The 57,671-nt window shown below is 70.1% G+C and carries 48 protein-coding genes and 4 pseudogenes (2 of these 52 only partly in view); 24 read left to right on the top strand and 28 right to left on the bottom strand.

Annotated features, from left to right (window positions below; all coding sequences use genetic code 11):
- Window positions 1-71, bottom strand: the start of a protein-coding gene (gene aztA, locus HD593_RS30650; protein ID WP_185105464.1) for a zinc ABC transporter ATP-binding protein AztA. Its footprint begins 643 nt before the window's first position; the window shows 71 of its 714 coding nt (coding positions 1-71); it begins with the start codon at window positions 69-71; its stop codon lies beyond the left edge, outside the window.
- Window positions 72-130: 59 nt separating this feature from the next.
- Entirely contained in the window at window positions 131-895 is a 765-nt protein-coding gene (locus HD593_RS30645; protein WP_185105463.1) for an SDR family oxidoreductase, read from the bottom strand.
- A gap of 68 nt (window positions 896-963) precedes the next feature.
- Here HD593_RS30645 and HD593_RS30640 point away from each other — a divergent pair, with 68 nt between their 5' ends.
- Together HD593_RS30640 and HD593_RS30635 are read left to right on the top strand one after the other, a co-directional pair.
- A complete protein-coding gene (locus HD593_RS30640; RefSeq protein ID WP_185105462.1) occupies window positions 964-1,572 on the top strand; it encodes a TetR/AcrR family transcriptional regulator in 609 nt (202 codons plus the stop codon).
- Between the two features lie 466 nt (window positions 1,573-2,038).
- On the top strand, window positions 2,039-3,196 hold the full coding sequence (locus HD593_RS30635) for a magnesium and cobalt transport protein CorA (protein WP_185112224.1): 1,158 nt from the start codon (window positions 2,039-2,041) through the stop codon (window positions 3,194-3,196).
- A 545-nt stretch (window positions 3,197-3,741) separates the two neighbouring features.
- On the opposite strand, the gene HD593_RS30630 is transcribed toward HD593_RS30635, so the two are convergent.
- Complete coding sequence (locus HD593_RS30630; RefSeq protein WP_185105461.1) at window positions 3,742-3,909, bottom strand: hypothetical protein; 168 nt, start codon at window positions 3,907-3,909, stop codon at window positions 3,742-3,744.
- A 143-nt stretch (window positions 3,910-4,052) separates the two neighbouring features.
- Between HD593_RS30630 and HD593_RS30625 the strand changes: the two genes are divergently transcribed.
- Window positions 4,053-4,661: a sensor histidine kinase gene (locus HD593_RS30625; protein WP_312904457.1), complete on the top strand. Its 609-nt coding sequence runs from the start codon at window positions 4,053-4,055 to the stop codon at window positions 4,659-4,661.
- Between the two features lie 236 nt (window positions 4,662-4,897).
- Entirely contained in the window at window positions 4,898-5,920 is a 1,023-nt protein-coding gene (locus tag HD593_RS60500; RefSeq protein ID WP_221525069.1) for an ABC transporter ATP-binding protein, read from the top strand.
- Here the strand turns inward: HD593_RS60500 and HD593_RS30615 are convergent.
- Window positions 5,838-6,662, bottom strand: coding sequence for a helix-turn-helix domain-containing protein (locus HD593_RS30615; protein ID WP_185105459.1), 825 nt, complete (start codon window positions 6,660-6,662; stop codon window positions 5,838-5,840). The two genes, HD593_RS60500 and HD593_RS30615, sit on opposite strands and share 83 nt — an antisense overlap.
- Window positions 6,663-6,793: 131 nt before the next feature.
- On the opposite strand from HD593_RS30615, the gene HD593_RS30610 reads away from it, so the two are divergent.
- Together HD593_RS30610 and HD593_RS30605 are read left to right on the top strand one after the other, a co-directional pair.
- A complete protein-coding gene (locus HD593_RS30610; RefSeq protein ID WP_185105458.1) occupies window positions 6,794-7,519 on the top strand; it encodes an alpha/beta fold hydrolase in 726 nt (241 codons plus the stop codon).
- Window positions 7,520-7,925: 406 nt separating this feature from the next.
- Window positions 7,926-8,426: a hypothetical protein gene (locus HD593_RS30605; RefSeq protein WP_185105457.1), complete on the top strand. Its 501-nt coding sequence runs from the start codon at window positions 7,926-7,928 to the stop codon at window positions 8,424-8,426.
- Here the strand turns inward: HD593_RS30605 and HD593_RS65260 are convergent.
- From HD593_RS65260 to HD593_RS30570, 7 genes are all read right to left on the bottom strand, one after another.
- Window positions 8,390-9,379 carry a hypothetical protein gene (locus HD593_RS65260; RefSeq protein ID WP_185105456.1) on the bottom strand — a complete coding sequence of 330 codons (990 nt, stop codon included), beginning with the start codon at window positions 9,377-9,379 and terminating at the stop codon, window positions 8,390-8,392. The genes HD593_RS30605 and HD593_RS65260 overlap by 37 nt on opposite strands.
- Window positions 9,376-11,121, bottom strand: a complete 1,746-nt coding sequence (locus tag HD593_RS30595) for an ABC transporter ATP-binding protein (RefSeq protein ID WP_185105455.1) — start codon at window positions 11,119-11,121, stop codon at window positions 9,376-9,378. Before HD593_RS30595 ends, HD593_RS65260 begins: the two co-directional genes overlap by 4 nt.
- Complete coding sequence (locus tag HD593_RS30590) at window positions 11,118-13,697, bottom strand: ABC transporter ATP-binding protein/permease (protein WP_221525068.1); 2,580 nt, start codon at window positions 13,695-13,697, stop codon at window positions 11,118-11,120. The genes HD593_RS30595 and HD593_RS30590 overlap by 4 nt, the downstream gene beginning before the upstream one ends.
- Window positions 13,697-14,380: a TetR/AcrR family transcriptional regulator gene (locus tag HD593_RS30585; RefSeq protein WP_185105454.1), complete on the bottom strand. Its 684-nt coding sequence runs from the start codon at window positions 14,378-14,380 to the stop codon at window positions 13,697-13,699. Before HD593_RS30585 ends, HD593_RS30590 begins: the two co-directional genes overlap by 1 nt.
- Before the next feature lie 49 nt (window positions 14,381-14,429).
- The gene (locus HD593_RS30580; protein ID WP_185105453.1) at window positions 14,430-14,636 is read right to left on the bottom strand and encodes a hypothetical protein; all 207 of its coding nucleotides are present in this window, start codon (window positions 14,634-14,636) and stop codon (window positions 14,430-14,432) included.
- A gap of 64 nt (window positions 14,637-14,700) precedes the next feature.
- Window positions 14,701-15,783 carry a hypothetical protein gene (locus HD593_RS30575; RefSeq protein WP_185105452.1) on the bottom strand — a complete coding sequence of 361 codons (1,083 nt, stop codon included), beginning with the start codon at window positions 15,781-15,783 and terminating at the stop codon, window positions 14,701-14,703.
- 289 nt (window positions 15,784-16,072) lie between these two features.
- Window positions 16,073-16,834, bottom strand: coding sequence for a FadR/GntR family transcriptional regulator (locus HD593_RS30570; RefSeq protein ID WP_312903808.1), 762 nt, complete (start codon window positions 16,832-16,834; stop codon window positions 16,073-16,075).
- Between the two features lie 185 nt (window positions 16,835-17,019).
- On the opposite strand from HD593_RS30570, the gene HD593_RS30565 reads away from it, so the two are divergent.
- The 6 genes from HD593_RS30565 to HD593_RS30540 all read left to right on the top strand — a co-directional run bounded on the left by HD593_RS30565 (window position 17,020) and on the right by HD593_RS30540 (window position 24,350).
- Window positions 17,020-18,255 (top strand): ABC transporter substrate-binding protein, encoded by a 1,236-nt coding sequence (locus tag HD593_RS30565; RefSeq protein ID WP_185105451.1) that lies wholly within the window; start codon window positions 17,020-17,022, stop codon window positions 18,253-18,255.
- A 77-nt stretch (window positions 18,256-18,332) separates the two neighbouring features.
- Window positions 18,333-19,277, top strand: a complete 945-nt coding sequence (locus HD593_RS30560) for a carbohydrate ABC transporter permease (RefSeq protein WP_221525067.1) — start codon at window positions 18,333-18,335, stop codon at window positions 19,275-19,277.
- On the top strand, window positions 19,274-20,089 hold the full coding sequence (locus tag HD593_RS30555) for a carbohydrate ABC transporter permease (RefSeq protein ID WP_185105450.1): 816 nt from the start codon (window positions 19,274-19,276) through the stop codon (window positions 20,087-20,089). Before HD593_RS30560 ends, HD593_RS30555 begins: the two co-directional genes overlap by 4 nt.
- 5 nt (window positions 20,090-20,094) lie before the next feature.
- Window positions 20,095-21,243: a galactonate dehydratase gene (gene dgoD, locus HD593_RS30550; protein WP_185105449.1), complete on the top strand. Its 1,149-nt coding sequence runs from the start codon at window positions 20,095-20,097 to the stop codon at window positions 21,241-21,243.
- 38 nt (window positions 21,244-21,281) lie between these two features.
- Window positions 21,282-22,511 (top strand): D-mannonate dehydratase ManD, encoded by a 1,230-nt coding sequence (manD, locus tag HD593_RS30545; RefSeq protein WP_185105448.1) that lies wholly within the window; start codon window positions 21,282-21,284, stop codon window positions 22,509-22,511.
- Between the two features lie 1,533 nt (window positions 22,512-24,044).
- Window positions 24,045-24,350: a hypothetical protein gene (locus HD593_RS30540; RefSeq protein WP_185105447.1), complete on the top strand. Its 306-nt coding sequence runs from the start codon at window positions 24,045-24,047 to the stop codon at window positions 24,348-24,350.
- A 583-nt stretch (window positions 24,351-24,933) separates the two neighbouring features.
- Here the strand turns inward: HD593_RS30540 and HD593_RS30535 are convergent.
- Window positions 24,934-25,536, bottom strand: coding sequence for a TetR/AcrR family transcriptional regulator (locus HD593_RS30535; RefSeq protein WP_185105446.1), 603 nt, complete (start codon window positions 25,534-25,536; stop codon window positions 24,934-24,936).
- A gap of 64 nt (window positions 25,537-25,600) precedes the next feature.
- Between HD593_RS30535 and HD593_RS30530 the strand changes: the two genes are divergently transcribed.
- From HD593_RS30530 to msrA, 3 genes are all read left to right on the top strand, one after another.
- Window positions 25,601-26,551 (top strand): NAD-dependent epimerase/dehydratase family protein, encoded by a 951-nt coding sequence (locus tag HD593_RS30530; RefSeq protein WP_185105445.1) that lies wholly within the window; start codon window positions 25,601-25,603, stop codon window positions 26,549-26,551.
- Between the two features lie 514 nt (window positions 26,552-27,065).
- The gene (gene msrB / locus HD593_RS30525; RefSeq protein ID WP_185105444.1) at window positions 27,066-27,533 is read left to right on the top strand and encodes a peptide-methionine (R)-S-oxide reductase MsrB; all 468 of its coding nucleotides are present in this window, start codon (window positions 27,066-27,068) and stop codon (window positions 27,531-27,533) included.
- A gap of 9 nt (window positions 27,534-27,542) precedes the next feature.
- Entirely contained in the window at window positions 27,543-28,049 is a 507-nt protein-coding gene (gene msrA / locus HD593_RS30520; RefSeq protein ID WP_185105443.1) for a peptide-methionine (S)-S-oxide reductase MsrA, read from the top strand.
- Window positions 28,050-28,274: 225 nt separating this feature from the next.
- Here the strand turns inward: msrA and HD593_RS30515 are convergent.
- A pseudogene (locus HD593_RS30515) lies at window positions 28,275-29,278 on the bottom strand (IS5 family transposase).
- 185 nt (window positions 29,279-29,463) lie between these two features.
- Between HD593_RS30515 and HD593_RS30510 the strand changes: the two are divergent.
- Together HD593_RS30510 and HD593_RS30505 are read left to right on the top strand one after the other, a co-directional pair.
- Complete coding sequence (locus HD593_RS30510; protein ID WP_185105442.1) at window positions 29,464-29,976, top strand: hypothetical protein; 513 nt, start codon at window positions 29,464-29,466, stop codon at window positions 29,974-29,976.
- 442 nt (window positions 29,977-30,418) lie between these two features.
- Window positions 30,419-30,769 carry a hypothetical protein gene (locus tag HD593_RS30505; protein ID WP_185105441.1) on the top strand — a complete coding sequence of 117 codons (351 nt, stop codon included), beginning with the start codon at window positions 30,419-30,421 and terminating at the stop codon, window positions 30,767-30,769.
- Here the strand turns inward: HD593_RS30505 and HD593_RS30500 are convergent.
- Window positions 30,759-31,388 (bottom strand): TetR/AcrR family transcriptional regulator, encoded by a 630-nt coding sequence (locus tag HD593_RS30500; protein ID WP_221525064.1) that lies wholly within the window; start codon window positions 31,386-31,388, stop codon window positions 30,759-30,761. The genes HD593_RS30505 and HD593_RS30500 overlap by 11 nt on opposite strands.
- Window positions 31,389-31,594: 206 nt before the next feature.
- Here HD593_RS30500 and HD593_RS30495 point away from each other — a divergent pair, with 206 nt between their 5' ends.
- Both HD593_RS30495 and HD593_RS30490 read left to right on the top strand, forming a co-directional pair.
- Complete coding sequence (locus HD593_RS30495) at window positions 31,595-32,512, top strand: NADP-dependent oxidoreductase (RefSeq protein ID WP_185105439.1); 918 nt, start codon at window positions 31,595-31,597, stop codon at window positions 32,510-32,512.
- 146 nt (window positions 32,513-32,658) lie between these two features.
- Window positions 32,659-33,558: an NADP-dependent oxidoreductase gene (locus HD593_RS30490; RefSeq protein ID WP_246546798.1), complete on the top strand. Its 900-nt coding sequence runs from the start codon at window positions 32,659-32,661 to the stop codon at window positions 33,556-33,558.
- Window positions 33,559-33,614: 56 nt separating this feature from the next.
- Here HD593_RS30490 and HD593_RS65255 read toward each other — a convergent pair.
- The 8 genes and pseudogenes from HD593_RS65255 to HD593_RS30450 all read right to left on the bottom strand — a co-directional run.
- A pseudogene (locus tag HD593_RS65255) lies at window positions 33,615-33,737 on the bottom strand (hypothetical protein); the annotation flags it as partial.
- A gap of 352 nt (window positions 33,738-34,089) precedes the next feature.
- Window positions 34,090-35,397, bottom strand: a complete 1,308-nt coding sequence (locus HD593_RS30480; protein WP_246548838.1) for an iron-containing alcohol dehydrogenase — start codon at window positions 35,395-35,397, stop codon at window positions 34,090-34,092.
- A 250-nt stretch (window positions 35,398-35,647) separates the two neighbouring features.
- Window positions 35,648-37,108: an NAD-dependent succinate-semialdehyde dehydrogenase gene (locus tag HD593_RS30475; protein WP_185105437.1), complete on the bottom strand. Its 1,461-nt coding sequence runs from the start codon at window positions 37,106-37,108 to the stop codon at window positions 35,648-35,650.
- A 48-nt stretch (window positions 37,109-37,156) separates the two neighbouring features.
- Entirely contained in the window at window positions 37,157-38,233 is a 1,077-nt protein-coding gene (locus HD593_RS30470; RefSeq protein ID WP_185105436.1) for an ABC transporter ATP-binding protein, read from the bottom strand.
- Window positions 38,233-39,300, bottom strand: coding sequence for an ABC transporter ATP-binding protein (locus tag HD593_RS30465; RefSeq protein WP_185105435.1), 1,068 nt, complete (start codon window positions 39,298-39,300; stop codon window positions 38,233-38,235). Before HD593_RS30465 ends, HD593_RS30470 begins: the two co-directional genes overlap by 1 nt.
- Window positions 39,300-40,211, bottom strand: a complete 912-nt coding sequence (locus HD593_RS30460) for a carbohydrate ABC transporter permease (RefSeq protein ID WP_185105434.1) — start codon at window positions 40,209-40,211, stop codon at window positions 39,300-39,302. Before HD593_RS30460 ends, HD593_RS30465 begins: the two co-directional genes overlap by 1 nt.
- Entirely contained in the window at window positions 40,211-41,161 is a 951-nt protein-coding gene (locus HD593_RS30455; protein ID WP_185105433.1) for a carbohydrate ABC transporter permease, read from the bottom strand. The genes HD593_RS30460 and HD593_RS30455 overlap by 1 nt, the downstream gene beginning before the upstream one ends.
- On the bottom strand, window positions 41,158-42,504 hold the full coding sequence (locus HD593_RS30450; protein ID WP_246548833.1) for an extracellular solute-binding protein: 1,347 nt from the start codon (window positions 42,502-42,504) through the stop codon (window positions 41,158-41,160). The genes HD593_RS30455 and HD593_RS30450 overlap by 4 nt, the downstream gene beginning before the upstream one ends.
- A 461-nt stretch (window positions 42,505-42,965) precedes the next feature.
- On the opposite strand from HD593_RS30450, the gene HD593_RS30445 reads away from it, so the two are divergent.
- From HD593_RS30445 to HD593_RS30435, 3 genes are all read left to right on the top strand, one after another.
- The gene (locus HD593_RS30445) at window positions 42,966-43,703 is read left to right on the top strand and encodes a GntR family transcriptional regulator (RefSeq protein WP_185105431.1); all 738 of its coding nucleotides are present in this window, start codon (window positions 42,966-42,968) and stop codon (window positions 43,701-43,703) included.
- A gap of 92 nt (window positions 43,704-43,795) precedes the next feature.
- Window positions 43,796-44,365, top strand: coding sequence for a DJ-1/PfpI family protein (locus tag HD593_RS30440; protein WP_185105430.1), 570 nt, complete (start codon window positions 43,796-43,798; stop codon window positions 44,363-44,365).
- Between the two features lie 19 nt (window positions 44,366-44,384).
- Window positions 44,385-45,206, top strand: a complete 822-nt coding sequence (locus HD593_RS30435) for an alpha/beta fold hydrolase (protein WP_185105429.1) — start codon at window positions 44,385-44,387, stop codon at window positions 45,204-45,206.
- Window positions 45,207-45,213: 7 nt separating this feature from the next.
- Here HD593_RS30435 and HD593_RS30430 read toward each other — a convergent pair whose 3' ends face one another.
- The 6 genes and pseudogenes from HD593_RS30430 to HD593_RS30405 all read right to left on the bottom strand — a co-directional run bounded on the left by HD593_RS30430 (window position 45,214) and on the right by HD593_RS30405 (window position 50,783).
- Complete coding sequence (locus HD593_RS30430; RefSeq protein ID WP_185105428.1) at window positions 45,214-46,365, bottom strand: inositol-3-phosphate synthase; 1,152 nt, start codon at window positions 46,363-46,365, stop codon at window positions 45,214-45,216.
- Between the two features lie 101 nt (window positions 46,366-46,466).
- A complete protein-coding gene (locus tag HD593_RS30425; protein ID WP_185105427.1) occupies window positions 46,467-47,474 on the bottom strand; it encodes a sugar phosphate isomerase/epimerase family protein in 1,008 nt (335 codons plus the stop codon).
- Window positions 47,471-48,022, bottom strand: a complete 552-nt coding sequence (locus HD593_RS64555; protein ID WP_312904481.1) for a hypothetical protein — start codon at window positions 48,020-48,022, stop codon at window positions 47,471-47,473. Before HD593_RS64555 ends, HD593_RS30425 begins: the two co-directional genes overlap by 4 nt.
- 211 nt (window positions 48,023-48,233) lie before the next feature.
- A pseudogene (locus HD593_RS64550) lies at window positions 48,234-48,437 on the bottom strand (Gfo/Idh/MocA family oxidoreductase); the annotation flags it as partial.
- Window positions 48,438-48,715: 278 nt separating this feature from the next.
- A pseudogene (locus HD593_RS64975) lies at window positions 48,716-49,138 on the bottom strand (ATP-binding cassette domain-containing protein); the annotation flags it as partial.
- 322 nt (window positions 49,139-49,460) lie between these two features.
- Window positions 49,461-50,783, bottom strand: a complete 1,323-nt coding sequence (locus tag HD593_RS30405) for an ROK family protein (protein ID WP_345151483.1) — start codon at window positions 50,781-50,783, stop codon at window positions 49,461-49,463.
- A gap of 241 nt (window positions 50,784-51,024) precedes the next feature.
- On the opposite strand from HD593_RS30405, the gene HD593_RS30400 reads away from it, so the two are divergent.
- Both HD593_RS30400 and HD593_RS30395 read left to right on the top strand, forming a co-directional pair.
- Window positions 51,025-52,302 carry an ROK family transcriptional regulator gene (locus HD593_RS30400; protein ID WP_185105426.1) on the top strand — a complete coding sequence of 426 codons (1,278 nt, stop codon included), beginning with the start codon at window positions 51,025-51,027 and terminating at the stop codon, window positions 52,300-52,302.
- 210 nt (window positions 52,303-52,512) lie between these two features.
- Window positions 52,513-57,671, top strand: the 5' portion of a protein-coding gene (locus HD593_RS30395) for a ThuA domain-containing protein (protein ID WP_221525061.1). Its footprint extends 46 nt past the window's final position; only the first 5,159 of its 5,205 coding nucleotides appear in the window; its start codon is at window positions 52,513-52,515; its stop codon lies beyond the right edge, outside the window.

Here is a 57,671-nt window from a genome sequence, read left to right as displayed (position 1 = left end):
TCGCGCAGGACCGTCCTGCGGCCGTAGCCCGCCGTGACTCCGCTGAGCACGACCGCGTCGCCGAACTCCACGAGACCTCCTCAATGCTTTGGCATGATAACCGTTTTCATTATTCTAGTGGTAGTGCGCGTCAGGTGCGCGGTCCCAGGAACAGGCCGCCGCTGGCGTCGATGACCTGGCCGGTGATCCAGCGGGCGGCGTCGGAGGCGAGGAACGCGACCACATCGGCGACGTCGCCGGCGTCACCGAGGCGGTCGAGCGCCGTCGATCCGGCGATGAACCCGGCCAGGCCGGGCGCCTCGAAGAAGGAGTCGTTGGCGGGAGTGCGGGTGGCGCCGGGGGCGACCGCGTTCACCGTGATCCCCCGGGCTCCGAGCTCGTTGGCCAGGGTCAGGCTCATCGTCTCGATCGCGCCCTTGGTCATGGCGAAGGACGTCTGGGCGGGGTTGGCCATGCGGGTCGCGACGGACGAGATCGTGATGATGCGGCCGCCGTCGCGCAGCAGGGGCAGCGCTCGCTGGATGATGAAGTACGGCGCCCGCACGTTCACCGCGAAGAGGTGGTCGAACTCGGCCCGGGTCGTGACTCCGAGCGGCCCGGCGGGCTGAGCTGCCGCGTTGTTGACGACGATGTCGAGCGGCCGTCCGGCCAGGGCCGCCTCGACTCCCGCGAAGAGCCGCTCGACATCGCCGTCCACGCCCAGCTCCGCCTGGACGGCGAGGGCGGTCCCGCCGCCGCGCTCGATCTCGCCGACCGTCGCCTTCGCGCCGTCCTCGCCGGCGCCGTAGTGCACGATCACCAGCGCTCCCCTGGCCGCCAGCCGGGTCGCGATCTCCTGGCCGATGCCACGGGACGCTCCCGTCACCAGGGCCGTCCTGTCGTTCAGACCGTTCATGTGTGCCACCTTGTTCTGTTAGTCACTACCAACATGGTAGTTGCTATCACGATGGTAGTGTCTATCACATGTCCGCAACTCTGCGAGAGCAACGTCGGGCCCAGACGCGGCGCACGATCCAGGCGCACGCGATACGGCTGTTCAGTGAGCGCGGATACGACGCCACGACCATGAACGACGTCGCCGAGGCGGCAGGTGTGTCGCCCATGACCGTCTACCGGCACTTCCCCACCAAGGAAGACCTCGTGCTGGTCGACCAGTACGGCGAGGCCATCGCCGAGCGGATCGCCGCCTCGCCCGCCGGCCAGCCCCTGGTCCGCCGCATCGGCGGCGCGCTCATCGACGAGGCCGCCGCCCTGACCGGCGGCGACCTGGCGGGGGACCGGCGGTTCCTGCTCGTCCGCCTCCAGCTCATGATCTCCACGCCCGCCCTGCGGGCCAGACACCTGGACAACCAGTACGCCCTCCAGCAGGCCATCATCGGCGCCCTGGGCGACGAGGCCGCCGATCCCGACAGGGCGTTCCAGGCGCAGGCGGCGGCCAGCGCCTGCCTGGCCGCCCTGCACACGGCGCTGGTGCGCTGGGCCGCCGACGACGGGCGGCCCGACCTGCCCGGCCTGATCGGAAAGGCGCTCGCGGCCGTCTTTGGCGACGACGCCATCGGACCCGCCCGATGACCCGACTCGCCGATGGCCACTCGGATCCCGCGGCCCCGTCACCCAGGCGTGTCATCACCTGACAGGTCCGCGAGACGCCCGGACGCCCGTCGGCCCGCCTTCCGCCCGGCAGCACGAGCGCCGCGCCTGCCGCGCTGAGCGCCGAGCCTGCCGCGCTGAGCGCCGTGACTGCCGCGTCGAGCGCACAGCCTGCCGCGACGAGCGCACCGGCATGCGCGCACGCCCTCTCATGCCCGTTATGCCCGCCCGAAGGGGGACGTGCGGTATGTTGGACAGGTTCTTCCGGAGGCGCCGGGACCCGGCCCGAGGGCGAGGAGGTGAGGCTGCATGAGCAGTCAACCTCCTAGTCGCACCCGCTGAGCAGTCCGCTCCCTTCCCCTCTTCACCCGCGCCATGACGCCACGCTGCGCGCATGCGTCGCCGTGCCCTGCGGGTTCGATCCTGGCCCCCGGAGGTTCCCGTGATGATGTCCGATTGGCGGTCGCGTGTCCTGCGTCCCGTCCGCCGTAACGCCGCCCCCGCCTCCCGCCGGCGCGAGCCGTCGCCCGAGGAGTCGATGGATCCGCGCGGCCACCGGCCCGCCCACCCCGCCGAAGGCCAGGTCGTGGACGCGGCGCTCTACCGCGACGGCAAGCGCATCGACACCCCCGCCACCCCCGACCGGGTACGCGCCCGCCTGCGCCGGCGGGAGCCCGGCACCATGGGCTGGCTCGGCCTGTTCCAGCCCGACGAGGCGCACCTGTCCGCCCTCGGCCGCGAGTTCGGCCTGCACGAGCTGGCCATCGAGGACGCCGTCGTCGCCCACCAGCGGCCCAAGCTCGAACGCTACGGCGACACCCTGTTCGTCGTGCTGCGCGCCGCCCGCTACGACGACGCCGCCGAACAGGTCGAGTTCGGCGAGATCCACCTGTTCACCGGCCCCGACTTCGTCCTCACCGTCCGGCACGGCAACGCACCCCCGCTGCACCCGGTCCGCGAACGCATGGAAGCCGACCCCGGCCTGCTGGCCCGCGGCCCCGAAGCCGTCCTGTACGCCGTGCTCGACCACGTCGTGGACGGCTACGCCCCCGTCATCGCCGGCCTGCAGAACGACATCGACGAGATCGAGACCCAGGTGTTCGGCGGCGACCCCGGCGTCTCCCGCCGCATCTACGAGCTGTCGCGCGAGGTGATCGAGTTCCAGCGCGCGACGCGCCCGCTGCTGGCCATGCTGGACGGCCTGACCGCCGGCTTCGCCAAGTACGGCACCGAGGAGGAGCTGCAGCGCTACCTGCGCGACGTCGCCGACCACGCCACCACCGTCGCCGAACGCGTGGACGGCTTCCGCCAGATGCTCGCCGACATCCTCACCGTCAACGCCACCCTCGTCTCCCAGGCCCAGAACGAGGAGATCAAGCACATGACCGAGGCCAGCCTCGCGCAGAACGAGGAGATCAAGAAGATCTCCTCCTGGGCGGCCATCCTGTTCGCGCCCACCCTGATCGGCACCGTGTACGGCATGAACTTCGAGGCCCCCGGCATGCCCGAGCTGCGCTGGGCCTACGGCTACCCGTTCGCCCTCGGCCTGATGATGCTGACCTGCCTCAGCCTGTACGCCATCTTCAAACGCCGCAACTGGCTGTGAAGGGGTGCGTCTGTCAGCGAGTTGTTGCGGGGACTTTGACCTGCTTTGAGCACGCTGCGGGAAGCATGGGGGAGGTGAGGAGCCCACCGGTGCGATCCGCGGAGGCAGTGCATGGTTCCTGTCGGCAGGCTGTCGATCCGGGCCTGTCTCACCCTGGCGACGGCCGCGCTGGCCGTGGCCGGGTTCGCGCTCGTGGGTGTGGTCGCGGATGTGCTGCTGCGCCGCAGCATCGAGCAGGGGGTGTTCGCCGACACCCAGCGGGCGGCCACCGCGTGGATCGGGTCGATGCGCCAGGCGCGGCCGCCGGCGCCGATCACCGGCTCGGAGGTCGATCTGCTCCAGCTCGTCGACCCTGCCGGACGGGTGGTGACGGCCAGCGAGGCAGCGGCCGGCCGTCCTCGGATGAGCAGCCTGTGGCCGCCGAAGGAGGACCGGATCCAGCATCGTACGGAGTGCCCGGCCGGCGGGGAATGCGTCATGTTCACCGCGAGCCGGGTCTCGCAGCAGGAGGCGGATCAGCTGTGGGGCGGCCGGCCCCATGTGGTCTACGCGGGGCAGGCCCGACCGCCCATCCTGGCCACGAACCGGCTGGAGCTGATGATGGCAGGCGGGGTGCTGGCCGGGGCCGCGCTGGCGGGGTGGATGGCGTGGACGCTCGTGGGACGGGCGCTGCGCCCGGTGGACGCGGTGCGTGCCCGGGTGAGCGAGATCACGGTGACCGACCTGGGGCTGCGCTTGCCGGAGCCGCCGGGCCACGACGCGTTCGCCCGGCTCGTCCGTACCTTGAACCAGACCCTGTCGCACCTGCAGGAGGCGGTGGAGCAGCAGCGCAACTTCGCCTCGATGGTCTCCCACGCTGCGCACTCCGCTGACCGGGTTGCGTGCCAGCGTGGAGGAGGCGCTGCTGTATCCCGACGTGGACGCCCGCGAGACCCTTCACGAGGTGCTGCAGGCGGCCGAGCGTTTCCAGACGATCATCAACGAGATGCTGATGCTCACCAAGGTGCGCACGTCGTCCCCGCACGACGTGGAGCTCATCGACGTGGGCGCCCTGATCCGCGAAGAGGTCGCCAGGCGCAGCCGGGACATCCCGATCCACGTGCGGGCCGACGACGAGGTGACCGTCCGCGGCAACGCGGTGCAACTGACCGAGGTGCTGACCAACCTCCTCGTCAACGCCCAGCGGCACGCGCACAGCCGGGTCGAGGTGACCGTCGGGCGCGATGAGGCCCTCGCCCTGGTCACGGTGTGCGACGACGGCGAGGGCATCTCGCCCGGGGACCGCGATCGGGTCTTCCAGCCCTTCGTGCGGCTGAGCGAGAGCCGCGAGCGCGACCCCGGCGGCAGCGGCCTGGGCCTGCCCATCTCCCGTGCCATCGTCCAGGCCCATTTCGGCACCCTGCGCATCGAGGACTCGCCGCGGGGCGCCTGCTTCGTCATCCGTCTGCCGCTCATCCGGTCCTGAGCCGGGATCGGCCGGCTCAGCGGATCTCGACAGCGGACCAGCCGAGCCCGTCGAGGTTCACGACGATCGCTTCCTGCGTCGTGCGGGCGATCGCGGTCGCCCCCCGGCTGCTGATCTGCGACGAGCCGGTCAGCGCCCTCGACGCGCGTCACCATCCTCGAACTCCTGCTACGCCTGCGCGAGACCCGCGACCGCGGCGTCCTGCTGATCACGCACGACCTCGGCTGCTCGGCGGCGTGGCGGACCGCGTCGTCGTGCTCTACCGCGGGCAGGTGGTGGAGACGGGCACCACGGAGGAGATCTTCGCGGCCCCGCGGCACCCCTCCTACACCCGCCTGCTCATGACGTCCGTGCCGTCGATCCGTGACGAGCAGCCACCGGACCCCCGTAGCGCGGCTGGCCTTGCGCGCCGAAGTGCGCGGCCTCGCCTCCGCCTCCGATCAATGGAGTACGACATGACGCAGAACGGCGACCACCACGCCCCCGACGGGCTGAAGACCAGAGGCACGGTCATCGTCGTGCCGGGCCGCGGCGAGACCCGCGCGACCTACGCCCGCTTCGGCTCGCGGCTCGCCCATGACGCCTACCGGGTACGGGTCGTGGACCTGCCGGCCGCAGGCCCGGCGTTCCTGGACGCCCTCGCCCGGCGGTTGTCGGAGGCCGTCGCCGGCATCGCGGCCGAGTACCCGGACGGGCTGCCGCGCCCGCTGGTGCTGGTGGGCGCCGACCTGGGCGCCGCCGGGCTCGCCGCCCTGCTCGCCACGGCAGCTCCGACCGCGGTCTGGTGGCCGCAGGCGGCCGTGCTCGCCGGCCTGCCCGGCAACGGCTCCCGGGCGGGCGGCCGGTGGGAGGACGAGCTCGACGTCCGCACCCACTGTCCCACCCACCGCGGCGACCTGACCGGTGACGCGGCCGTGGAGCGCGGCGCGCTGGCCGGTCCCGTGCCCCAGGACCTGCTGGACACGGCGTACGCGAGCACTGCCGGGATCCCCCGGCTCCTGCTGGCCGGGGACGCCGACCCGCTGGCGGACCGCGACGCGATCGCGCGAGCGGCCAGGACGCTGCCGAGGGCCCGGCTCGCCGTCGTGCGCGGCGCCCACCACGATGTGCTCAACGACCTGCAGCACCGCTCGGTCGCCGGCGGCGCGGCACCTGATCCCGGGACCGGACGCCCGCTCAGGTGGCCACCCGCATGGCGGACGCGAGGAGCGCCAGCTTGTCGGCACTGTCGGTGCCGGGGTCCGGGTGGAGGACGATGAGGGTCTGGCCCTTCGCGCCGCTGACGCCGAGTCTCTCCCGGTTCAGCCACAGCTCTCCGACCTGGGGATGGTCGAGGTGCTTGGGCGTGCCCTCGCACGTGTTCACGTCGTGGCGGGCCCAGAGCCTGCTGAAGCGGGGGCTGGCGAGGGAGAGCTCGCCGACGAGCTCGATGAACCGGGGATCGTCCAGGTCGGTGCCGACGGACAGGCGGAAGCCGGCGACCATCCCCTGCGCGGCGGCCTCCCAGTCCGGGAACAGGGCCTGCTCGGCGGGGTCGAGGAACACGTCCCGCAGGCGGTTGCGCCCCGCCAGGAGCCGCGGCGACAGAGCGGTGGCCAGCGCGTTGGCGGCGAGGACGTCGAAGTAGCGGCCCTCCACGTAGGCGGGCAGCGGGAGCGTGCCGATGAGCTTGGCGACACCCGCAGGGACGGTCTCCTTGCGGGGCCGCCGCCGTCGCCGGGGCTTTGCCGCCCCGAGGCCGAGCAGGTAGGCGGTCGCGTCGTCGTCGAGCCGCAGCACGCGGGCCAGGGATTCGAGGACCTGCGCGGAGGGGTTGCGGTCGCGGCCCTGCTCCAGGCGCAGGTAGTAGTCGGCGCTGACGCCCGCGAGCATCGCGACCTCCTCCCGGCGCAGGCCCGGCACGCGCCGTACGCCGACGGAGGGGATGCCGGCCTGCTCAGGAGTGACGAGCTCCCGGCGGGCGCGTACGTAATCGCCCAGAAGGTTGGATTCGTCGCTCATGTCCCCACGGTAACGCGTGCGCCTTCGTGCGTTCCTGGTCCTGCCACCCCCAGGATCGCGGCGGCCCTGGCTGAGCCGGCGGGCGAACGGAAACCTCGCTTGCGTCCCTACCGAGAGCAAGGAGTTCTCCCATGTCGACATATCTGCTGGTGCACGGAGCCTGGCACAGCGGGCAGTGCTGGGAGCGGGTCGTCCCGCTGCTGGCCTCGGCCGGGCATCGGGTGCTCGCGCCGTCGCTGACCGGCTACGGTGACAAGGCACATCTGCTCGGCCCCGAGGTGGGGCTGGACACGCACGTCGACGACCTCGTCAGCCTGATCACCGACCAGGGTCTCACCGACGTGATCCTCGTGGGTCACAGCTATGCCGGGCTGGTCATCTCGTCCGTCGCCAACCGCCTCCCGGACCGGATCGCCCACCTGGTCTACCTCGACGCGATGGTCCCGCAGGACGACGAGAGCGCGGTGGACGTGCAGCCGGTGACCCAGACCCTCATCGACCACGCCGAGCAGTCCGGGACTCCCTGGCGGATCCCGCCGATGCCCGAGCTGCCGCCGCCCCTGGGCCTGTTCGGGGTCACCGACCCGGCGGACGTGGCGTGGCTGCGGACGATGTTGTCCGACCATCCGGTGCTCTGCCTCCAGCAGCCGGTGCGGCTGGACAACCCGGCCGTACGCACCGTCTCGCGGACGCACATCCACTGCGTGGCCGGCGTACCGGAGGGTATCGAGCGGCGGCCGGTGCCGGCGATCCAGCCCAACGGCAGCCCGGCACAGGTGTGGGAACTGCAGACGGGACACGACTGCATGATCACCATGCCCGCCGAGCTCACCGAGCTGCTGCTCAAGCTCGGCTGACGCGGGGTCCACCAGCCGGAACGGGGTCCGGCGCCGCCGACCGGAATTTTGTCGGTGGCGTCGGGCAGAGTGATCGCATGAGTGACTCGCCCACCCCCACCGTCGTATCCGATGCTCCCGGCGTTCCTGCCGCACAGCAGCCCGCATCCACCGGAGCGGGCGCCGGCGCACGTGGTGACCGGGCCGGGAGCACTCCTCGGGGGGCCGGGTCGCTGCTCTGTCCCGCCTGCCAGGGAGTGATCGTGGGCGTGGACGCGGGAGCCTACACGGTCCTGCGCGGTCAGCTGATCCTCAGCAACGGGTACTGCCAGGGAGACCGCTGCGGCTCAGCCCGTCCAGCGGGGTGATCGCGCCGCCGAGGTGGCCGAGCCGTGCGGGTCCCGGCCGATGCGCGATCATGTTATCCATGTCGGCCCCCCAGCACGCTCCCGCATCCGCCTCGGCGGCGGTGTCCGGACGTTCACCACGAGCTCGCCGGCTCGGCTGCCTGGCCTTGGCGCTGGTGCCGTTCGTGCTGATCGGGATGATCGTCGAGGCTCCTTCGTGGATCGACGACTACCGGCTGGCGCGCATGGTGGAGCGCATCCAGGCGTATCCGCTGCCGGACGGGGCGGAATTCGGCTCCTTCGACCCGCAGGCCGAGACCACTGGTGGTGACTCCGGCGACTGCTGGTACACCATCCGCTTCCCGGTCTCCACCGACCGGCCCGTCCACGAGGTGCTCAGCCACTACCGCAAGGCCAAGATCGAGGACCCTGACGGAGACCTCGGCGACTTCACCGTCACGGCCTGGGCGATGGTCGACGAGCCCGGTGGCCAGGGAGACGAGGCCACCGCGACGGGCCCGGTGATCATCGACGTGGACGGCGTCTACAGCGGGTCCCTGCTGGACGGCCGCTGCTCGTAAATCCGCCTGAGAGTCGCCGATGCTTTCACATCATCACTGGTCAGCACGGCCCTCGGCTCGCTGTTCCTGGCGCCGCTGGCCGACCGCATCGGCCGGCGCGCCCTGATCCTGGCCTGCCTGGTCATCGCGGCGGGCGGGATGCTGCTGTCGGCCGCCGCGCAGGACGCCGGTTGGCCGCCGGGACGGCTCTTCCTGCTGGTCGCGGCCGTCCTGATCGCCGGTGGACTCGCCGTGCACGCCTTCCGCCTCACCACCCGGGAGCACGCATGATCTCGGAACCCAGACTCGACCTGCGGGTGGCCGCCAGGACGCCGGTCGCCGACGGCGTGGTCGCCCTGACCCTGGAACACCCGGACGGGCGCCGCCTGCCGGACTGGACGCCCGGCGCGCACCTGGACCTGATCCTGCCGGGCGGCCTGACCCGCCAGTACTCGCTGTGCGGCGACCGGTGGGACCCGCACACCTACCGCATCGGCGTGCTCAGGGAACCGGACGGCCGGGGCGGCTCGGCCTACGTCCACGACGAGCTGGCCGTAGGCGCCCCGGTGGCGATCGGCGGCCCCCGCAACAACTTCCCCCTGGCGCCCTCCGAGCGGTACCTGTTCATCGCCGGCGGCATCGGCATCACCCCGCTGCTCCCCATGATCCACCAGGCCGAGCTGCTCGGCACCGACTGGCGGCTGCTCTACGGCGGCCGGACGCGGGCCTCGATGGCGTTCACCGGCGAGCTCGACGGCCGGCAGGCCGCTGACGACGCCGTGCGGCATGAGCATGCCGTCCACGCCGCTGAGCACCGCGTCGGCGTTCTCCACGATCTCGGGCGTGACGTGCCGGAAGTGCAGCCGCACGCCGGGCGACTCCCGGTGGCCGGCCGCGCCCGGACCCCGCTCGGCCGTACCGGCACCGTGGACGACGTCGCTCCGCCGACCGAGGGCAGGCGGCCGTCGGTTCATGCTGTCGTGCCGACGCCGAGCCGCCATCCCGTCGCGGCGTCCTGCTGCTTCCAGAACTCGGCGAACCGGCCCCCGGCCGCGAGGAGGTCGTCGACCGTACCGTCCTCGACGATCCGGCCCTCCTCCAGGAAGACCACCCGATCGGCGGCGCGGATGCTGGCGAGGCGATGGGCCACGATCACCCGGGTGCGCGGAGCCGGGTCGGTGGTCAGCGCCGCGGTGACGGCGGCCTCGTTCTCGGTGTCCAGGGCGCTCGTGGCCTCGTCGATGAGGAGCACGGGCGCGGGCTTGATGAGCGCGCGGGCGATGGACACCCGCTGGCGCTCGCCCCCGGACAGCGTGGTCCCGGCCTCGCCCACTCTGCTCTCCCAGCCGTCCGGGAGCCGGCTGACCAGCGTGTCGACCCGGGCGAGAGCCGCGGCCCGGCCCACGGCGTCGTCATCCGCCGCGGGAGCGCCGGCCAGGATGTTCTCCCGGATGCCGCCGTCGAACAGGTAGGGGTGCTGGAAGACGACGCTGACGAGTTCGTGACGTGAGCCGGCGTCCAGCTCGGCGGTGTCGGCGCCGTCGATGACGACGGTGCCCGCGGTGGGCTGGTGAAGGCCGGCGATGAGCGCCAGGACGGTGCTCTTGCCGGACCCCGACGGGCCGACGATCGCGGTGGTCGTGCCGGGCTCGATGACCAGGTCGAAGTGGTCGAGCACTGTCGTCCCGCCGTCTCCGTAGCGGAAGCCGACGTCGCGAAGCTCGATCCGGGGCGCTCCCCGCGGGGTCGTGCGCTCGATGCCGGAGGGGACGGTGGGGGCGTCGAGGACCTGGCGGATGCGGCGGAGCGTGCCGAGCGTGGACTCGATGCCGGGGGAGAGCTCCGCGACGGTGGTGAAGGGCTCCAGGTAGCGGACCACGACGACGATCAGCGCGATCGCCTCCGGGACTGTGAGCGCCCCCTGCACGGCGAGGGCGACCGTGCTCCCGGCGAGCAGCAGGAGAGCGAGCTGGCTGGCCAGGCCGAAGATCAGCTGCCCGGGAACCTGCCGGAGCAGCAACCGGATGCCGGCGCCGTGCTGGGCCGCGAGGGCGGCGCCGGCATGACTGCGGGCGGGCTCGATCCGCCGGGCCGCGCGAAGAGCCTGCTGGGTGCGGGCGAACTCCAGGATCCGCTCGGTCAGCGTGCTGTTCGCCTCCGAAGCGGCCCGGTCGGCGTCCCGGCCGAGGCGCCCGGCGGCCCACCACGCGGCCAGCAGCACCGGCACCCCGGCCAGCGCGGCAAGTCCGAGCGGCCACGAGATCGGCAGCAGCGCGACAGCGATCGCGATCGGCAGCAGGATGGCGCCGATCAGCGGGGTCACGAGATAGATGATCAGGCCGACCAGGTCGGGGCCGACGGCGGCGACGGCCTGCCGGCTCGTCGCGGTGTTCTCCGCGCCGAACCAGGTCAGGCGGATGCGGGAGATCCGATCGGCGACGGTGCGCTGGCCGGTGTCGAGCAGCCCGAAGCCGAGGTCGAAGCCCCGCCGTGCCGCGGCGGCGTCGATGCCCCACCCCGCCGCGGTGATGAGCGCGAGCGCCCCCACCCACGGCCACGCGGTTGCGGGATCGCCGCTGAACAGCGCCGCGACCAGGGGGACGAGCAGAACCGCTCCGGCGGCGCGGAGGACGACACCGAACACGGTCAGGGCAAGGTGCACGGCGATCCTGCCGCCGCTTCCGGCGGGCAGCAGCGTGAGCAAGGAACGGATCATCGGTTCGCCTCCATCTCGATCCGGCCCGCAGGAGTCCCGCCGCGGACGGCGTCCCAGAGCTTCCGGTACCGGCCGCCCCGGTCGAGCAGCTCGTCGTGCGTGCCGGTCTCGGCGATCCGCCCGTGATCGAGCACGACGATCCGGTCCACGCCGGTGATCGTGTGCAGCCGATGGGCGATGACGAGTACCGTGCGTCCGGCGGTCAGGCGGTTCAGCGCCTGCTGCACGAGGTACTCGGACTCGGGATCGGCGAACGCCGTGGCCTCGTCGAGCACCAGCACCGGGGTGTCGGCGAGGATCGCGCGCGCGATCGTGAGCCGCTGCCGCTCGCCCCCGGAGAGTGCCGCGTCCGGGCCCAGAACGGTGTCATAACCGTCGGGCAGGCGCAGGATGCGGTCATGGATCTGTGCGGCGCGGGCGGCGGCCAGGACCTGCTCGTCGCTCGCGTCCGGGACGGCGAGGGCGATGTTCTCGCGTACGGTGCCCTGCACCAGCTGGGCCTGCTGGAAGACGAAGCCGACCCTGGCGTAGAGCTCGTCCGCGGCCAGCTCGCGAACGTCCCGGCCGCCGACCCGGATCGCGCCGTCATCGACGTCGTGGAACCGGGCCAGCAGTGCCGCCAGCGTCGACTTGCCGGATCCCGACGGCCCCACGAGAGCTGTCACGGTGCCGGGCTCGAGCGTCAGCTCGATGTTCTGCAGGACCGGCACGCCAGGACGGTAGGAGAAGCCGACCCGGTCGAACTCGACCCGGCCGGCCGGAACGCGCGGCGCGGTGCCATCAGCCGGACGAGTGCCGAGCTCGTCCTCGTCGAGGGTCACCTGGATCCGGCGCGCGGCGAGCAGTCCCGAGCGCAGGCCGGAGAGCCCGTAGCCGACGGCCAGCAGGCGGGCGCCGAACGTCGTCCCCAGCAGCAGGAACGGCAGCAGCGCCACCGGATCCATGCTCCCGGCGGTGACGAGCAGTGTCCCGAGACCGCAGATGAGCAGCAGGAACGTCGCCGGGCGGGTGACCAGATCGATGAACGTCTTCTGTCCCGTGTGCGGCCGCTGCCAGTCGTTCAGGAACCCGATGTACTCGCCCAGCCGCCTGCGGAAGCTGGAGGCGGCCGCGCCGCCGAACACCCGGATCACCGGCTGGCCGTCCAGGTAGGCGCCCGCCTCGACGTTCATGCGCTCCGCCCAGCGGGACGCTTCCGCCGTCTTCGAACCGGACTGGACGACCATGATCGCCATCGCCACGACGTACACGAACACCGGTAGCAGCAGCAACAGCGCGATTCGCCAATCCACGACGAACAGATAGACGAGCACCGCGACGGGCGCGACGAGTGCCGCGACCGCGTCCGGCACGGCATGGGTCACCAGGTAGTGCAAGGAGAGCGTGTCGTCCTGCACGATCTGCTTGACCTGACCGGACCCGCGCGCGTCGAACCAGCCCAGCGGCAGCCGCGCGAGCTTGCCCAGCAGCCGCTGCCGCAGCTCCCGCGCGAAGCGGGCGTCGACCCAGTGCAGCCACAGCAGCAGCCCGGAGGCGAGCATCACCCCGGCACCCATGAGGAGGACGGCCCAGCTGCCGACGGTCCACAGCCGTGCCGCCTCGGCGCCCGCGATCAGGAGCCGGGACAGCTCGGCCAGCAGCACGAAGGGGGCCAGCTGGACCAGCGTGAGGACCGCCTGCGCGAGGCCCGCGACGATCAGCGTCGGGCGCAGCGGGGCGATGAGCCGCCCACCCGCCTGTGCCCGCCACGCACCGCGCCGCGCCGGTTCCGCTGCCGGCACCGCCGCGGCGGGAGAAGGCTCGGCGGGCGTCGGCTCCGGCGTGGCCTTGGACCGATTCGAGCCGAACGCGCGCCCGTAGTACCAGTACGCCTGGGCGTGGGTCTCGCTGCGGGGGAAGCCGAACTCGTCCCGTAACCGCGCGCGGAGATGCCGGAGCGAGCCGGACTCCGCGGCGGCCCAGGCGTACCAGTTCGACCAGTCGCGGGATTCGATCGCCGCAGCCAGCGAACGCTCGCCGCGACGCGGCGCCCAATGGACGTTCACGCGGGGATGGTTCACGAGCGGGATGAGCCGATCCGCCTCCTGATGCTCCTCCACATACAGCTCCACCTGCACCTCGGCGGGCACGGTTCGCAAGATGCCGTTGATCGCCGGGATCGAGGCCGAGTCGCCGACCAGCAGGTAGCCGGCCGGCGGCTCTGCCGGGGGATCGAACCGCGTGGAGCCGAGCGGGGTGACCTGCACCGTCGTCCCCGGCTCGGCGCGCCGCGCCCACAAGGATCCCGGGCCGGCGGGCTCGTGCAGCACGAAGTCCACCGCGAACGTCCCGGTGGCCGGGTCCGCCTCGGAGAGCGTGTACCCGCGCTGGTGCTCGACGTCAGGATCATCCGGATCCGGCATCCAGAACCGCACGTACGCCGCCGGCGCGACCACGACGTCGTGCAGCAGGGTCGGGGAGGTCATCCACACCCGCAGGAAGTGCGGAGCGAGCCACTCCGTGCCGGTGACCGTCACCTGATGGTCGCGCGCACCGTACGCGCGCATGATCACTCCATCGAAACCGCGCTTGGCCATCACTCTCCTTCCCCGGTGGCGCGCAGCGCCGACCGGATTTCGTCCACCGGCCGGCCCGGCGGCGCCGCCTCCACGAACCCGCGGATCGCGGCGCCCAGCCACAGCCGCACGTACTCCTCGGCTCCGATGTCGGGCAGCTTGCGATGCGCATCAGCGAGACGGGAGTCCGTCAGGATCCCCTCCTCGGCACCCCGGCGCTGCTCGCCGAGCCCTTCCGCCCGTTCGCGCTGCACCTCCTCGGTCGCCGCGTAACCGACGGCGATCAACGCCACCGCGGAGGACAGCACGATCGCCGCGTCCATCGAATAACCGCGCCGCACCAGCGCCTCGGCCTCCACGGCGAGCAGCCTCCGGCCCCCCTCGCCACGAGGGAACAAGGTCTGCACATAAGCGGCCAGCCCCGGATGCCGCAGGATGAAGCCCCGCAACTCCAGCGCGAAGGACAGCAGGTGCCGCACCGGACCATGCGCCGGATCGTCGTGAAAGTCCAGGCCGGCGAGGATGCTCTCGCCCACCAGCCGCTCCAGCTCCCACCGTCCGTCGACGTGACGGTAGAGCGCCGTGGACGACACCCCCAGCCGTGCCGCCACGGCGTTCATGCTCAGGTCCCGCAGCCCCAGCTCGCGTCCGGCCCGGACGATGTCCGCCGTCTCGATCTGGCGAGGCCGACCCCCGATCCGCATCACCCTCACCTCATCCGCGGCAAAGTTGCACCCACTAACTAAGGGTAGCCTAATCTAAGCTCGCGTCGCGACAAGACCGCGCGGTCTGGTTCGGGGTGTCCGCCACCAACACCTGGTTCGATCCGGCCACCGCCGCGTAGAGGGAGGTGGCGTCGGGCGTGGCGGCCAGGCCGTACACGGTGGACGGGCCTGTGATGGAGCCGGTCAGGTCGCTGCGAAGGTCATCGGCGAGGACCTCGCAGCCGACGTAGATCATGCGGCGGCGGGGGCTCGATCTGCCGACACGTGGAACACACCCGGAGGGGCACGCTCGTTGCGCGTTACAGCAGCCGTTCGCTTCGGATGGCTGCTTCTTCCCTGGTCGCGGTGAGGAAGGCCTGGCGGAGCTGGTCCTGGGGTGTGGTGTGGTGCTGGTAGAGGTTCCAGCAGGTGTGGATGCCGTGGAGCAGGTTGTCGAGCAGGTCGGGGGCGGGGCGGGCGGGGTCGAGCGAGGTGAGCGGCAGGTGGATGGTGTCGGGGCCGAGGCCGGCTTCCGGGTGGGCGTTGTGCATGAGCTCCTGGGCGGCGGTGATGCGGTGCTGGACGTCGAGGATGCCGCGCAGGTAGCCGTCGGCGATGTGCAGGGCGTTGCGGATCAGGGGCATGACCACGTGCCGGGCGCGCGTGCCTTCGGTGATGGCGGTGGTGATGTCGATGAGGCTTTCGACGGCGAGGGGCTTGCCGGGCTGCCCCGCGGTGCCGGCGACCTGGATCGGGTGCAGGCCCGTGTGCTGGGCGGTGATGGTGGCGGCGGCGTGGAACCAGTGGGCGGCGGCGATGGCGGCCGCGGTGGGGTCGACCTCGGTGAAGAGGGCTTGGCTGCCGAACGGGTTGTCGTGCAGCAGGCGGTCGGCCTGCGAGATCTGCAGGGGTGAGGCGTCTTCGCGGCTGAGCGCGACGGCCTGCTGGGCGCGGTCGGTCAGGTCGCCGCGTTCGGCTTGCTCGATGGCGGCGAGCTCGGCGGCGATGTCGGTGGTGATGTGCGTGGTGAGCTGAGAGGTGTCGAGCTTGTGCAGGGTCCGGGCGATGGCGTGGGCGGCTAGCTCGACCTTGGTCGTGATCGGCCGGCTGGTGAATCGGGTGGTGGCGACGAGGGCGGGGAGGATGGTGTCGAAGGCGTCGCGTTCCTGCTGCCGTTGCCGCCCGGGGCTGTGGGGGCCGTGCCGGTGGGCGGCGCTGGCGGGGTGCGTGTAGGAGCGCCAGCAGAGCTGGGACAGGTGGGTGAGCTCGGCGGCGAGCTTGCGGGTGTCGTGGGGGAGCTGGTCGTGGGTGAGGCGGGCCACGACGGTGGCGGTGTCGCCGATGCCGGTGCTCCACTGGGCGATGAGCGTGTGGTGGGCACGGTCGATGGCATACCGAGTCAAGGAGACCTCTTCGGGGAACGGGGGGACCAGAGGGAGTGAGGGCTCTGCTCGGGGCAGGTTCCGGTCATGCTCAGGATGCTGGATCCACCGCTCACGTGAAGGCTTTTTGACGTTGTTCCCGGGCCCCTGATCAGCGCTTTTGTTGGGATACGCGGCATAAATTCCTTCTGAATCCGCCGCTCCAGGGCAAGCCTCCGACCGAGGCCCGCGATCACACCCACGCACTGCGCAGCACCCAGAGGCGTAAGCGCCGGCCCGGAGCGGGTGCGCGGCCTGGGGCCCGTGCGAGTCAGGCGCCGCCGGGCTCGGTGCTCCGCGCCCACATCGACTTCATCTCGGCGAACCCCTGCTCCATGATCTCCACCATGGCCCGCATGGCCCGCTCGCCGTCGCGCCGCTGAATCGCCTGAGCCACGTCCGAATGGAGGCGCAACGCCCGCTCATCGGGGTAGTGGGGCATCAGATGGTAGTGGTGGCGGCCGGCCAGAACCTCGGCGACGATCAGCTGGAGCTCTGCGAACATCTCGTTGCCGGAGGCGTTCAGCACCCGCCGGTGGAAGTCGATGTCCAGGCTGAGGAAGCGGGCCTCGTCACCGGCCTTCCCGGCGGCCCACAGCTTGGCCGCGAGCCCGACCAGCTCGCTCGCCTCCTCGTCGTCGATCCGCTCGGCGGCCAGCCAGGCGGCGTGCGGCTCGATCGCGGTACGCAGCTCGGTGATCGAGCGCATCTGCGCCATTCGCCCGTTCGAGGCGAGCCGCCAGCGGATCACCTGCGGGTCGAAGACCTTCCACGCCCGGGCTGGCCTGATCATGATCCCGACCCGGCGCCGGGTCTCGACGAGCCCCATGGACGCGAGCACCCGCAGCACTTCGCGGATCACCGAGCGGGAGACCTGATAGCGGTCGACCAGGTCGTCGATGCTGAGGACGGAACCGGCGGCCACCTCGCCGTTGCAGATGGCGGTGCCGACGTGGTCGAGGACGCGTGCGTGCAACCCAGCCTCGGCGGGGGCCTGCCGGGTGGGGGCGCCCTCAGGGGAGGACTGGATCACAAACAAAGCATATCAGTCAGCAGTCTTTACTTGAATAAATCAGCTTTTTTGTCCTAGCATCCCGGCATTAAGCAGATGTTACGGGAGTGTGGCGCTCTTCCAGGGGGGCGGCGACCACGACAGAAAGGCGAGATGACGTGCGACGTCGATCGATCATCGGTACATCTCTGGCCGTGGTTGTGGCCATGGCTTCGTCCGCCTGTGGCGGCGGCGGGGACGGCGGCGCGGCCACGACGGTACGCGTCACCCTCGCCAACCACGTGTGGACCGACAACGTCAAGAAGGCGCTGCCCGAGTTCGAGAAGCAGACCGGCCTCAAGGTCGAGGTCACCCAGCTCGGCGAGGACCAGCTCTCGGACCAGTACAACGTGAAGCTGAACGCGGGCTCCTCCGACATCGACGTGATGATGTACCGCCCTCTGCAGGAGGGAAAGCTCTTCGCCAAGAACAAGTACCTGGCCGACCTGTCCGACCGGGTGAAGGCGGCGAACTGGGACTTCTCCGACTTCCAGGCGGGCCCGGTGGAGTCCACTGCGTACGAGGGCAAGCCCGTCGGCATCCCGATCATCACCGAGCAGGAGGTCCTCTACTACCGCAAGGACCTGCTCGCCAAGGCCGGCCTGAGCGCCCCGCCGAAGACCCTCGACGAGCTGAAGGCCGCCGCCGCCAAGGTCAAGGCGGCCGAGCCGGACGTCGCCGGCTTCGTTGCCCGCACCGGCAAGTCGGCGGCGGTCACCCAGTTCTCCAGCTTCCTCTACAGCTTCGGCGGCGACTTCGTCGACGGCAGCGGCAAGTCCGCGGTCGGCAGCGAGGCGGCCAAGCAGGCCTACGCCTTCTACGGCGGCCTGATCAAGGACTCCGGCCCGGCGAACGTCAGCACCGACATGGGCTGGCCGGAGGCGATGGCCATCTTCACCCAGGGCAAGGCCGCCTTCTACACCGAGGCGAACTCCCTCTACAAGAACGCCACCGACCCGGCCAAGTCCAAGGTCGCCGACCAGGTGGGCTTCGCGCCGTTCCCTGCGGGCCCGGCCGGCTCGAAGCCGTACAACATCCCGTCGTGGGCGCTGGGCATCAACGCCGCTTCCGAGAACGCGGACAACGCCTGGAAGTTCATCGAGTGGGCCACCAGCAAGGAGCAGACGCTCGCGCAGCAGAAGTCCGGCGTGCCGGGCGCCCGCAGCTCCGTCTGGGCCGACCCGGAGGGCACCTCGACCTTCCCGGAGGACCTGGCGGAGGCCATCGCGGCCAGCACCAAGGCCGGGGTGGGCCATGACCGGCCGCTGGTCGTGAAGGTCGCCGAGGCCCGCGAGATCGTCGGCCAGCCGCTCGTCGACGCGATCACCGGCAAGGACGCGGCGGCGGCCGCGGACACCGCCCACGCCGCGTTCCAGAAGTTCCTGGACGACGAGGCCAGGTAAGCGGCACGCGCGGGGAGGCGGGACACGCGCCCGGTTCCCCGCGTGCTCCCGCAGGCCCGCCCCTCCCTGGAGACCTCATGGCAACGACCACCACCACCAAGCCGCCGCGCAGCACCGTCGCCGCGCCCGAGACGCCCGGCTGGCTGCGCTGGGTCGACGACCACCGCAAATGGCTCTTCGCCGCGCCCGCGATGACCTTCGTCGCGGCGCTGCTCGTGTTCCCGCTGGCCTGGACGGCCTACCTCAGCCTGACCGACGCCGAGGGGTCTGTCCGCGCGGAGAGCGAGTTCGTCGGCCTGGCGAACTACCTCGACGTCCTCTCCGACATCGAGCGGTTCTGGCCCGCCGTCGGACGGACCGCCACGTTCACCGTCGTGGCGCTGCTGTTCGAGGTGGTCCTCGGGATGGCGATCGCCCTCCTGCTCTGGCGGCCGTTCAAGGGTCAGAGGTGGGTCCGGGTCGCCATCCTGCTGCCGCTCGTCGCCACCCCGGTGGCGGTCGGCATGATGTGGCGGCTCATCTTCGACCCGAACATCGGCCTGGCGAACCAGCTCCTCGGCTGGTTCGGCATCGGGCCGCAGCCCTGGCTCTCCGGCCAGTACACGGCCCTGCCGACCACGATCTTCATCGACGTGTGGCAGTGGACGCCGATGGTCGTGCTGATCCTGCTCGCCGGGCTCACCTCGCTGTCGGACGAGCCGCAGGAGGCGGCGCGCATCGACGGCGCCAGCACCTGGCAGCGCTTCCGGCACGTCACCCTGCCGCTGCTGACGCCCACGCTGACCGTGGCGATCCTGCTGCGCGGCATCGACGCGCTGAAGACCTTCGACATCCTGTACGCCACCAAGGGCCGCGGCGGCGGCTCGTTCCACGAGGTCGAGACGCTCAACGTGTACGCCTACGGCCTCAGCTTCGACTACAACGAATACGGCATCTCCTCCACCGTGCTCATCATCTTCTTCCTGATCATCATCGGGGCGATGTGGGCCCTGACCGCCCGGCGCAAGGAGGCGCAGCGATGAGGCCCCGGCCCGCGTACCAGGTGTTCCGGGTGGTGGCGCTCACCGTCGTGGTGCTCGCGCTGATCGCCCCGCTGATCTGGATGATCGCCGCGTCGTTCAAGACCAACGTCGACATCTACGACCCGGGCAAGGCGCTGGCGTTCACGCCCACCACGGACAACTACGCCAAGGTGCTCCAGCAGGCGAACTACATCGAATTCATCGTCAACAGCCTCTGGGTGGCCTTCGCCGCCACCGTGGCGTCGCTGGTCCTCGGCCTGCCGGCCGCGTACTCGATGAGCCGGTTCAACATGAGGAAGTCCGCGCTGGTGGTGCTGATGGCGCGGGTCATCCCCGGAGTCTCGCTCCTGGTGCCCTGGTTCTACGTCTTCTCCAACCTGAAGCTGGTCGGAGGCTTCGGGGTGCTGATCATCAGCCACATGTTCGTCTCGCTGCCGCTGGTGGTCTACATCATGATGGGCTACTTCGACAGCCTGCCCGAGGATCTGGAGGAGGCGGCGCTGGTCGACGGGCTGACCCACGTCGGCGCGTTCCGCCGCATCACCCTGCCCCTGTCGGTGCCGGGCATCGCGACCGCGGGAATCCTGTCGTTCATCTTCTCCTGGAACAACTTCATGTTCGCGCTCGTGCTCTCCGACGCCGACACCAAGACGCTGCCCGTGGCGATCTTCGACTTCGTCGGCTACGCCAGCATCGACTGGGGCGGCCTGATGGCCGCGAGCACCGTGGTCACCCTGCCGATCATGGTCATCGCCCTGTTCGTGCAGAAGTACGTGGTCTCCGGCCTCACCGCCGGCGCGACGAAGGGCTGAGCGGCATGACGACCATCGCGCGGGTCGAGACCTTCCTCGTCGCCCCCCGCTGGCTGTTCGTCCGGGTGGAGACCCGGTCCGGCATCGTCGGCTGGGGGGAGGCCACCTGCGAGGGGCGCTCCGAGACCGTCCGCACCGCCGTGCACCAGCTCGCGGAGCTGCTGATCGGCCGGGAGGCGCTGCGCATCGAGGACCACTGGCAGGTGCTGACCAAGGGCGCGTTCTACCGGGGCGGCCCGATCCTGGCCAGCGCCGTGGCCGGCCTGGACCAGGCCCTCTGGGACATCGCCGGCAAGCACTTCGGCGCCCCGGTGCACCAGCTGCTCGGCGGCCCGGTGCGGGACCGGATCCGAGTGTACGGCTGGGTCGGCGGCGACGAGCCCGGCGAGGTGCGCGACCACATCGCCGCCCAGATCGCGGCGGGGCTCACCGCCGTGAAGATGAACGCCTCCGGCAGGATGAGCCCCGTCGCGACGGTCGCCGAGCTGGACGGCGTGGTCGCCAGAGTGGCCGCCGCGCGCGAGGTGCTCGGCGACCACCGCGATGTCGCCGTCGACCTGCACGGGCGCTTCACCCTGGCCAACGCCCGCCGGATAGCGCCGCTGCTGGAACCGTACCGGCCGCTGTTCCTGGAGGAACCGGTCGTCCCGGAGAACTCGCACCTCATCGGCGAGTTCGTCCGCTCGACCACCATCCCGGTGTCGACGGGGGAGCGGCTCTACAGCCGGCAGGAGTTCCTGCCCGTCCTGAACGCCGGCATCGCGGTCGCCCAGCCGGACATCTCGCACGCCGGCGGCATCACCGAGGTGCGCAAGATCGCCTCACTCGCCGAGATGTACGACGTACAGCTCGCCCCGCACTGCCCTCTGGGCCCGATCGCCCTCGCGGCCTGCCTTCAGGTCGGCTTCGCGACGCCGAACTACCTGATCCAGGAGCAGAGCATCGGCATCCACTACAACCTCGACGCCGACGTGCTCGACTACTGCGTCGACAAGACCCCGCTGACCTTCGTGGACGGGCACATCGAACGGCTCACCGCGCCCGGCCTGGGCATCGAGATCGACGACCGGGCGGTCCGCGCCGCCGGGGAGAAGGGGCACGCCTGGCGCAGCCCCGTCTGGCGGCACCGCGACGGTGCGTACGCGGAATGGTGACCATGACCCTCCACCCTCATCCGTAAGAAAGGCAGCACGTGAAGATCATCGCGGCGGACGTCATCGTCACCAGCCCGGACCGCAACTTCGTGACCCTCAAGATCACGACGGATGAGGGGATCACCGGTCTGGGCGACGGCACCCTCAACGGGCGGGAGCTGTCGGTCGTGTCGTACCTGGCGGACCACGTGGTCCCGCTGCTGATCGGGCGGGACCCGCACCGCATCGAGGACACCTGGCAGTTCCTCTACCGCTCCGCGTACTGGCGGCGGGGGCCCGTCACCATGGCCGCCATCGCGGCCGTGGACGTGGCGCTGTGGGACATCAAGGCCAAGGCCGCCGGGATGCCGCTCTACCAGCTGCTCGGCGGCGCCTCCCGCACCGGGATCATGGCCTACGGGCACGCCTCCGGCCGGGACCTGCCCGAGTTGTTCGACTCGATCCGCCGGCACCTGGAGCTGGGCTACCGGTCGATCCGGGTGCAGACGTCCGTGCCGGGCATCGACGCCGTGTACGGCGTGGCCGCCCAGCCCAGCGTGGACGGCCGGCGCTACGACTACGAGCCGGCCCAGCGCACCCCGCTGCCCGCCGAGGAGGACTGGGACACCCGCGCCTACCTGCGCCACCTGCCCGGCGTGTTCGAGGCGGTGCGCAACGAGTTCGGCCCCGACCTGCCGCTGCTGCACGACGGGCACCATCGGATGACCCCCATCCAGGCCGCCAGGCTCGGCAAGGCGCTGGAGCCGTACGACCTGTTCTGGCTGGAGGACTGCACGCCGGCGGAGAACCAGGAGGCGCTGCGCCTGGTCCGCCGGCACACCACGACCCCGCTGGCCATCGGCGAGGTCTTCAACACCGTGTGGGACTACCAGACCCTCATCCGCGAGCAGCTCATCGACTACGTCCGCTCCGCCGTGACCCACACCGGGGGAATCACGGCCATGCGCAAGCTCCTCGACTACGCCGCCCAGTACCAGATCAAGTCCGGCATCCACGGCCCGACCGACATCTCCCCGGTCGGCATGGCCGCCGCCCTGCATCTGGACCTGGCGATCCACAACTTCGGCATCCAGGAGTACATGCAGCACGGCCGGGCCACGAACGAGGTGTTCCGGCAGTCGTTCAGCTTCGCCGACGGCTACCTGCACCCGGGCGAGCTGCCGGGGCTCGGCGTGGAGCTCGACGAGGCAGCTGCGGCGCGCTTCCCGTACCAGCCGGCCTACCTGCCGTTCAACCGGCTCAAGGACGGCACCGTCCACGACTGGTGACCGGACACCGTCCGCGGGCCCGACTGCCTCTGAGTGGCGGTTGACGGTCCTGCTCGGCTACCTGAGGGTCCACCTCGATGGAAGTGACCTCACCCTGATCCCCGACGAGGTCTTCGCCCGCGCGGGCCAACTGCTACGCCGAACGGTGGGTGCGCACTGTGCGGGCCGAGTGCACTGATCGAACGCCGAAGAGCGCTCGGTGGTCTGATCACGAGTATCACCGAGCCGCGTAGCCGCTCCAGAGAATTCCCGGTTCAAGCCCGATTCGACGGGTGGGCAGTAGCGTGCCGCGCGCCCCATACAGCCTCAGACGCACCTTCCCACTCTCACTCTGGGCGACCAGCAGCGCTTCCTGGAGCCGCCAGATTCTGGCGTGCGATAGGTCGACGCGCCGGGTGCGGAAGATTTCGCGCACGTTCAGGACGCCGCCCTCCAACGTGGCGGCGTACCGGAAACCGACAGGACGAGAGCGCTGATCATTGCCCCGGGGGAAAGCGCGAGCGTCACAAGGAGCAGAGCCTCCGGGGCGGGCAGCAGAGGGCTGCCGGCGCAGAGAAAGTCGTCGTAGGAGCCGCGCTTTCACCATGCGCGGGCAGGCTGATACCGCACAGGTGAACCGCGCCGGGTCTGATGATGGAAATCCGGATCGGTTCACGGTGCCGGGCGCGTGTCGAAGAGCAGGTGACGAGCGTGGGACTTGAGTCGCAGTTCTCAATGCCGCCCGCCATCGAATCGTGCCTCATCGTGGCGCGGTGTCATGCGTTGCAATCGAAATGTCGAAGAATCCCGTCCGGTGTCATGCCGTATCAGGTGCAAGCCGGTGACGTGTTCGGAGGGAATGCTCGGCAGGCGGAATGTGGTGCGGCGCCGACGGCGGTCAGTGCGTGCACTGTCCGTTGCACCCTGCGGCGCCCCGGTGTCCGGGTTCTAGTGTTAGTGACAAAGAGAGATTGTCAGGGAGCGGCGCACGGGCGCATGCCCGATATCGGCCAGGTGGGTGAAGCGGCGGGTGGGCTCCGGGCGGTCGCCGACACGGCGGCGCGGTCATGCGCCGATGAAACTTTCATCAATGCCGGTGCCTGATAGCCGAAACCGGCAGTCTCAGAACCTGCGCGTGCGACCGAAAAGGCGCAGCATGGCACGCAGAAGTTCACCAAGCAGAGGTACGGTGACAATGGCCTTTCAGCGCTGGCTCTGGCGCAATGTTCGGAATATGGGCCAGAGCAGATTCTGCTGCCCCGAAGTCCGAAAGCTCGCAGCGTAAAGGGCTGTGTCCCAACCGTTTGACAGCGGCGCCGGCAGCGATCACAGTATGCATGTTTGTAGATCTCGAGGCGGCACTCGGCAGCGCAGCCACATGACGGGACCAGCCGGTATTCGGGCCGGCCGACCCCGGAGTGCCCTTGGCTATGTGCTCCACCATGAGGGCAACGGCCGCCAGATTCTTGTGTCCCAATGGTCAACGTCGCCGCTATATCGATCTGCGCTGCATTCATATTGATCAATCAAAGACCCGTCCCCGTAAGGAGAAGCATGCGAACAGTCATTTGGCTCCGCCGGCTCGGCCTCGTCTCAGCGGTGGTGGCGGTCGGCCTGGCGACCACGTCCGTGGCCGCGCACGCCGACGGCTATGACACTCCCCGCAGCGCCACTGTTGTGGGCGCGGGCAACACCTACGCGGAGGGGGTGGCGGCCGCCGAACGGCGGGCCCGGCAGGCCGTCCTCGCGGTCGGCCACGACTGCACCCCTGGGACCTACAGCAATTTCGGGATCTATACCTCTCCGGGTGGCGGCACATGGGTCTTCCAGTCCACCCACGAGGCGATGTGCGTCGATTGATCAAGTTTCAGCAGATCGGCCTCCGCAGGGGCTGCCGGGCACTGTAGCCCCGTTGCCCACAGCGGAGGCCGTTCCGCGGCATCTACGCGAACGAGGTCCGGCAAGCCCTCAGCCCGCGTCCGCGTAATTCGGTGATTCTAGACATCTCGGCAAGAGTTGAACCCGCAGGCCAAAGCATAGGGACCCTTGCTCGCTGAGCCGGAGACTTTGTTGTCCCACCTCATATGTACGTCGTGCAGTATCCGCATTGCGTGCCGTGTAGTAGACGGCCAGTAAAGCCGCCAGCCCGGTGGCAATGGCGAGCCAGGACTGCCCTGAGCCTCTTTTCCAGAGAACGCGAGTCGGCCGCCACCGACTACCACGTGCGGAAGAACGGCGAATCATCATGTCATCTACAATGGCGGGCGTCCGCGTTCACGGCCTCGGAGACCCTCCGAGCGGAAGGGCGTCCCGCTAGATACATGGTTTATGCCGTGAGCTGGGTTTGCTGCACGAGCCGCGGGAGCGGGTTGTTGACTTTCTCGCGAAGCGTTCCCTTGGGACGAAAGCGCGTCTCGCCGAGTGCCGCAATCTCGGCGCCCCGTCACGGGGGTGAGGCTCGATGGCCGCGGAAGGCCGCCTCCAGGGCGACGCGCCAGTGGTGGTCAGCCTGGGGGCGGGGGCCGAGCGAGCCGAGGAGTTCGAGGCTGGCCAGGCCGTGCACCAGGGCGTTGAGGTGGACGGCGACGTCATAAGGGTCACAGGGAGCGAACCGGCCCGCGTCCACGCATCGAGCGACGGCCTGTACCAGCGTGTCGAACGTGCCCTGAATCTGCGCCAGAGCCGCCTCGTCCGGCTGGAAGTCGGCGAGAGGCCGGCCGAACATCAGCTCGTACAGGTGCGGGTTGTCCAGGGCTGAGGCTCGGTACGCGTGTCCGAGCGCCATCAGGTCGGCCTCCGGGTCGCCGTCGGCGGGCACCCGGGCGAACTCGTCGGCGAGCCGGGCGAATCCCTCCAGGAACATCGCGCGTAGCAGGCCGGCCTTGTCGCCGAAGAGGTTGTAGACGGCCTTGGTGGAGGTGCCGACCTCGTGGGCCAGGCGCCGGGTGCTCAGCGCTTGCGGACCTTCCTGGGCGAGCAGCCGTCCGGCGGTGTCCAGAAGATCCCGGCGCAACTCGTCGTAGTCGCGGGTACGTGGGCGGGCCATTTGACAAGCATATCGCAACGATGTTTCATAACAGTGTTTCCAAACTCGTCAACGGGAGGCCACCGTGCCCGCTACATCCGATCTGCATGTCGTTCTCGGCGCCGGAGGGGGCGTCGGTGCTTCCGTGGTCCGCGAGCTCGTCTCCAGGGGGCACCACGTCCGCGCCGTCAATCGCAGCGGACGCGCGCCCGCGTTGCCCGGGGTCGAGGTCCACCGGGGCGACATCACCACAGCCGAGGGGGCCAGGGCCGCCTGCGCCGGGGCCGAGGTCGTCTACCACTGCGCAGCTCCCGCCTACGACCGATGGGTGCAGGAGTTCCCTCCCATGACCGATGCGGTACGGCAGGGCGCAGCCGCCTCCGGCGCGAAGCTGGTCTTCGCCGACAACCTGTACATGTACGGTCCCGTCGACGGGCCCATGACCGAGGCATTACCCCACGCCGCCCGCAACCCGAACGGCCGGGTACGCGCCGCGATGGCAGAGGCGCTGCTGGACGCCCACCGCTCAGGCGAACTGCGCGTTGCCCTGGGCCGCGCCTCCGACTACTACGGTCCCGGCGGTGTCAACACCGTCGTCGGCACGATGGTGTTCGCGGCGGCGCTCGCCGGGAAGCCCGTCCGCTGGGTCGGGTCGCTCGACCAGCCCCACACGCTCAGCTTCCTGCCCGACATCGCCAGAGGCCTGGTGACACTCGGCTGCGACGCGCGGGCTGACGGCCACGCCTGGCACTTGCCGGCGGCGCCGGCCGTGACGGGACGGGAGTTCCTCGACCTGGTGATCGCCGAGCTGGGGCAGCCCGGCACAACGTCAGCGCTTGGCCGGCCGATGCAACGCCTGATCGGCCTGTTCAACCCGACCGTGCGCGCCCTCGGCCAGACGTGGTACCAGCGCGACCGGCCGTTCGTGAGCGACACCTCGAAGTTCATCGCCACGTTCGGGCCGTTCACCGCGACCCCGCACGCCACCGCCGTCGCCGCCACCCTCGACTGGTACCGCGCCCGCCCGACCTCGTGACCGGTGTCAGCGGCCACCGACGACAAGCCGCGCCACCTCGTCCCTCGCCGGCCTTCCTGCCGTGGCCAACGAGCGGAAATCCCCGCCCCACCCTGTTGCGCGCCGCCGCCGGCCTTCCCGACAGGTTCAAGCTGCTGTTACGGTACGCCGTCCGCGAGCCCGACTTCCGCCTGGCCGCGTTCAACGCGGTCACCGGCTGATCGAGCATCGGCGCGCGGCGGCCTCACGGTCGAGGGCTCGCCACGTGGGGCCAGATTCGTGCCGCTCGCCGCGCCCGGCGTGGGCCTGACGCGGCCGCTCTCGATCGTCACCCCCCGGCCGTAACGCCCCGAACCGGCCCCTGCGGAACGCTGATGGACCTGATCGCGGAACCCCGGTCCTTACCAAAGAAGAACGACCGCGCAAGTGGCCCGTCCGTAGGAATATAACCGGCCCGTAGAGTGTCTGTATCTCCGCGTCCAGGTGCGTTTCACCTGGTCCCCCCAGCTTGCCGAAAGGCGGGGAAGGGAGAGCTGTGTCCCGGCAGACTCAGTACCACAAGAACCCGGAAGCTGTTTCGCGGCTCGACCCGGAGCAGTACCGCGTGACGCAGCAGGACGGCACCGAGCGCCCGTTCGCCAACGCCTACTGGGACAACCACGAGCCCGGCATCTACGTCGACGTCGTGTCCGGCGAGCCGCTGTTCGCGTCGGTCGACAAGTACGACAGCCACTCCGGCTGGCCGAGCTTCACCAAGCCGATCGTCAGGACGAACGTCGTCGAGCGCGAGGACTTCAGCCACGGGATGATCCGGGCGGAGGTCCGCTCGCTGCACGGTGACAGCCACCTCGGCCACGTCTTCGACGACGGTCCTCCCGACAGGGGCGGACTGCGCTACTGCATCAACTCCGCGTCGTTGCGGTTCATCCACCTCGACGACCTGGAGCAGGAGGGGTACGGCGAATACCGCACCCTGTTCACCAGCGACACAGACGACAAGTAAGGAGACGACGTGACCACCGAGAAGGCGATCCTCGCCGGCGGCTGTTTCTGGGGTATGGAGGAGCTGTTCCGCCACCAGCCCGGCGTCGTGTCCACGCGCGTCGGCTACAGCGGCGGCGACGTCCCGAACGCCACCTACCGCAACCACGGCACCCACGCGGAGTCCATCGAGGTCGTCTACGACCCCGACAAGACCGACTTCCGCGCGCTGCTCGAGTTCTTCTTCCAGGTGCACGACCCCTCGACGAAGAACCGCCAGGGCAACGACATCGGCACCAGCTACCGCTCGGCGATCTTCTACACCAGCGACGAGCAGAAGCGGGTCGCCGAGGACACGATCGCCGACGTCGACGCCTCGGGCCTGTGGCCCGGCAAGGTCGTCACCGAGGTCACCCCGGCGGGCGACTTCTGGGAGGCCGAGCCCGAGCACCAGGACTACCTGCAGAAGTACCCCAACGGCTACACCTGCCACTTCCCCCGTCCCGGGTGGAAGCTCCCGAAGCGGGCAACGGCCTGACATCTCCGGCGCGCGAACCCTCAAGTCCGCGCGCCGGCGCATATCCGGGAACGTGCGCCAGCAGAGCGGCGTGCGTGACTACCCCGAGCCGATTGCCGGGATCGGCCACGTCGAGCCCGTCCCATGACGGGTCCGCGCCGTGGCCGGCCGCGGCTACGGCGCTCGACACGACCCGCGCGACGTACGTGTGGGAATGGCCGTACTAGGGCGCGTATTGGGTCGTGATCAATGGGTGGGTCGGGTGAGGTCTCTCATCCAGATCATCGAGGCACGCAGGTGAAGACCAGCGAGATGGCTGCCGGGCGTCTTGTCATACCGGGTGGCGATGCCTCGCCAGGCTTTCAGCTTGTTGATCAGACGCTCGACGGTGTTCCGCTCGGCGTAAAGGCCGGCGTCGTGACCGACTGGCCGGCCGCCCCGGGAGCCCTTCTTCTTCCGGTTGGCGGCCTGGTCCGGCTTCTCCGGGATGACGGCCTTGATGCCGCGTCTACGTAGGTAGGCGCGGTTGCCGCGGGAGGAGTAGGCCTTGTCACCCGCCACGGCATCGGGTCGGGTGCGGGGACGGCCGACAGGACCCGGGACCCGGATCTTCCTCAGCACGGGGATCAACTGCGGACTGTCGGCCGCCTGCCCGGCGGTCAAGACGAACGCCAGCGGCCGGCATTGACGGTCTGCGGCTAGATGGATCTTGCTCGTCTGCCCGCCCCGGGACCGGCCGAGCAGGGCGGCCTTCAGCCGCAGCTTCCAGCGGCGCCGAAGGAATCGCCGTTTGTCCCCTCCTGCGCCCGGTTGGGCCCCTGGCCGGTTTCGTTCTTCGACCTCGCCCCCTTTGACCTGGCTTTCTCCTCCTGGGCAGCGGCCTTCTCCAAGGCGGTGAGGACGTCATGGCTCAGATGCATCCCGGCCGCGTCGTGGTGAGCACGCACCGTGGTGGAATCAACGCCAACCAGGGACAGGTCCACCTCTCCCCGCTGGGCGGCCTCGGCGATCAGGCCCTGCAGCAGGGCCACGAACACGCCGAGGTCACGCCACTGACGGAAGCGATTGGAGACCGTCGGCCAGGCACCGAACTCAGCCGGCATCTCCTGCCACTGAGCACCGCTCCGAAACCGCCAGATCACGCCTTCGAACTGCTGGCGCAGACGCTCGGGGTAGGGCCCGTACTCACCGATCGGCAGGTAGGGCTTGATGAACTCCCACTCTTGGTCTGACAGTTGCGCTCGCGTCACACGCGAAGGTCTACCGGCCCACAACCCGCAGCGGGACATTCACATGTTGATCACGACCCAATACGTGCCCTAGGACCCGCCGATCTTGAGCACTTCCCCCTCCCTGAACTGGAGATCCACTCCAGAGGCGATTGTTGACTCGGCACTACAGACCCTCGGGCGACGCGTGCGTGTAGCGGTTGAGCGTGGTCGAGGTCGACGAAGCGGGTATCCGGCCTGGGCTTGCCCGAATCACTGCCATACCCGCGATATACCGCCCCTCGCTAGCGTTGGCCGTGCCAACAACCCGCATGCGGCGGGCGTTTCTTGCTGCCCAACCGGCAGCATCCAAAATCGCCGCGATATCCCCAAGGAGAACGATGGATTCCCGTGCCTTCATCCGAGCCGCAGCTGTGGCGGCAGCTGTGCTCACCATGACTGTCGCCACACCGGCCGCCGCCGCTCCGGCGGCCAACGCCGCGCCCTCCTGCGTCAAGGTCCAGCATGGGAGGACCTTCTACGAGGAGACCGCCTTCGGAAAGTACTATCACCACTGGGTGAAGATCACGAACAACTGCGCCAGCAAGAAGAAGCTCAAGGTGGACTGGAGGGGGGCCTTTATGCCCGACTCGAAGTGCACCACGATCAACAAGGGCAAGAGCGCAGAATTCACCAAGGACGGCAAGTGGGACGCCTACGCCGGGTGGTACGGCTGCTGAGCTGACCCGTAGGGCATTCAGCTCCTCACCGGGTTCTGGCGGAGAACGCCAGCCCAGCCCGGTAGAAGACCACACCGAAGCTCCCGGCCGACGGCCTGCCAGCCAGCAGATCGCCGACCGGGAGCTTCGCTGTGTTCCGCGTCCTGGGCTGAAGGCGTGGCACGGCATCGCGAGCCGCTACGACAAGATGCCCGAGAGCGATCTTGCTGGCCTAGCCGCAGTTCCATATCCCGGCCGAGGACGTGACGCCGGGCGTGCTCGTCGACCGGCGCCTTGCGCGAGCGGGGCGTTGCGCCACCCGCGGGAGTCGGGTGCACGCCCGAAGTGAGGAAAGCCGGCCACGCCGACAGGGTCATGGCCGCCGCCGCGCCGCCAATCTCTAAGGACTAAATAGTCCAAATTTGGCGCCTGTTGCTGACGGCTGTTGCCTATAGTGGACCTTGTGGACCGTTATGGCCAAGATGGCGGCCGTGCCGACGAGCCTCCGGCTGGGGAGACCGTCGAAGCCAGGCTCGTCAGGCTGCTCGCGATTCAGGAGCCCTTGCTGAACAGCCTGCACTCGGTACGGGACCTCGCCCGATGGCGGGACGAAGTCGTCCGCCTGGGGCGGAGGCGCGACGACGGGATCTGTCCGCTGGGTGACCTGGCCGAGCTGCTCGCCGACGGCGACGGAGCTGGACGGCCGGCAGTCCGCGCCGGCCTCGCGGCGTGGGAGTCGCTCCTGGCGGGCGCGATCACCCGGACCCGGGGGAGCGCCCTAGGCCACGTCCGCGCGCACGCCGTCACGCCGTGAGGAACGACTTCACGTGGTCAAGCGCCATATCCAGGGCGATCTCCATGGGCTTGATGTCATGCGCGGTCTCGGCGAGGAGGTACCCGCCTTGCAGGGCGGCCATCAGGCCCGTGGCCAGTTTCTCCGGGTCGGCGTCCGGCCTGAGCACCCCGCTCTCCCGCATCCGCCGCAGGCCGGCGGCGAGCAGCCCTTCCCATTCCACGAACGACTCGGCGAGCGTGGCCCGGGCCTGGTCGTCCTGATCGGCGAGCTCGCTGGCCAGGGAGCCGAGCGCGCAGCCGTAGGCGCCGTTCTGCAACGCGTTCCGCTGCACCAGCGCATCGCGCCAGCGGACCAGGCCGCGGAACGACTTCAAGCGCTGCAGGTGGCCGCGTTCACGCTCGAGGATCTGCGCGGAGCGCGCCGCGACGACGGCGCGGACCAGTTCCTCCTTGTCCGGGAAGTGGTTGTAGAGCTGGGATTTGCTGGTGTTGCTCGCGGCCCGGACGTCGTCCAGCGTGGTCGCGTTCACGCCCTTCACGTACATCAGCTCGACAGCGGCCGCCACGATGCGCGCGCGGGTGGCGGCCCCACGTGGCGTCAGCCTCTGCCCCGGCTGTTCGTTCTCCGGCCTGCTCACAGTCCTCAGGCTACCCTGTTTGATCATAGCCGCCGCATGGAGGGACTATTAAGTCCACATGGATCTGACGGGCACATCGATCGACGAACCCTTCCGGCACTAGCTCTTCGTCTGTCGAGGTGCATCTGCACGGTTGCTATGATGGACGATATGGTCCATGAATCGCCGAGAGGCTGCGGCGAGGATTGGATGCAGGAGGTGCCCGGATGAAGGCGATCGTGGTGACGGACGAGGCCGCGGGAACGGCCGGGATGATGCTGGCGGAGCGCCCCCAGCCCGAGGCGGCGGGGAACGATGTGCTGGTTGAGGTTCATGCGTCGGGATTCACCCCGGGGGAGCTGACGTGGCCCTCGACCTGGACCGACCGCCTCGGCCGTGACCGGACACCGTCGATCCCCTGCCACGAGCTGGCCGGAGTGGTCAGCGCTCTCGGCTACGGCACGACGGGGCTGTCGGTGGGCCAGCGGGTGTTCGGCCTCACGGACTGGACGCGCGACGGCACCCTGGCGGAGTACGCGGCCGTCGAGGCGCGTAACCTCGCCCCGCTGCCGGGCGACGTCGACTTCACCGTGGGCGCGAGCCTGCCGATCTCGGGCCTGACCGCGTGGCAGGGGCTGTTCGAGCACGGCCGTGTCCAGGCGGGGCAGAGCGTCCTGGTGCACGGTGCGGCCGGTGGAGTCGGCTCGATGGTGACGCAGCTCGCCCGCGAGGCCGGCGCGTACGTCATCGGCACCGGACGGTCCGCCGACCGGCAGCCGGCGCTCGACTTCGGCGCGCAGGAGTTCGTCGACCTCGAGAACGACACCCTGGAAGACGTCGGCAGAGTCGATCTGGTGTTCGACGTCATCGGCGGGGACGTCGGGACCCGGTCCGCGGGCCTGGTTCGAGCCGGAGGAACGCTGGTGACCCTTGCCGGGCCGCCCGAAGCGCGTCCCGCCGACGGCCTGGCGGTCGACTTCGTGGTCGTGCCCGATCGCCCTCAACTGGAGGAGATCGTCCAGCGGGTGCGGGACGGACGACTGCGTACGGTCATCGGAAACGTCGCGACTCTTGACGATGCCGTCGCCGCCTTCAACCCGACCGGGCGGGTCAGGGGAAAGACGATCATCCGCGTTCGTCCGTAGGGGCTCGGAGGGACGCGATCACGAGAGCTTGGTGCTCTCCTCGCAACAAGATGTCGCCGGCTGGTCGAGCCGGCGAGAGCCGGTACAGAGAGAGGTTTCACATGAAAGCGATCGTGGTGACGGACCGGGGCGCCGGAACGGCTGGGATGAAGCTGGTGGAGCGGCCCGAACCGCAGGCGGCTTGGCTCGCCGGCCTCTCGGGCGCGAACTACGGCGATGTCGTCGTTGAGGTTCATGCGTCCGGATTCACCTGGGATGAGCTTTCGTGGCCCTCGACCTGGACCGACCGCCTCGGCCGTGACCGGACACCGTCGATCCCCGGCCACGAGGTGGCCGGAGTGGTCAGCGCGCTCAGTTATGGCACGACGGGGCTGTCGGTGGGCCAGCGGGTGTTCGGTCTCACGGACTGGACGCGCGACGGCACGCTGGCGGAGTACGCGGTCGTCGAGGCGCGTAACCTCGCGCCGCTGCCGGGCGACGTCGACTTCGCGGTGGGCGCGAGCGTCGTGATGCCGGGCCTGACCGCGTGGCAGGGGCTGTTCGAGCACGGCCGCCTCCGGGCGGGGCAGAGCGTCCTGGTGCACGGTGCGGCCGGGGCGGTCGGTTCGATGGTGACGCAGCTCGCCCGCGAGGCCGGCGCGTACGTCATCGGCACCGGACGGTCCGCCGGCCGTGAGACGGCGCTCGACTTCGGCGCGCAGGAGTTCGTCGATCTCGAGAACGACGCCCTGGAGGACGTCGGCGGAGTTGATCTGGTGTTCGATGTCTTCGGGGGCGACATCGGGGCGCGGTCCGCGGGGCTGGTTCGAGCCGGAGGAACGCTGGTGTCCGTCGTGGGACCGCCCGAGGTGCGGCCCGCGGACGGCCTGGCGGTCGACTTCGTGGTCGTGCCCGATCGCTCCCAGCTGAGCGAGATCGCCCGGCGGGTGCGTGACGGGCGAGTGCGGACGAACATCGGCAACATCGCCACCCTCGACGATGCCGTCGCCGCCTTCAACCCGGCTGAACGGCCCAAGGGGAAGACCATCATCCGCGTTCGCCCGTAAGGACCCGGCGACAGGGTGTTCTCGTGGGGAACGGCTCGTCGGGGACCGGGGAGATCGAGGGCGGCGCACAGGGGCTCCCAGCCGTCGGCGGGCTGCCATTCCAGCGGGCCGCGCTCACGCTGTTGACCGGTGTCGAGGTCCTGCCGCTCGATCTCGCCTCGCCCGCCGGCGTCAGCCACTTCGCCGGCGCGGTGACGGCGCGGCTCGGCGACGCCCGTACCGACATCCTGGTCCTGAACGCCGGCATGCAGACCGCCACCACTGAGGCCCGCGGCGCCGAGGGCTACGAGCTGACGTTCGCGGTCAACCACCTCGCCCACTACCTGCTGGCCCGGCTGCTGGTGCCGCGCATGGCCGGCCACGGCCTGACCGGCGGCACCTCGCCGGGCCGGGACAGCTGGCCTGCCGCCGCGCGGTCATGACGGTGCTGATGCGGACCGTCTTCCGCGCCATCGCCCTCTTCCGTCCCGAATAGGTGATGGGGACGCCCGAGCGTGGGCCCGGCGCTGGCCGAGGTCTCCTGGGGATCCGTCACCCCTCCGATGGCCGGCCTGGTGGGCGCGCAGCCGTGCGCCAGGCCTGGGAACGGGCGACTCCCGTCACCATCTCTGCTCCTTGAGTCAGGACGTGTCGGGTCCGGTCCCCGATCCAGGCCGCTTCGAGGATCGCGGTCAGGCTGGCGGTGTCGGTCGGGCCTGGATGGTTCTGGATCAAGCGGGTGACGCCACTGGCCATCTCCGCGAAGCGCGGGAGGTCGGCGCGTGCCACGCCGATGTCCGCCAAGGTGGCAGGGATGCCGATGTCGGCAAGGAGCCCGTCGAGCCAGGTGAGGAACGCATCCGCGGCCTCGGCGTCCGAGGCGCCGGTCACGTCGAGCCCGCACGCCGCGGCGAGGACGGCCAACCGGTCGCCGATGGCATCCCTGGCCGCGTCCAGCGCGTAGGGCAGCAGCAGCCCGACGCCCAGGCCGTGCGGTGTGTGGGTGGCTGCGCCGATGGGGTACTGGAGAGCGTGCGGAGCCGCGTTGCCTGCGTGGGAAAATGCGAGCCCGGCCAGCATGGACCCATAGGACATGTCCGCGCGCGCGTCCTTGTCGCCTCCGTCCCTGACGACCTGGGGCAAGCTGCGGGCGATGCGCTCCGCGGCCAGGAGCGCGTAGTGATCGGTGATCGGGTTGCGGCCGAGGAAGACCTGCTCCACCGGGTCGCGCGGTCCGTGGGCCCTGGGTCGCGCGGTGTAGCTCTCCACCGCGTGACAGAACGCGTCGATGCCGGAGTGGGCAGTGACGGTCGCGGGGCAGGAGTAGGTGAGCTCGGGGTCGACGATGGCGAAGTCGGGCACGATGTGCACGCTGGAGACCCCCACCTTCAGCTCGCGGTCCGGGTCGGTCAACACCGAGACGGGCGTGAGCTCGGAGCCGGTGCCTGACGTCGTCGGGACCGCGACCAGAGGCATCGTCGGCCCCGGCACCTTCGACTCCCCGTAGAAGTCGCGCGGCGTCCCACCGTGGCACCGGATGACGCCGACGATCTTGGCGAGGTCGATCACCGTGCCACCCCCGATGGCGAGGATGACGTCGGCGCCCACCTCTGCGGCGACCGAGACGGCCAGGGCGACATCGGTGAGTGGCACGTCCGGAGTCGCGTCGGCGAACACCCCGACGGCTTCGACCTTCTCCCGCACGGCGGCCACGATCCCGGCCACGCCCGGCTGCCCCAGAAGAACCCGGTCGGTCACGATGAGGACTCGCGAGCCACACTCGGCCACCACTCGTGGGATGTTCTGCGCGACCCCTTCGCCCACTATCAGCTGGCGTGGTCCGCGGACGGTCTCAAGCATGTCAGTGCCTCTCTGGAACGTCGGCGGTGATGTGCTGGCGGACGTCCAGGTCACCTGCGAGACCGGGACGGCGTCGGCGAGGTCGGCTGCCGGGTGGCGCAGGCGCGCGCACCGGCGGAGTCGGCGTCCCCGGGTGCCGGCGGATCCGTGCCGGCCATGGCCCGGGGCCGGCCCCGCGGGTGGGGGCCGGTCGGGTCATGTGCGCACAGGGCGCGTTGATCCTCGGCGGACATCCGGAGCAGCAGGCCGGTCACGGTAGGTCGATCGCCGCGTAGGTGACGTCGAGGTACTCAAGGATGCCCTCGTGCGACCCCTCCTTGCCGATCCCGGACTGCTTCACGCCTCCGAACGGAGCTGACGGGTCCGAGATCAGGCCACGGTTGATGCCGAGCATCCCCGTCTCCAGCCCCTCGGCGAACCGGAGCGCCCGCTGGAGGTCGCGGGTGAAGACGTATCCGGCCAGGCCGTGCTCGGTGTCGTTGGCCTTCGCCATCACCTCGTCGTCGGACGTGAACGAGATGATCGGGGCCACCGGGCCGAAGATCTCCTCCTCCAGCATCCGCGCGTCTTCGGGCACGTCGACGAGGACCGTGGGCGGGTAGAAGTGGCCCGGCCCATCCGGACGCTCGCCGCCCACCAGGACCCGGGCTCCGCGATCGACCGCGTCGGCGACGAGCTCGTCGAGCTTGGTGACCGCGGCCTCGTCGATCAACGCCCCGACGTCCACGCCGTCGTCGAGACCATGGCCCACCGAGAGCGCGCCCATCCGCTTGGCGAAGCGCGCCGTGAACTCCTCGCGCACCGGCTCCTCGACGTAGATCCGGTTGGCCGCGATGCAGGACTCCCCGATGTTGCGCATCTTGGCCACCATGGCACCGTCGAGCGCGACGTCCAGGTCCGCGTCGGCACACACGATCAGGGCCGCGTTGCCGCCCAGTTCCATGGAGGTGCGCAGCACGTTGTCCGCCGCCTGCCGGAGCAGCACGCGCCCGACCTCGGTCGACCCGGTGAACGAAAGCTTGCGGGTCCGACGGTCGGCCAGCAGCGCTGAGACCACCTCGCCGGCACGCGTGGTCGTCACGACGTTGACGACGCCCGGGGGAACGCCGGCCTCCTCCATGATGCGGGCCAGGAACAGCATGGTGAGTGGCGTCTGGGCTGCCGGCTTGGTGATCGTCGTGCAGCCCGCCGCCAGCGCGGGAGCGATCTTTCGGGCACCCATGGCCAGCGGGAAGTTCCAGGGCGTCACGAAGACGCACGGCCCGACCGGCCTCGGCACGGTGAGGATGCGGTATCCACCAGCGGGAGCGGTGTTGTAGCGCCCCTCGACGCGCACCGCCTCCTCGGCGAACCAGCGGAAGAACTCGGCGCCGTAGGCCACCTCTCCCCGGGCCTCCGCGAGCGGCTTGCCCATCTCGAGCGTTATCAGCCGGGCGACCTCCTCGGATCGCCCGGTCAGTGCCCGGTACGTCGCGGTCAACAGCTCGGACCGTTTCCGCGGCGGGGTCGCCGCCCACTCCGCCATGGCCTTGCTCGCCGCGTCCAGAGCGGCGAGCCCGTCAACGACGTCGGCGTCCGCCACCTCGGCGATGGTCTTGCCGGTGGCCGGGTCCTCGACGGCGAAGGTGGCTCCGCCGGCGGCGTCGCGCCAGGCATCGCCGATCCGGAGCCGCCGGTGCTCGGGGGCCAGGACGTTCATCGGTTCGCTCATTGCGTCGCCTCCTGTACGGGCGCAGGTTGACGTCGCCGCCCTGCGCGGTCATCTCGCGGTCTCGGACAGCGCCAGCCCGGTGCCCGCATCGAACAGGTGCGCGCGGTCCAGGTCGACCGTGACCTGCAGTCGCTCGCCCGGCGTGCCGGTAACGGTGGTTCGTGCCTTGACCTTGAGGATCTGCGTCCCCACCCGGACGTCGACCACCGTTCGGTCACCGAGCGGCTCAAGGCCGTAGAGCTCACCCGGCAACGACGCATCCCCACGCCGCTCGACCGACAGGTCCTCCGCGCGCAGGCCCAGCAGCAGCGGACGGCCGTCCTCAGCCGTGGTCCAGCGGGGCCGCGGCAGCGTCCAGCCTTCCGCCCCGACCAGGCGATCTCCCTCGGCGTGGCAGGCGAGCAGGCTGATCGGCGGGCTCCCGACGAATCCCGCGACCCACTGGTTGGCCGGACGCTCGTACACCTCGGCCGGCGTTCCGACCTGTTGCACCTTCCCCTCCTTGAGCACCGCGACCTGGTCGGCCATGGACAGGGCCTCGACCTGGTCATTGGTCACGTAGACGAAGGTTGCTCCGAGGCTCCGGTGGATGCGGGTGAGCTCGGTGCGCATCTCGACGCGGAGCTTGAGGTCGAGGTTCGTCAGCGGCTCGTCCATGAGGAACGCGCGTGGGCGACGGACCAGCGCCCGGGCCAGGGCGACACGCTGCATCTCACCGCCCGACAACTGCGCCGGACGGCGCTGCAGCAGACGTTCGATGTGCAGCAGGCGCGCCATCTGCTCGACGGCAGCGGCGATCTCGCTCGAAGCGCAGCGGCGTGCCCGCAGCGGCGAAGCGATGTTCTCGTACGCCGTGTGTCGCGGGTAGAGGGCGTAGTTCTGGAAGACCATGGCCAGGTCGCGTGCGGCCGGGGCGTCACCGGTCGCGTCCCTCCCGTCCAGATGCACCGACCCGGCGTCAAGCTTCTCAAGGCCGGCGATCGCTCGCAGGGTCGTCGTCTTGCCTGCCCCGGAGGGTCCGAGCACGACGAAGAACGATCCGTCCGGTACGTCCAGCGTCACCCCGTCCAGGGCCTGGACTTTGCCGAAGGACTTGCGCAGCCCGTGCACTGCCACGGTTCCCATCAGGCCACCAGTTCTTCCGTGCTCACGTCGTAGACCGCCGGGGTCCCGCCGGTGTGCCGCAGCCCGACCGGTGCGTCAGCGGCGAAACGGACAGTCGGTGGCATCCGGACCCGTACGTCGCGCCGGCCGCCGTGGTCGACCACGTAGATGATCTCGTCGCCCAGCCACTCCGCCGAGACCACGCGGGCCGGGACCGAACCTTCCGCCTCTGGTTCTGTGACTTCCAGCGCCTCCGGCCGGACGCCTGCGACCAGGCGGCGGTCGCGCGGCAGGCCAGGCGGTGGCGTGAGGGCCAGTCCGCCCTGACCGCGCAGCTTCCCGTCGGCCACCTCCACCTCGATCAGGTTCATCGGCGGGGAGCCGATGAACGCGGCGCAGAAAAGACTCGCCGGACGGTCGTAGACCTCCAGCGGCGTGCCGATCTGCTCGACGCGGCCCTTGTTGAGGATGGCGATCCTGTGACCGAGCGACATCGCCTCGACCTGGTCGTGGGTGACGTAGACCATCGTCGTCCCCACTTCCCCCTGCAGGTGTTTGATCTCCGTGCGCATGTCCGCCCTCAGCTCCGCGTCCAGATTGGTGAGAGGTTCGTCCATGAGGAAGGCGCGCGGTCGTCGCACCAGGGCGCGAGCGAGCGCGACGCGCTGCTGCTCCCCGCCGGACAGCCGGCGCGGTCGCCGGTCCAGGAGCGGGCCGAGCCGCATCAGCCGCGCGGCCTCCTCGACCCGCTCGCGCACCTCCGCCTTGGGCAGTCCCTCGGCCCGCAGGGGGAACGCCAGGTTGTCGCGCGTTCTCAGATGCGGGTAGAGAGCGTAGAACTGGAACACCATGGCGATGTCGCGCTCGGCGGGCGGCAGGTCGTTGACCAGCGTGTCGCCGATGCGGATGTCGCCCGTCGTCTGCCTCTCCAGGCCGGCAATGGCCCGCAGCGTGGTCGTCTTGCCGCAACCCGAAGGGCCGAGCATCACGAACAGCTCGCCGTCGCCGATGGACAGGTCCACCTGATCCACTGCGACCGTCCCGTCCGGGTAGCGCTTGTGCAGGGCGGTCACCTCGATGCCCGCCATCAGCGTCGCACCGCCCCGAGCGTCACACCGGCGACGAGGTGCTTGCGCACCAGGTAGGCGAAGACGAGCACCGGCAGGGCGAACACCACGGAGGCGGCGGCCACGAGACCCCAGTCCACAGTGGTTCCGCCGATGAGGCCGGCGATGGCAGGTGGGGCCGTGCGCACGTCGTCGCTGGAGGTGAGGAAAATGGCGAACACGAACTCGTTCCACGAGAAGATGAGTGCGAAGACCGCCGTCGCGGCGATGCCGGGCAGGAGCAGGGGAAGGGTGAACCGCCAGAACGCCTGCAAGCGGGTGTAGCCGTCGAGCATGGCGGCGTCCTCGTACTCTGCGGGCACCTCGTCGACGAACCCCTTCATCATCCAGATCGTGAACGGGACGTTGAACGCGGCGTAGATGAGGATCAGGCCGAGCTTGGTGTCGATGAGTCCGACCTGGCGGTACATGAGGAAGATCGGGATCACGACCACCACGGGCGGCATGAAGCGGGTGGACAGGATGAAGAACAGCTGGTCCTTCTTCGCCTTCACGGCGAAGCGCGAGTAGGCCCAGGCCGCCGGGACCCCCAGCACGGTGGCCAGCGCCGTGGAGACCCCGGCGACCACGACGGAGTTGAGGAACGAGACGGACAAGGTCGAACGACCGCCGCCGGAGGCGACGAACACGTCCCTGAAATGGTCCATGGTGACCTTGAAGTCGAAGAACTTGGCCGGGATGGCGTAGACGTCCCGGTTCTCCTTGATGGACGTCTCGATCATCCACAGCACCGGAAAGAGCATCACGACGGCCAGCACGGCCAGCAGCGCGACCTCCAGCACGGAGCGGCCCCGGCCGCCGAAGCGGCGCGCGGGAGGCGTGTGATCCCGGGCAGGACCTGTGGACACGGCCTCGTCGACGGACAGGGCCATCAGTCCTCCTTGAGCTTGTTCAAGTAGCGCAGGTAGAGCTGCGTCAGGACGATGACGACGAGGATCATGAGGATCCCGTACGCCGAGGCGGTTCCGGTGTTGAAGCCCAGGAACGCGACCTTGTAGACGTGGAACGACAACGTCTCGGTGGAGACCCCCGGACCTCCGCTGGTGAGGATGTAGACGAGGTCGAACAGCCGGAAGGCCTCGATGGCCCTGAACAACACGGCGATGAGGAGCAGCGGCCACACCAGCGGAAGGGTGATGGTGCGGAACTGGAACCACTCGGACGCCCGATCGATCGAGGCGGCCTCGTACAGGTACTTGGGAACCGCGGTAAGGCCCGCGAGTGCGATGAGCATGATGAACGGCGTCCATTGCCAGGTGTCGACCAGGATCAGGGAAATCAGTGCCGTTCGCTGCCGGGTGAGCCACTCCACCTGCCCCAGGCCGAGCGAGCCGAGCATGCTGTTGATCACGCCGAACTGCGCGTCGAGCATGAATCGCCAGAACAGCCCGACCACGACCGGCGACAGCATCATCGGAACCAGGAACAGAGTGGTCAGCAGTCCTCGCCCGTGCGTGCGCCGTGAGATCAGGTAGGCGATGGCGAAACCGAGCACGGTCTGCAGGGCGACCGCGCCGAACACGTAGATCAACGTCGTCAGGGCCCTCTGGTGGACCTGCGGCGACGTCAGGATGGCGGTGTAGTTCTCGAACCAGAGGAACTGGGCGGGCCCCCCGCGAGTGGCCGAGTAGTCGGTGAAGGACAGGTACAACGCCCACAGCAACGGGAACACCGACATGGTGAGCAACAGCAGCAGCGCCGGGGAGGTGAAGGCCACGGCGAGCCCGCGGTCGCTCAGGCGGCGGGACCGAGCCGGCGCAGGCGGCGTCGCGGACGCCACCTGCCCGGGGTGGCCGGTCGTCAGAGGGGCGGAGTCACTCACAGTCCGCCGCCGCCCTTGCGGCTGCTGGCGTTGAGCACGCCCTGCTGCTCCTTGGCGATGTCGTCGAGCGCGTCCTTCGGCGTCTTCGCGCCGTTGAGAGCCGCGTTCACGTTGGTGTTCTCGATGTCGACGAGGCGCGCGTACTCGGGCACGTTCCACATGTCCCGCATCCGCGGAACCGAGTCGGTGTACACCTGGTTGAACGGCTGGGCATTGAGGAACTCGGGCGACTCCAGGGCGTCCGTACGTGACGGCACGCCACCGGCCGCGGCCCACTTCTTCTGGATGTCGGCCTGCTCGAACCACTTCATGAAGTTCAGGGCCTCGGCCTGGTTCGCCGTGGGGGAGTAGGCCGACACGTGCATCCCCATGCCGCCGAGAGGCACCAGGTTCGTCTTCTGGCTCGGCAGGGTGGCAAAGCCCAGCTTGTCGAGAATCTGCTCCCGCGTGGTGCCGAGCGTCGACTGCTTCGGGTCGAGCAGGCCGCCGCTCGCGGCGATCCAGTTGAACGCGATGCAGGCCTTGCCCTGGGCCACCGCCGCGTTCACCTCGTCGATGAACCAGTTGCCGGAGCCCTTGGCGGTCAGCGGCTTCATCTTGTTGACCAGGACGTCCATCGCCTCCTGGCCTGCAGTGTCGTTGAGGACGCCGTCGATCTTGCGCGTCTTGGGGTCCCAGAGGTTGCCGCCGTAGACGCCGTTGACCGTGTTGTAGGTCACGGCCGCGGCGTCGGAGCCGTTGGCCTGGTGGAAGGCCAGCCCGCTGACGGCAGGGTGGTCCGCCTGGCACTTCTCGGCGACTGAGATCATCTCGTCCCAGGTCTGCGGTGGCTTGTCGCCGATCAGGTCCTTGCGGTAGATCATCGTCCAGGTGTCGCCGAGCAGCGGCAGTCCGTACAGGCTGGCATTCTCGTCGCGCTTCCCGGTCTCCGCCTGGGGGAACTGGCCGTAGGCCGCCAGGAGGTACGGGTTGTAGGCCTTGACGTCGATGTTCTTCTTGACGAAGTCGGTGATGTCGAGGATGTTGCCGTTCGTCACGGCCTCACCGATGTGTTGCGAGTCCAGGATCGGGATGTCGAAGTCGGTCTTGCGCGCGGCGAACTGGGTGAACATCGCGTCGTGCCAGTTCGCGTTCGGCACGGTCTTGACCTTGATGGTCACGTTCGACCGCTCCTTGGTGTACTCGGCGTTCGCGAAGGCTTCCAGCGCGTGGGCGGGGGGCCAGTCGAACCAGATGAAGCTGAGGGTCAGCGGATCCTTGGTGAGCTCCGGGATGGTCGCCGGTGCCTTGGGGGCGCTGCCGTCCTGGCCGCCGCAAGCCGCCACGGTCGTGGCCACTAACATGGCCACCGTCGCCAGCCGCACCTTTCGACCGGGAACGGACAATCGTCCTGTTCGCTGTGGATACCGCATCTTCTAGCCTGCTTTCTGGGTGGGGACTTCTGGAGCCTTGCTGCGTGCTTCGCCGAGCGGTTGCTGGGTTGTTCAGGCGTGTTGCCGGCTGTCCGCAGGGGCTGACCCGCAGACCGGCGTCACGAGTACGCCGCGACGTGATGGGGCTTCAAGCAGTCGGGAAGTCGTTCGGTCCCGGTGCGGCCCGGTGGCGAACCGAAGAGGACGTCGAGCATGCTCATGGGAGCCCAACTGAACGAAGCGGAGCGATGGCGGACGGTTCCCCGATTGGTGAAGGATGGCTGGCATCCGCCACCTTTCCTATACGATCCGGGTGTGAGCGTCAACATCCCGCAGCGTTGCGACCGATGTCAACAGGCTCCCGAAGACGCAAGAAAGGACCTCACGTCACGATGGACGACGAAGCGATGATCGCGCAGCGCCGTGGGGCCATGACAGGCGGAACGCCGCCGGGAAGATCTCGCGGCCGGCTTGCCGACGAGGTGTACGACACGCTGCTCGGACAGATGATGTCGCTACGGATCGAGCCTGGCTCCCGCGTCACGATCGACGTCCTGGCGCGAGAGCTGGGGGTCTCGCAGACGCCGATCCGGGACGCTCTCAACCGTATGGAGGCCGAGGGCCTGGTCGTGCGTGTGCCCCATGCCGGCTATCGCATTCCCCCTCAGATCACCCGTCACCGATTCGAGGACATGCTCGAGGTGCGCCTGCTCCTCGAGCCGGCGGCGGCGCGCAGATCCGCCGAACGCGCAACGTTGGAGCAGGTGGCCGGTCTGCGACGCATGCTGGAGGAGATGGCGGAGCTGGAGGGGGGCGACGGGCTCATGGCCTACGGCGCCTTCGGGCTGCGCGACGCCGCCTTTCACGATCTCATCGCCCTGAGCGCGGAGAACCAGGTCATCCGCGAAGCGCTCGCCCGCCTGCACACGCACGTGCACCTGTTCCGGCTTCTCCATGACACCCAGGTCACTCACCTGGCCATGGCCGAGCACGAGGAAGTCCTGGCCGCGATCGCCGCGCGTGACCCCGACGCCGCCGCCTACGCCATGCGCCGGCACATCCTGCTGTCCGGCGAGCGGTTCCGGCGATTGTTCGACGAGGTCAAGGACGCGGACGGGATGGAGGCTTGACGGGCGGGCCGAGGCGAGGAATGCTAACCCAACCGGATCCGATCGGATCGGATCGGATCCACCGCACCCGCCCCAGATGCGAGGAGAAGCAGGTGCCCAGAGCGCTGCTCCTGACCGGCGACGCCGCCGAGGAGCTCGACACCATGTATCCCTACTATCGCGTGCAGGAGGGCGGCTGGGACGTTGACGTCTCGTCGCGGACGATGCGTGACGTTCAGCTGGTCATCCACGAGTTCGACCCCAACTCCGACGCCTATGTGGAGAAGAACGGCCGGAAGCTGCCGGTCGACGTGCCCTGGGCCGAGGTCGAGGTCGAGCGCTACGACGCCCTCATCATCCCTGGGGGACGTGCCCCCGAGTGGATCCGGGTCGACGCCGACGTCAGGCGCATCACCGAGCACTTCTTCGCGCGCAATCTCCCGATCGCGCTGGTGTGCCACGGTGCGCAGGTGCCGGCTGTGTACGGGCTGCTGAAGGGGCGAAAGACGGCGTGCTTCCCGCCCATCACCGGTGACATGGAGAACGCGGGCGCGACGGTCATCGACGCTCCCGACGTCGTGGACGGCAACCTCGTCTCCTGCCGGGGGTGGCCTGACATGCCGCAATTCGGCAGGGCGATGATGGAGGTCTTCTCGAAGTCCATCAGCTCCGCATCGGCATGAGCACACCTGGCCTGTCCCGGTGACGGCGCTTCGGACCGTCACAGTCGACGGGTCCCCCGTCCACGTCCTGGAGAGCGGCACCGGGCCCGCGGTGCTGATGCTGCACGGCTCCGGACCCGGTACGACCGGATCCGGAGCCTGGGCGACGACGGCGCAGGCGCTGGGCGCGTCCTGGCATCTGGTGGCTCCTGACCAGGCGGGGTTCGGCCGTACACCGATCCCGGCGGGCTCCAGGGGTGGGCTCCGGCTGTGGACGGAGCAGGCCGCGGGCCTGATGGATGCTCTCGGTGCCGAGCACTACGCCGTGGTGGGCCACTCCATGGGTGGTGCCGTGGCGCTGGCGTTGGCGGCCTCGCGTCCCCAGCAGGTCACCCGCGTCGTGGCGGTCTCGACGATGGGCGCCCCCGGCGCGCCGCTGTCCGCCGAGCTCGACGCGATCTGGGCCGCTCCCGCCGGCCCGCTCGGGGCACGGGACATGTTGAGTCGCCTCGTCCTCGACCAGGCGCTCGTGACCGAGCCGGCCGTCGCCGCCCGCGCGGCCGCGATGCGAGCGGGGGCGGCCGCGTTCGCGTCGTTGTTCCCGCCACCTCGGGCACGCTGGGCCGACGACCTCGCCCTCTCGGCGCAGACGCTGGCAGGGATCCGCGCGCCCGTGCTGCTCGTCCACGGCGCCGAGGACCGGGTCACCCCGCTCGGGACGGCAGCCCTGCCCCTGCTCGAACACCTGGCCGATGTCCGTCTGCACGTGCTCGGCCGATGCGGGCACGTGCCGGCGATCGAGCACCCGCACGACTTCAGGCGACTCCTGTCGTGCTTCCTCGCCCGGGAACGAGGTCACTAGTCGCTCGTCACCGGCCCTCTCCTCGCGGGCCGAGAGCGTCCACGGCGGCGCGCAACGCCTGCCACTGCTCGGCCAGGCCGTGCGGTGCGTCTCCGAGGGGGTCCTTGAAGAAGAAGGCCAGTTCGGTGAGCGGGCCCGTGCGGCCGGCCCGGTGTGCGGCCGCGGTCAGTCGCGCCAGGTCCAGGACCAGCGGCGCGGCCAGTGCCGAGTCGCAGCCGTGCCAGCTGAACTCCATGCGCATGCGGGTGCCGAGGAAGCCTTCGAAGGAGATGAGGTCCCAGGCGGTCTTGAAGTCGCCGAGGTCCTCGACGAAGTCGATCCGAGTGTCGCCCTGCGGGGCGTAACCGAGCGTCTCGGCGAGCACGCGTTGTTTGCTGGCGGACTTGGCCGCGTTGGCCGCCGGCTGCGCCAGGTTCGCGCCGTCGCCGCCGCCCAGCAGGTTGATCCCCGACCAGGTGCGCACCTTCAGGTTGCGCAGGGCGAACATCGGGGCGAGCACCGACTTGACCAGGGTCTCGCCGGTCTTGCCGTCGTGGCCCGCGTACGGGAGCCCCTGCTCGCGGGCGAGGGCGTCGAGGGCGGGCAGGCGGGCGCCGGTGGAGGGCGTGAAATCGACGTACGGGCAGCCGGCCCGCAGGGCGGCGTAGGCGGCCAGGGCGCTGGGCGGCAGGACGGGTTCCCGGCCGTCGAGCGCGGCCCGCAGCGCGTCGAGGCCGGCGTGGGCGGGATGGGGCGGCGGCGCCGGTTCGGTGGTCGACACGTTGATCACGACCACGCGGTCCAGCTGGTGCCGGCGGCGGAAGCGGTCCAGGTCGGCGCCGATGGCGTCGGCGGTTCCGGCTTGGGTGTCGCGTACCGGCAGGGGCAGGACGTCCTGCTCGACCCCGGCGAGCGCGTCCTGTACGGCCTCGGCCAGCCGGACGGGGACGACTCCCGCCTCGGCCAGTGCTGCGGCCTTCTTGCCCAGGGGGATCGAGGAGATGTCGTGGCCGCCGAAGATCAGGTCTCCGATGCCGGGGAGAGTGTCGCTGTGCAGGGCGGGCGACTCCAGGACGCATCCGATGGGGTCGGCCAGGCCCGCTCGCACCGCCAGCGCCCCGAGCACGCTGGTGACCGCGACCGATCCTCGTGCTCCGATCAGCCATATTCCGGTTCTCATCTGTCTCCTGTCACGATCATTCACTGGGGCGCGGGATGTCCACGGCGGTCGGTTCCGGTGGGCGGCGGCCGGGATGCGGCCGCCGCCCACAGCGGGCCGGGTTACTCGGAGGAGAAGGCGGCGTCGAAGGCGGCGGCCGGCGGCGTGATGGCGTTGAGCGAGCGGATGTAGGCGAGGGATTCCGGCGCGCCGTGCAACCGGTCCATGCCCGCGTCCTCCCACTCGATGGAGATCGGGCCGTCGTAGCCGATGTGGTTGAGCGCACGGAAGCACGCCTCCCACGGCACGTCGCCCCGGCCGGTGGACACGAAGTCCCAGCCGCGCCTGGGATCGGCCCAGGCCAGGTGGGAGGACAGACGGCCGCGCCGTCCGTCGCGGGTGGCGACCCGGGCGTCCTTGCAGTCCACGTGGTAGATGCGGTCGGCGAAGTCGAGGATGAAGCCCGCCGGGTCCAGGTCCTGCCACACCATGTGCGAGGGATCCCAGTTGAGGCCGAAGGCCGGCCGGTGCCCGATGGCCTCCAGCGTGCGCACCGTGGTGTGGTAGTCGTAGGCGATCTCGCTGGGGTGCACCTCGTGGGCGAAGCGCACGCCCACCTCGTCGAAGACGTCGAGGATCGGGTTCCACCGGTCGGCGAAGTCGGCGTACCCCGCCTCGATCATGGACGGGGGCACCGGCGGGAACATCGCCAGCGTGTGCCAGATCGGCGAGCCGGTGAAGCCGACGACGGTCGTGACGCCGAGTGCGGCCGCGGCGCGGGCGGTGTTCTTGATCTCTTCCGCGGCGCGCTGCCGTACGCCTTCGGGTTCGCCCTCGCCCCAGATGCGGGCGGGCAGGATGCCCTTGTGGCGCTCGTCGATGGGGTGGTCGCAGACCGCCTGGCCGACCAGGTGGTTGGAGATCGTCCACACGCCGAGGTTGTGCTTGGCCAGGGTCTCCTTCTTGCGTTCGACGTAGGAGTCGTCCGCGAGGGCCTTGTCGACCTCGAAGTGGTCGCCCCAGCAGGCGATCTCCAGGCCGTCGTAGCCCCATTCGGACGCCAGCCGGCAGACCTCCTCGAACGGCAGGTCCGCCCACTGCCCGGTGAACAACGTGACCGGTCTGGTCATGAATCCTCCACAGTTGTGAAGCGGCTGCCCTCAGCCGCGCTCTGCTCGACGGCCGCCAGCACCCGCTGCACCCGCAGGCCGTCCCCGAAGGACGGGGCGGGGCCGGTACCGGCGGCGATCGCCTCCAGGAAGTCCTTCGTCCCGTGGACGAAGGCGTGCTCGTACCCGAGGCCGTGACCCGGCGGCCACCACGCCCCGGCGTACGGGTGGTCCGGCCCGGTGACCCGCACCCGCCGGATTCCGTGCTCGGTGCTGTCGAGGGTGTGGTCGTGGAACCACAGGTCGTTCGTCGCCTCGAAGTCGAAGGCCAAACTCCCCAGGGCGCCGTTGACCTCGATGCGCAAGGCGTTCTTGCCCCCGGACGCGAAGCGGGTGGCCTCGAAGGAGGCCGGCCCTCCGCCGCTGAGCCGGCCGCTGAGCCGGCCGATGAACAGGGCGATGAACAGGGCCGATGAACAGGGCCGCGTCGTCCACGGTGACCGTGCCCCGCCCGGCGCCGCCGCCGGCCGAGAGCCCCGGATCCGGCCCTGTCCTTCTGGAGCCGCCACCCCAGGGGGACCTCGGGGTCGACGATCCAGTCCTGGAGGTACTGCGCCCGTACGTGCCGGATCTCGCCGAGCCTGCCCTCTCGACGAACCGCCGGGCCAGTGCGACGGCGGGCACGCGGCGGTAGTTGAGCGCGACCATGCTGCGCACGCCGCGCCCGGCCGCCTCCTTCGCCGCCGCCGCGGCCATGGCCTCGGCCACGGTGTTGGCGAGCGGCTTCTCGCACAGGACGTGCTTGCCGGCCGCCAGCGCGGCGACGGCGATCTCGGCGTGCGAGTCGCCGGGCGTGCAGATGTCGATGACGTGCACGTCGTCGCGGTCGAGCAGGCGCTTCCATCCGGTTTCGGCGTGGGCCCACCCCAGCTTCGCGGCCGCCCGCGCGGTCGCCTCGGCGGATCTGCCGGCCACGGCCACCATCGCGGTTCGACCGGCAGGTCGAAGAACGCGTCCACGCTGCGCCACGCCTGGGAACGGGTACGGCCCATGAACGCGTACCCGACCATGCCGATCCCCATGACGGGCCTCATGACTCGAACCCGAGGGGCAGGTACTGGGCGGCGTCGTCCTTGGTGATGGTCTCCGAGGCCAGGGTGATCGACTGCGGGATCTGCTGCTCCAGCAGGTCGCGCATGGCGTTGGCCGCCCGCGCCGCCGGCCATGAAGAACTCGTCGCGGCCGGCCTCCTTGATCGCGGCCAGCACGCCGATGCCCTGGTCGTCGCCGTGGTTCCAGATCGCGTCGATCTTCTTGTGCGCCTGCATCAGGTTGCCGGCCACCTGCGTGCCGGACTCCACCGTGAACTTGGCGTCCTGCTGCGCGGTCACGGTGAAGCCGTAGGTCTTCAGTGCGTCGGCGAAACCCTCGCTGCGGTCCTGCGTCAGCGTCAGCGCGGCGATGCCGTGACGCATCGCCGCGGTGGGCGGCGCCGGCCGTACGGGCGAGCCGTCGAGCACCACCTCGCCCTCGCCGGGTTCGTGGGCGCCGGAGAGAATCTTGATGAGCGTGGGCTTCCCCGCACCGTTCTGGCCGAGCAGGCAATGCACTTCTCCGGCTTCGACCTCCAGGTGCACGCCGTCCAGAGCGCGCACGCCGGGGAACTGCTTGACGATTGCCCGCATCACGAGCAGGGATGAGGAGTCGGATGGTGACCGCGCCACAGGGGCTCCCTCGGTTCGGTGTGGCCGTGCCCCGCCCGCCTGACGGCGCCGGTTGGCACCGCCGCGGCGGCACCGAGGTCGGCGTCAACGGTGCCGGTGCGGCTCCGGCGGCCGATCAGGCGGGCGGGACGTTCTGGGTGGTAAGGGGCAGACGCCATGGCCGCGGCACGCGGAATGTGCCGAGGCGGTGCGGAACAGCACGATCAGGCGGATGGGGGGTGCGGAGGACAGGGCGTGCGTCGGGACCGCGTGGCGGGCACGTGGGTCAGGGCGAGCGGGACGATCAGGCCGTCGGGGTTCCCTCGATAACCCCGATGGACGGAGACATTCGGATGGAGATGCCGGTGGGGTCGGACAGGGCTCGTTCGACGACGACTCCGGCCGCTCCGCGCGAGGCGGCGCCGAAGCCGAGGTCGGAGGCGGCGAACCGGCAGCGCTCGAAGGCGTCGCTCATGCCCAGGCGGGCCAGTTCCCGCTGTGCCGCGGGGATGATCGGGTCGGCGAGCCGGGCGAAGTAGCCGCCCAGCACGATCACGCGTGGGTTGAAGAGGTTGATCAGCATGGCCGCTCCGATCCCGAGCCACCGGCCGACCTCCGCGAGGGCGGCGTCGACGCGCGGATCTCCGCCGGCCCGCCGCTGCTCGATCTCGGCCAGGCGCTCCTCCGGGTCGCGGACGAGCTGCGGGCCCGTGCCGTACGCGCGGTCCGGCGTGGCCATGCGGACCAGCGCGGCCAGCCCGACCCTGGTCTCCCAGCAGCCGACGCGGCCGCAGCGGCACCGCTCGCCGGACGGATCGATCATGACGTGGCCGACCTCGCCCGCGAACCCGTCCGCGCCGCCCAGGAGCCGGCCGCCGGAGATGACGCCACCGCCGACGCCCACCTCGCCGGTGAGGTAGACCAGGTCGGAGGTGCCCGCCGCGACGCCCGAGGTGTATTCGGCCAGGGCGGCGAGGTTGGCGTCGTTGTCCACCGCGATGGGGATGTCCCGCGCGAGGTCCGCCTGGGCCAGCCGCCCGGCCACCGGCACCCCGCGCCAGCCGAGGTTGGGAGCGAAGACGACGGTGCCGGTGGTGGTGTCGATCAGGCCGGGGACGGCCACGGTGATGCCGGCCGGGGTGACCCCGAGCCGGTCGAGGTCGGCGAGGGTCTTCTCGACCATGCGGGCCAGCTCGTCCAGTGAGCGGTCGGGGCCGGAGCCCATGGCGTCGAAGCCGATGCGCCGGTCGATGAGCACTCTTCCGGCCAGGTCGGTGGCGATCGCGGCGATGTAGTCGACGTTGACTTCCACGCCCAGGGCGCCGGCCCGGGAGCCGTCCAGGCCGAGCGCGACACCCGGGCGGCCGACGGAGCCAGCGTGCTGCGGTCCCATCTCCTTGACCAGCCCGCGGGTCTGCAACTCGTTCACCAGGCTGGTGACGGTGGCCTTGTTCAACCCGGTCGCGACGGCGACGGCCGACCGGGAGCACGGGCCGTTAGCGCTCACATGACGCAGCACAAGGGCGAGGTTGGAGCGGCGCACGGTGGCCTGGTCCGCGGGGGCTCCCGCGGAACCGCCGCGACTCGCCGAGTCGGTCGCATGGCCGCCGGTCCGGTTGTGGTCCACGCTCCTCCTCGATTAGTGCGGATGGCTAGCCGAATTAAAGGTGCCGACCTCTGCGGACACAAGGCTGAAATCGGTTGCAATTTCGGTAACGTTCCGATAACTGACGCCTGATGGATCGCTGACGTGGACCGATGCCAGCGATGCCAACTCGTTACGAGAATCAGGAGTGCACGGCCGGACATCCCCGTGTTACAACTCCGATTAATTGATCTCGGAGACAAACAAAGGGCGGGTGGTGCGCATGACGTACAAACCGCCCAGCCGTGTCCGGGCCGGCGCTCCGCCGGCGGGTTCCGCCGCGCTGCGCCGGGCGAACCTCTCGCTGGTGCTGCGCGAGCTGCGCGACCACCCGTCCCTGTCCCGTGCCCACATCGCCGAGGCGAGCGGGCTGCACCGGGCCACCGTCTCCAACCTCATGGCCGAGCTCCTCGAACGCGGCCTGGTACGCGAGGTCGGCGTCGAGCACGCCGGGGCCGTCGGCCGCCCCAGACGGGCGGTCGCGCTGCACGGCGCGCACGTCGGCGCCCTCGGCATGGAGATCAACGTCGACTACATCGCGGTCCACGGCACCGATCTCAGCGGCCGGGTCCTGGTCGAGCGCCGGGTCGTCTACGACGCCATGGGCAGCGGCCCGGACAACGCCGTGCGCCGGCTCGGGCTCGTGGCCAAGGAGGCCGTGGAGGCCATGCGGCGCGCCGGAGCGGCGCCCGCCGGCATCGCGGTGGCGGTCCCCGGGCTCGTGGACGTGGCCCGCGGCGTCGTGACGCTCGCGCCGAACCTCTACTGGCGCGACCTGCCCCTGGCCGACCAGCTGGCCTCCTTGCTCGGCCCGCCGCGCGTGCCGGTGCGGGTGGACAACGACGCGAACCTCGCCGCGCTGGCCGAATACACCTCCGGCGTCGCCGCCGGCACGCCCCACCTGGTGTACCTCACCGGCGAGGTCGGGGTCGGCAGCGGCGTCATCGTGGGCGGCGAGCTCATGCGCGGCGCGGACGGATTCTCCGGCGAGGTCGGACATCTGCAGGTGGACCCGAACGGCACCCAGTGCGGTTGCGGCCGCATCGGATGCTGGGAGACCAAGGTCGGCCTGGCCGCGCTCGTCCGCGCGGCCATGCCCGAGCAGGCGTACGGGCTGCCCGGCATGCCGGTGCCCGACCCCGGCGAACGGGTCGCCGACATCGCCAGGGGCCTGGCCTCGGGCGAGCGGCGGATGATGATGGCGGTGGCACAGGTCGGCCAGTGGCTCGGGCTCGGCGGCTCGATCCTGGCCAACCTGTTCAACCCACGGGTGATCGTCATCGGCGGCTACTTCGCCTCGCTGGCCGAGTGGCTGCTGCCCCACGCACAAGACCAGCTGCGACGGCTCGTGGTGGCCGCTCCGGCCGCCCAGTGCCGGCTCGTCGCCTCCACGCTCGGCTTCGGCGCCGCCTCCCGCGGCGCCGCCAGCATGGTGATCAGCGACATCATCGACGACCCGACGACGATCATGGACTCACCACCCCGGCCGGCACCTTACTGACGGCCTCCACAGACCTGGAGACGGCACCCTCCAGCACCCGCACATATCCGCTACCACCAAGTGGCAACAGCGCGGCGGCGCGCGCCTTGCCTGACGTCCCCCCGGTCAGGAAGGGTTTCCATGTCACCACGTCATCGAACGTGGGCCAGGCTGCTCAACGCGGCCCTGCCAGCACGCGGACGACGCCCGAGGCGCCGAACCGCGACGACGATGGCCTTAGCCCTCGTCGCCCCCTTCGTCACGCTCCTCGCGGCGCCGGTGAGCGCCGAGGCCGCCACGGCGGCAGCGGAGCCCGCGTTCAAGGTCCTCGTCTTCTCGAAGACGACCGGCTTCCGGCACGACTCGATCCCCGAGGGCATCGCGGCCGTGCAGAAACTCGGCCAGGAGAACAACTTCGCGGTCGACACCACCGAGGACAGCGCGCTGTTCACGGACCAGAACCTGGCGCAGTACCAGGCCGTGGTCTTCATGTCCACGACCGGTGACCCGCTGGGCACGCAGGACCAGAAGGACGCCTTCCAGCGCTACATACAGAACGGCGGCGGCTTCGCCGGCGTCCACGCCGCGGCCGACAGCGGCTACAACTGGGAGTGGTACGGCAAGCTGGTCGGTGCGTACTTCAAGTCGCATCCGGCGATCCAGCAGGCCACGGTCAAGGTCGAGGACCCGGCCCACCCGTCCACCAAGGACCTGCCGACGACCTGGACCCGTACCGACGAGTGGTACGACTACCGGGCGAATCCGCGTGGCACGGTGCACGTGCTGACGTCGATGGACGAGAAGTCCTACACCGGCGCGACGATGGGCGCCGACCACCCGAACACGTGGTGTCACGACTTCGACGGCGGCCGTTCGTGGTACACGGGGCTCGGCCACATGAAGGAGAACTACAGCGAGCCGAACTTCCTGAAGCTGCTGCTCGGCGGCATCCAGACGGCCGCCGGCGCGGTCAAGGCCGACTGCTCGGCCTCGCAGAGCGGAAGCTTCGAGAAGGTCACGCTCGACGACAACACCTCGAACCCGATGATGGTGGACGTCGCCAAGGACGGCCGGGTCTTCTACATCGACCGCCTCGGCGAGGTCAAGATCATCAAGCCTGCGGGCGGCACCGTGACGGCGGCGAAGCTGAACGTCTTCACCGCCAACGAGAGCGGCCTGCTCGGGCTGGCGCTCGACCCCGGCTTCGACTCCAACCACTGGGTGTACCTGTACTACTCGCCCACCGGGGCGAACGTCGACCGGCTGAGCAGGTTCACCGTCACGGGTGACACCCTTGACCTGTCGAGCGAGAAGGTGGTCCTCGACGTCCCGGTGCAGCGGGCCGAGTGCTGCCACCACGGTGGCGGCATGGTGATCGACCCCAAGACCGGCAACCTGTGGCTGGCCACGGGCGACAACTCCAACCCGTTCGCCTCCGACGGCTACACGCCGATCGACGAGCGGTCGGGCCGCGCCAGCTGGGACGCCCAGCGCACCTCGGGCAACACCAACAGCCTGAGCGGCAAGCTGCTGCGGATCCACCCCGAGGCCGACGGCACGTACACCATCCCGTCCGGCAACCTGTTCGCGCCGGGCACGGCGAAGACCAAGCCGGAGATCTACGGCATGGGCTTCCGCAACCCGTTCCGCATGGGTCTCGACCCCAAGACGGGCCACATCATGCTCGGCGAGTACGGCCCCGACGCCAACTCGGCGAGCACCACCCGCGGCCCGCAGAACACGGTCGAGTGGAACATCGTCTCCAAGCCGGGCAACTACGGCTGGCCGTACTGCGTCGGGAACAACACCCCGTACGTCGACTTCGACTTCGCCACCAGGCAGTCGGGGTCGGCCTTCAACTGCGCCGCGCCGGTCAACGAGTCGCCGAACAACGACGGCCTGACCAGCCTGCCGCCGGTGGTTCCGGCGACGATCTGGTACCACTACGCGGCCGACCCGCAGAACTTCCCGGAGATGAGCGGTGGCGCGCCCATGGGCGGCCCCGTCTACCGCTCCGACCCGAACCTGCAGTCGGACGTGAAGTGGCCGGCGTACTGGGACGGCAAGGCGGTCTTCGGCGAGTGGAACAACGACAAGGTGTGGTCGTTCCAGCTCGACGAGACCGGCACCAAGCTCGTCGAGATGAACACGATCCTCGGCTCCCTGACGTTCAAGAAGCCGATGGACATGAAGTTCGGCCCCGACGGCGCGCTGTACATGATCGAGTGGGGGTCCGGCTTCGGCGGCGACAACGCCGACTCCGGCATCTACCGCATCGTGTACACCAAGGGCACCCGCCCGCCGATCGCCCGTGCCGCGGCGGACAAGACCGACGGCCCGCTGCCGCTGGCCGTGACGTTCTCCAGCGAGGGCAGCAGGGACCCGGACGGCAAGCCGATCACCTACGCCTGGGACCTCGACGGCGACGGTGACACCGACTCCACCGACCCCAGCCCCTCCCACACCTACGAGGAGGGGGGCGACTACAACGCGGTCCTGACGATCACGACCTCCGACGGCCGGACCGGCACCGCCGGCGTGGAGATCAACGCGGGCAACACCCGCCCCACGGTCTCGGTGACCGTCCCGCCGAACGGCGCCTTCTTCGAGTTCGGCGACCAGGTGAAGTTCACGGTCACCGTCACCGACCCCGAGGACGGCACGATCGACTGCGACAAGGTGAAGATCCAGGCGATCCTCGGCCACGACAGCCACGGCCACCCGCTCGACCAGCACCAGGGCTGTGAGGGCGTGCTGCAGACCCAGCAGGCCGGCCACGGCGAGTACGACAACCTCTTCTACGCCATCGAGGCCAGCTACGCCGACGGCGGCGCCAACGGCGCCAAGTCGCTGACCGGGCGCGGCCAGGTCATCCTGGAGCCCAAGCGCAAGCAGGCCGAGCACTTCTCGCGGACCGGCCGGGTGGCCGACGGCAAGGGCACCGACACCGCGGGCGTCCAGGCGGAGGCCACCAGCGACACCCAGGGCGGCAACCAGCACATCGCGTTCGTCCAGGACGGCGACTGGTGGTCGTTCGACCCGGTGAACCTGTCGAACGTCACCGCGATCCGGCTCAGGGCGGCCTCGGGCGGCCCCGGCGGGACCGTGCAGGTCCGGGCGGGCGACCCCGAGACCGGCACGCTGGTCGGCTCGGCCGAGGTGGCGCCCACCGGCGGCTGGCAGACGTTCGCCGACGTCACGCTCGACCTGTCCAGCCCGCCGACGGAGAGCGGACCGCTGTACTTCGTGGTGCGCAAGCCGGCGAGCGCGGCCGACAACGCCTACCTGGTCAACGTCAACTGGGTCGACTTCGTCGGCAAGGGCGCCACGGAGAACCAGCGTCCGTCCGTGACCGCGACGGGGACCCCTGCGACGGGCGTCGCTCCGCTGAAGGTCGACTTCAAGGCGACGGCCACCGACCCGGAAGGCGACCCGCTCACCTACAAGTGGAACTTCGGCGTGAACGGCGCGCCGGAGCCCACCACCGCCGACGCGAGCCACACCTACACCGCGCCGGGCACCTACACTGCCGTGGTGACCGTGTCCGACGACAAGGGCGCGTCGTCCTCCGCACAGGTCGCGGTCAAGGTGGACGCGCCGGCCACGGTGTGCTTCAGCGGCCGTTCCGATGACTTCCTGGGGAACCAGCTCGACCGTGACCGCTGGTCGGTCATCCGGGAGAACCAGGACCTCAGGGTCGCCGACGGCAAGCTGGTGATCCCGACCTCGACCACCGACATCTACAGCACGGGCGGCAACACGCCGAACATCGTGCTGCAGCCGGCGCCGTCGGGAGCCTGGACCGCCACCGCCAAGCTCACGCTGGACGCGCGCGACGCGTACCAGCAGGCGGGCCTGATCATCTACGGCGACGACGACAACTACGCCAAGATGGTGCTGCAGGCGCGGTCGACCTCGGGCCCCAACCACGCCAGCCGCATCTTCCAGTTCATCCGTGAGGAGAACGGCGCCCCGAACGAGGTGTCGCAGAGCAACACGGCCAACCTGGGAGACGCCTACCCCGACACGGTGTACGTGCGGTTCATCAGCGACGGCACCAACATCACCGCCCACTACTCCGCCGACGGCACCACGTTCACCGCGATGCCCCAGACCAAGGCGCTCGCCGGGATCACCAGCCCCAAGATCGGCCTGCTCTCGCTGGCCGGGGCCGACCACCCGGTGGTGGACGCGTCCTTCGACTGGTTCCACATCACGCCGGACGACACGGCGACCGGGCCGGACCCGGACGACGAGTTCGACGGCACGGCGCTCGACACCTGCCGCTGGAGCGCGATCGTGCGCCCCGACGCCACGGCGGCGCGCGTCGGCGACGGCAAGCTGCAGCTCGACACCACGACGGGTGACATCTACGGGACCACCAACAGCGGCCCGAAGAACCTCATCCTGCAGCCGGCCCCGAGCGGCGACTGGACGCTGGAGACCAAGGTGGACGCCTCGGCGCTCAACGAGCAGTACCAGCAGGGCGGCCTCATGGCGTACACCGGCGACGACGACTACGTGAAGCTCGACTTCCTCACCACCAACTCGGCGGGCTCGACGGTGGCGCGGAGCATCGAACTGCGCAGCGAGGTCGGCGGCACCGTCCAGAACCCGCAGCCGCAGGTGAACAACCTCACCAGCGGCGTGTGGTGGCTGCGGCTCAAGAAGGAGGGCAACACCTACACCGGCTCCTACTCCTCCGACGGCGAGACCTGGACCGCTCTGTCCGCCCCGGTGGATAACAGCGCGGTGGCCACCGGCGCCAAGGTCGGCGTGTACACCATCGGCACCAACCAGTCGGCGTCGAAGACGGTCACGTTCGACCACTTCCACCTGATCAAGGGCGGGTCGGACGAGGACAGGACGGCGCCGGTGACGACGGCGACGACCGAGCCCGAGTTGCCGCCGGGCGGCACGTTCACCGGCCCGGTGTCGGTCACGCTGGCGGCCGCCGACGAGGACGGCGGCAGCGGGGTCGACAAGACCGAGTACCAGCTCGACGGCGGCGACTGGACCGCCTACACCGAACCGGTCACCGTGACCGGCGACGGGCAGCACGAGCTCAAGTACCGCTCGGCCGACAAGGCGGGCAACGTCGAAGAGGCCAAGACGCTGACGCTGACGATCTCGGCGTCCGCGCCGCAGGTGAAGCTGACGGTCTCCGCCTCGTCCCGCTGCATCGGCACCTCGGCGTACGTGGCGGTCACGGCCGTCAACGTCTCCGACGTGCCGGTCACGGTGACGCTGACCACCCCGTTCGGTACGAAGACCGTGGCCGACGTGGCCCCGGGCAAGCAGGCGTACCAGTCCTTCAACAGCCGGGCCGGGCAGATCGACGCCGGCTCGGTGACCGTGAAGGGGGCCGCGACGATCGGCGGCGAGCAGGT

The organism is Nonomuraea rubra, from assembly GCF_014207985.1.
Classification (GTDB): Bacteria; Actinomycetota; Actinomycetes; order Streptosporangiales; family Streptosporangiaceae; genus Nonomuraea; species Nonomuraea rubra.
The sequence above is the reverse complement of the archived record's forward strand: the minus strand, read 5'-3'. Positions and strand labels throughout refer to the sequence as shown.

What these genes read in the sequence shown, in the direction of transcription:
- HD593_RS30480 (WP_246548838.1), bottom strand. Translation starts at nt 35,397, where the DNA reads ATGCTTGAGACCGTCCGCGGACCACGCCAGCTGATAGTGGGCGAAGGG.
- HD593_RS30450 (WP_246548833.1), bottom strand. Translation starts at nt 42,504, where the DNA reads ATGTTAGTGGCCACGACCGTGGCGGCTTGCGGCGGCCAGGACGGCAGC.
- dgoD (WP_185105449.1), top strand. Translation starts at nt 20,095, where the DNA reads ATGACGACCATCGCGCGGGTCGAGACCTTCCTCGTCGCCCCCCGCTGG.
- HD593_RS30590 (WP_221525068.1), bottom strand. Translation starts at nt 13,697, where the DNA reads ATGGCCAAGCGCGGTTTCGATGGAGTGATCATGCGCGCGTACGGTGCG.
- HD593_RS30540 (WP_185105447.1), top strand. Translation starts at nt 24,045, where the DNA reads ATGCGAACAGTCATTTGGCTCCGCCGGCTCGGCCTCGTCTCAGCGGTG.
- HD593_RS30580 (WP_185105453.1), bottom strand. Translation starts at nt 14,636, where the DNA reads ATGATCTACGTCGGCTGCGAGGTCCTCGCCGATGACCTTCGCAGCGAC.
- HD593_RS30490 (WP_246546798.1), top strand. Translation starts at nt 32,659, where the DNA reads ATGAAGCTGGTGGAGCGGCCCGAACCGCAGGCGGCTTGGCTCGCCGGC.
- HD593_RS30400 (WP_185105426.1), top strand. Translation starts at nt 51,025, where the DNA reads ATGACGTACAAACCGCCCAGCCGTGTCCGGGCCGGCGCTCCGCCGGCG.
- HD593_RS65260 (WP_185105456.1), bottom strand. Translation starts at nt 9,379, where the DNA reads ATGAACCGACGGCCGCCTGCCCTCGGTCGGCGGAGCGACGTCGTCCAC.
- HD593_RS30555 (WP_185105450.1), top strand. Translation starts at nt 19,274, where the DNA reads ATGAGGCCCCGGCCCGCGTACCAGGTGTTCCGGGTGGTGGCGCTCACC.
- HD593_RS30605 (WP_185105457.1), top strand. Translation starts at nt 7,926, where the DNA reads ATGTCGGCCCCCCAGCACGCTCCCGCATCCGCCTCGGCGGCGGTGTCC.
- HD593_RS30565 (WP_185105451.1), top strand. Translation starts at nt 17,020, where the DNA reads ATGGCTTCGTCCGCCTGTGGCGGCGGCGGGGACGGCGGCGCGGCCACG.
- HD593_RS30445 (WP_185105431.1), top strand. Translation starts at nt 42,966, where the DNA reads ATGGACGACGAAGCGATGATCGCGCAGCGCCGTGGGGCCATGACAGGC.
- HD593_RS30645 (WP_185105463.1), bottom strand. Translation starts at nt 895, where the DNA reads ATGAACGGTCTGAACGACAGGACGGCCCTGGTGACGGGAGCGTCCCGT.
- HD593_RS30595 (WP_185105455.1), bottom strand. Translation starts at nt 11,121, where the DNA reads ATGATCCGTTCCTTGCTCACGCTGCTGCCCGCCGGAAGCGGCGGCAGG.
- HD593_RS30585 (WP_185105454.1), bottom strand. Translation starts at nt 14,380, where the DNA reads ATGCGGATCGGGGGTCGGCCTCGCCAGATCGAGACGGCGGACATCGTC.
- HD593_RS30430 (WP_185105428.1), bottom strand. Translation starts at nt 46,365, where the DNA reads ATGAGAACCGGAATATGGCTGATCGGAGCACGAGGATCGGTCGCGGTC.
- HD593_RS30610 (WP_185105458.1), top strand. Translation starts at nt 6,794, where the DNA reads ATGTCGACATATCTGCTGGTGCACGGAGCCTGGCACAGCGGGCAGTGC.
- HD593_RS30635 (WP_185112224.1), top strand. Translation starts at nt 2,039, where the DNA reads ATGTCCGATTGGCGGTCGCGTGTCCTGCGTCCCGTCCGCCGTAACGCC.
- HD593_RS30560 (WP_221525067.1), top strand. Translation starts at nt 18,333, where the DNA reads ATGGCAACGACCACCACCACCAAGCCGCCGCGCAGCACCGTCGCCGCG.
- HD593_RS30460 (WP_185105434.1), bottom strand. Translation starts at nt 40,211, where the DNA reads ATGGCCCTGTCCGTCGACGAGGCCGTGTCCACAGGTCCTGCCCGGGAT.
- HD593_RS30615 (WP_185105459.1), bottom strand. Translation starts at nt 6,662, where the DNA reads ATGAGCGACGAATCCAACCTTCTGGGCGATTACGTACGCGCCCGCCGG.
- HD593_RS30425 (WP_185105427.1), bottom strand. Translation starts at nt 47,474, where the DNA reads ATGACCAGACCGGTCACGTTGTTCACCGGGCAGTGGGCGGACCTGCCG.
- HD593_RS30495 (WP_185105439.1), top strand. Translation starts at nt 31,595, where the DNA reads ATGAAGGCGATCGTGGTGACGGACGAGGCCGCGGGAACGGCCGGGATG.
- HD593_RS30535 (WP_185105446.1), bottom strand. Translation starts at nt 25,536, where the DNA reads ATGGCCCGCCCACGTACCCGCGACTACGACGAGTTGCGCCGGGATCTT.
- HD593_RS30640 (WP_185105462.1), top strand. Translation starts at nt 964, where the DNA reads ATGTCCGCAACTCTGCGAGAGCAACGTCGGGCCCAGACGCGGCGCACG.
- HD593_RS30475 (WP_185105437.1), bottom strand. Translation starts at nt 37,108, where the DNA reads ATGAGCGAACCGATGAACGTCCTGGCCCCCGAGCACCGGCGGCTCCGG.
- HD593_RS30465 (WP_185105435.1), bottom strand. Translation starts at nt 39,300, where the DNA reads ATGGCGGGCATCGAGGTGACCGCCCTGCACAAGCGCTACCCGGACGGG.
- HD593_RS30470 (WP_185105436.1), bottom strand. Translation starts at nt 38,233, where the DNA reads ATGGGAACCGTGGCAGTGCACGGGCTGCGCAAGTCCTTCGGCAAAGTC.